At 72.0% G+C, this 55,416-nt stretch carries 56 protein-coding genes and 1 pseudogene (1 of these 57 cut by a window edge); 30 read left to right on the top strand and 27 right to left on the bottom strand.

The window, feature by feature from the left end:
• Positions 1-104: 104 nt before the first annotated feature.
• Complete coding sequence (locus ACZ597_RS27280) at positions 105-932, bottom strand: DUF3626 domain-containing protein (protein WP_471335172.1); 828 nt, start codon at positions 930-932, stop codon at positions 105-107.
• Between the two features lie 41 nt (positions 933-973).
• Between ACZ597_RS27280 and ACZ597_RS27275 the strand changes: the two genes are divergently transcribed.
• Positions 974-1,525, top strand: coding sequence for a GNAT family N-acetyltransferase (locus tag ACZ597_RS27275; RefSeq protein ID WP_471335169.1), 552 nt, complete (start codon positions 974-976; stop codon positions 1,523-1,525).
• A 102-nt stretch (positions 1,526-1,627) separates the two neighbouring features.
• Here the strand turns inward: ACZ597_RS27275 and ACZ597_RS27270 are convergent, their stop codons facing one another.
• From ACZ597_RS27270 to ACZ597_RS27240, 7 genes are all read right to left on the bottom strand, one after another.
• The gene (locus ACZ597_RS27270) at positions 1,628-3,322 is read right to left on the bottom strand and encodes a type VI secretion protein (protein ID WP_471335166.1); all 1,695 of its coding nucleotides are present in this window, start codon (positions 3,320-3,322) and stop codon (positions 1,628-1,630) included.
• 2 nt (positions 3,323-3,324) lie between these two features.
• A complete protein-coding gene (locus ACZ597_RS27265) occupies positions 3,325-4,743 on the bottom strand; it encodes an ATP-binding protein (protein ID WP_471335163.1) in 1,419 nt (472 codons plus the stop codon).
• Between the two features lie 18 nt (positions 4,744-4,761).
• Positions 4,762-6,321, bottom strand: coding sequence for an SCO6880 family protein (locus ACZ597_RS27260; protein ID WP_471335160.1), 1,560 nt, complete (start codon positions 6,319-6,321; stop codon positions 4,762-4,764).
• Positions 6,318-7,670 carry a hypothetical protein gene (locus ACZ597_RS27255; protein ID WP_471335156.1) on the bottom strand — a complete coding sequence of 451 codons (1,353 nt, stop codon included), beginning with the start codon at positions 7,668-7,670 and terminating at the stop codon, positions 6,318-6,320. The genes ACZ597_RS27260 and ACZ597_RS27255 overlap by 4 nt, the downstream gene beginning before the upstream one ends.
• Positions 7,660-8,493 carry a DUF8175 domain-containg protein gene (locus ACZ597_RS27250; protein ID WP_471335153.1) on the bottom strand — a complete coding sequence of 278 codons (834 nt, stop codon included), beginning with the start codon at positions 8,491-8,493 and terminating at the stop codon, positions 7,660-7,662. Before ACZ597_RS27250 ends, ACZ597_RS27255 begins: the two co-directional genes overlap by 11 nt.
• Positions 8,494-8,600: 107 nt before the next feature.
• Positions 8,601-8,909, bottom strand: coding sequence for a hypothetical protein (locus ACZ597_RS27245; protein WP_008742356.1), 309 nt, complete (start codon positions 8,907-8,909; stop codon positions 8,601-8,603).
• Between the two features lie 345 nt (positions 8,910-9,254).
• Positions 9,255-10,070 (bottom strand): pentapeptide repeat-containing protein, encoded by an 816-nt coding sequence (locus ACZ597_RS27240; RefSeq protein ID WP_471335151.1) that lies wholly within the window; start codon positions 10,068-10,070, stop codon positions 9,255-9,257.
• A gap of 58 nt (positions 10,071-10,128) precedes the next feature.
• Here ACZ597_RS27240 and ACZ597_RS27235 point away from each other — a divergent pair, with 58 nt between their 5' ends.
• The 5 genes from ACZ597_RS27235 to ACZ597_RS27215 all read left to right on the top strand — a co-directional run bounded on the left by ACZ597_RS27235 (position 10,129) and on the right by ACZ597_RS27215 (position 15,339).
• The gene (locus ACZ597_RS27235; RefSeq protein ID WP_471335148.1) at positions 10,129-10,737 is read left to right on the top strand and encodes a LysE family translocator; all 609 of its coding nucleotides are present in this window, start codon (positions 10,129-10,131) and stop codon (positions 10,735-10,737) included.
• A 52-nt stretch (positions 10,738-10,789) separates the two neighbouring features.
• Entirely contained in the window at positions 10,790-11,581 is a 792-nt protein-coding gene (locus ACZ597_RS27230) for a thioesterase family protein (RefSeq protein ID WP_471335146.1), read from the top strand.
• 49 nt (positions 11,582-11,630) lie between these two features.
• A complete protein-coding gene (locus ACZ597_RS27225) occupies positions 11,631-13,361 on the top strand; it encodes a serine/threonine-protein kinase (RefSeq protein WP_471335143.1) in 1,731 nt (576 codons plus the stop codon).
• A 59-nt stretch (positions 13,362-13,420) separates the two neighbouring features.
• Complete coding sequence (locus tag ACZ597_RS27220) at positions 13,421-14,440, top strand: C40 family peptidase (protein WP_471335140.1); 1,020 nt, start codon at positions 13,421-13,423, stop codon at positions 14,438-14,440.
• A 203-nt stretch (positions 14,441-14,643) separates the two neighbouring features.
• Complete coding sequence (locus tag ACZ597_RS27215; protein WP_471335137.1) at positions 14,644-15,339, top strand: phosphatase PAP2 family protein; 696 nt, start codon at positions 14,644-14,646, stop codon at positions 15,337-15,339.
• Positions 15,340-15,443: 104 nt separating this feature from the next.
• Here ACZ597_RS27215 and ACZ597_RS27210 read toward each other — a convergent pair whose 3' ends face one another.
• Positions 15,444-15,686 (bottom strand): hypothetical protein, encoded by a 243-nt coding sequence (locus tag ACZ597_RS27210; RefSeq protein WP_471335134.1) that lies wholly within the window; start codon positions 15,684-15,686, stop codon positions 15,444-15,446.
• A 428-nt stretch (positions 15,687-16,114) separates the two neighbouring features.
• On the opposite strand from ACZ597_RS27210, the gene ACZ597_RS27205 reads away from it, so the two are divergent.
• Together ACZ597_RS27205 and ACZ597_RS27200 are read left to right on the top strand one after the other, a co-directional pair.
• Positions 16,115-16,999: an SCO4651 family lipoprotein gene (locus tag ACZ597_RS27205; RefSeq protein ID WP_471335131.1), complete on the top strand. Its 885-nt coding sequence runs from the start codon at positions 16,115-16,117 to the stop codon at positions 16,997-16,999.
• A gap of 147 nt (positions 17,000-17,146) precedes the next feature.
• Positions 17,147-17,299 (top strand): hypothetical protein, encoded by a 153-nt coding sequence (locus tag ACZ597_RS27200; protein WP_471335208.1) that lies wholly within the window; start codon positions 17,147-17,149, stop codon positions 17,297-17,299.
• A gap of 101 nt (positions 17,300-17,400) precedes the next feature.
• Here the strand turns inward: ACZ597_RS27200 and ACZ597_RS27195 are convergent, their stop codons facing one another.
• Positions 17,401-17,715: a metal-sensitive transcriptional regulator gene (locus ACZ597_RS27195; RefSeq protein WP_042801353.1), complete on the bottom strand. Its 315-nt coding sequence runs from the start codon at positions 17,713-17,715 to the stop codon at positions 17,401-17,403.
• A 193-nt stretch (positions 17,716-17,908) separates the two neighbouring features.
• On the opposite strand from ACZ597_RS27195, the gene ACZ597_RS27190 reads away from it, so the two are divergent.
• Both ACZ597_RS27190 and ACZ597_RS27185 read left to right on the top strand, forming a co-directional pair.
• On the top strand, positions 17,909-18,529 hold the full coding sequence (locus tag ACZ597_RS27190; RefSeq protein ID WP_007265452.1) for a DUF47 domain-containing protein: 621 nt from the start codon (positions 17,909-17,911) through the stop codon (positions 18,527-18,529).
• Between the two features lie 5 nt (positions 18,530-18,534).
• The gene (locus tag ACZ597_RS27185; protein ID WP_471335128.1) at positions 18,535-19,533 is read left to right on the top strand and encodes an inorganic phosphate transporter; all 999 of its coding nucleotides are present in this window, start codon (positions 18,535-18,537) and stop codon (positions 19,531-19,533) included.
• A 120-nt stretch (positions 19,534-19,653) separates the two neighbouring features.
• Here the strand turns inward: ACZ597_RS27185 and pstB are convergent, their stop codons facing one another.
• From pstB to mshD, 8 genes are all read right to left on the bottom strand, one after another.
• Positions 19,654-20,430, bottom strand: a complete 777-nt coding sequence (gene pstB / locus ACZ597_RS27180) for a phosphate ABC transporter ATP-binding protein PstB (protein WP_471335125.1) — start codon at positions 20,428-20,430, stop codon at positions 19,654-19,656.
• Between the two features lie 57 nt (positions 20,431-20,487).
• Entirely contained in the window at positions 20,488-21,570 is a 1,083-nt protein-coding gene (gene pstA, locus ACZ597_RS27175; RefSeq protein ID WP_471335123.1) for a phosphate ABC transporter permease PstA, read from the bottom strand.
• Positions 21,570-22,559, bottom strand: coding sequence for a phosphate ABC transporter permease subunit PstC (gene pstC / locus ACZ597_RS27170; RefSeq protein WP_471335120.1), 990 nt, complete (start codon positions 22,557-22,559; stop codon positions 21,570-21,572). The genes pstA and pstC overlap by 1 nt, the downstream gene beginning before the upstream one ends.
• Positions 22,560-22,686: 127 nt before the next feature.
• Positions 22,687-23,826, bottom strand: coding sequence for a phosphate ABC transporter substrate-binding protein PstS (pstS, locus tag ACZ597_RS27165; RefSeq protein WP_471335118.1), 1,140 nt, complete (start codon positions 23,824-23,826; stop codon positions 22,687-22,689).
• Positions 23,827-24,483: 657 nt separating this feature from the next.
• A complete protein-coding gene (locus ACZ597_RS27160; RefSeq protein ID WP_471335114.1) occupies positions 24,484-25,443 on the bottom strand; it encodes a CHAD domain-containing protein in 960 nt (319 codons plus the stop codon).
• Positions 25,424-27,760 carry an RNA degradosome polyphosphate kinase gene (locus ACZ597_RS27155; protein ID WP_471335111.1) on the bottom strand — a complete coding sequence of 779 codons (2,337 nt, stop codon included), beginning with the start codon at positions 27,758-27,760 and terminating at the stop codon, positions 25,424-25,426. The genes ACZ597_RS27160 and ACZ597_RS27155 overlap by 20 nt, the downstream gene beginning before the upstream one ends.
• A gap of 815 nt (positions 27,761-28,575) precedes the next feature.
• Positions 28,576-29,247 (bottom strand): hypothetical protein, encoded by a 672-nt coding sequence (locus ACZ597_RS27150; RefSeq protein WP_471335109.1) that lies wholly within the window; start codon positions 29,245-29,247, stop codon positions 28,576-28,578.
• A gap of 142 nt (positions 29,248-29,389) precedes the next feature.
• A complete protein-coding gene (mshD, locus tag ACZ597_RS27145) occupies positions 29,390-30,319 on the bottom strand; it encodes a mycothiol synthase (protein ID WP_471335106.1) in 930 nt (309 codons plus the stop codon).
• Between the two features lie 140 nt (positions 30,320-30,459).
• On the opposite strand from mshD, the gene ACZ597_RS27140 reads away from it, so the two are divergent.
• Positions 30,460-32,277, top strand: coding sequence for a bifunctional metallophosphatase/5'-nucleotidase (locus ACZ597_RS27140; RefSeq protein WP_471335103.1), 1,818 nt, complete (start codon positions 30,460-30,462; stop codon positions 32,275-32,277).
• Positions 32,278-32,358: 81 nt separating this feature from the next.
• Here ACZ597_RS27140 and ACZ597_RS27135 read toward each other — a convergent pair whose 3' ends face one another.
• On the bottom strand, positions 32,359-33,144 hold the full coding sequence (locus ACZ597_RS27135; RefSeq protein ID WP_471335101.1) for an alpha/beta fold hydrolase: 786 nt from the start codon (positions 33,142-33,144) through the stop codon (positions 32,359-32,361).
• A gap of 135 nt (positions 33,145-33,279) precedes the next feature.
• Here ACZ597_RS27135 and ACZ597_RS27130 point away from each other — a divergent pair, with 135 nt between their 5' ends.
• Positions 33,280-33,867 (top strand): TetR/AcrR family transcriptional regulator, encoded by a 588-nt coding sequence (locus tag ACZ597_RS27130; protein WP_471335098.1) that lies wholly within the window; start codon positions 33,280-33,282, stop codon positions 33,865-33,867.
• A gap of 79 nt (positions 33,868-33,946) precedes the next feature.
• Positions 33,947-34,885: a phosphatidylinositol-specific phospholipase C gene (locus ACZ597_RS27125; RefSeq protein WP_471335205.1), complete on the top strand. Its 939-nt coding sequence runs from the start codon at positions 33,947-33,949 to the stop codon at positions 34,883-34,885.
• On the opposite strand, the gene ACZ597_RS27120 is transcribed toward ACZ597_RS27125, so the two are convergent.
• The 5 genes from ACZ597_RS27120 to ACZ597_RS27100 form a co-directional block, all read right to left on the bottom strand.
• Positions 34,865-36,310 carry a sensor histidine kinase gene (locus ACZ597_RS27120; RefSeq protein WP_471335095.1) on the bottom strand — a complete coding sequence of 482 codons (1,446 nt, stop codon included), beginning with the start codon at positions 36,308-36,310 and terminating at the stop codon, positions 34,865-34,867. The two genes, ACZ597_RS27125 and ACZ597_RS27120, sit on opposite strands and share 21 nt — an antisense overlap.
• A complete protein-coding gene (locus ACZ597_RS27115; protein WP_471335093.1) occupies positions 36,307-37,041 on the bottom strand; it encodes a response regulator transcription factor in 735 nt (244 codons plus the stop codon). Before ACZ597_RS27115 ends, ACZ597_RS27120 begins: the two co-directional genes overlap by 4 nt.
• Before the next feature lie 50 nt (positions 37,042-37,091).
• Complete coding sequence (locus tag ACZ597_RS27110; protein ID WP_471335090.1) at positions 37,092-38,339, bottom strand: S1C family serine protease; 1,248 nt, start codon at positions 38,337-38,339, stop codon at positions 37,092-37,094.
• A gap of 114 nt (positions 38,340-38,453) precedes the next feature.
• A complete protein-coding gene (locus ACZ597_RS27105; RefSeq protein WP_007265470.1) occupies positions 38,454-39,476 on the bottom strand; it encodes a LacI family DNA-binding transcriptional regulator in 1,023 nt (340 codons plus the stop codon).
• A gap of 24 nt (positions 39,477-39,500) precedes the next feature.
• Positions 39,501-40,319: a response regulator transcription factor gene (locus ACZ597_RS27100; RefSeq protein WP_471335087.1), complete on the bottom strand. Its 819-nt coding sequence runs from the start codon at positions 40,317-40,319 to the stop codon at positions 39,501-39,503.
• A gap of 478 nt (positions 40,320-40,797) precedes the next feature.
• On the opposite strand from ACZ597_RS27100, the gene ACZ597_RS27095 reads away from it, so the two are divergent.
• The 13 genes from ACZ597_RS27095 (at position 40,798) to ygfZ (ending at position 50,545) form a co-directional block, all read left to right on the top strand.
• Positions 40,798-41,052: a MoaD/ThiS family protein gene (locus ACZ597_RS27095; protein WP_361608620.1), complete on the top strand. Its 255-nt coding sequence runs from the start codon at positions 40,798-40,800 to the stop codon at positions 41,050-41,052.
• A gap of 511 nt (positions 41,053-41,563) precedes the next feature.
• Positions 41,564-42,841 carry a hypothetical protein gene (locus ACZ597_RS27090; protein WP_471335202.1) on the top strand — a complete coding sequence of 426 codons (1,278 nt, stop codon included), beginning with the start codon at positions 41,564-41,566 and terminating at the stop codon, positions 42,839-42,841.
• A gap of 94 nt (positions 42,842-42,935) precedes the next feature.
• Complete coding sequence (locus tag ACZ597_RS27085; RefSeq protein ID WP_471335084.1) at positions 42,936-43,643, top strand: LmeA family phospholipid-binding protein; 708 nt, start codon at positions 42,936-42,938, stop codon at positions 43,641-43,643.
• Between the two features lie 156 nt (positions 43,644-43,799).
• The gene (locus tag ACZ597_RS27080; RefSeq protein WP_350875872.1) at positions 43,800-43,889 is read left to right on the top strand and encodes an Ms5788A family Cys-rich leader peptide; all 90 of its coding nucleotides are present in this window, start codon (positions 43,800-43,802) and stop codon (positions 43,887-43,889) included.
• Positions 43,890-44,087: 198 nt separating this feature from the next.
• A complete protein-coding gene (locus ACZ597_RS27075; RefSeq protein WP_007265475.1) occupies positions 44,088-44,933 on the top strand; it encodes a sulfurtransferase in 846 nt (281 codons plus the stop codon).
• Positions 44,934-44,998: 65 nt separating this feature from the next.
• Entirely contained in the window at positions 44,999-45,289 is a 291-nt protein-coding gene (locus ACZ597_RS27070; protein ID WP_030030422.1) for a DUF1416 domain-containing protein, read from the top strand.
• A 111-nt stretch (positions 45,290-45,400) separates the two neighbouring features.
• Complete coding sequence (locus tag ACZ597_RS27065) at positions 45,401-45,667, top strand: DUF3099 domain-containing protein (protein WP_471335081.1); 267 nt, start codon at positions 45,401-45,403, stop codon at positions 45,665-45,667.
• Between the two features lie 114 nt (positions 45,668-45,781).
• The gene (locus ACZ597_RS27060) at positions 45,782-46,525 is read left to right on the top strand and encodes a hypothetical protein (RefSeq protein WP_471335078.1); all 744 of its coding nucleotides are present in this window, start codon (positions 45,782-45,784) and stop codon (positions 46,523-46,525) included.
• Positions 46,522-47,355: a hypothetical protein gene (locus ACZ597_RS27055; RefSeq protein ID WP_471335075.1), complete on the top strand. Its 834-nt coding sequence runs from the start codon at positions 46,522-46,524 to the stop codon at positions 47,353-47,355. The genes ACZ597_RS27060 and ACZ597_RS27055 overlap by 4 nt, the downstream gene beginning before the upstream one ends.
• The gene (locus tag ACZ597_RS27050) at positions 47,352-48,200 is read left to right on the top strand and encodes a hypothetical protein (RefSeq protein WP_471335074.1); all 849 of its coding nucleotides are present in this window, start codon (positions 47,352-47,354) and stop codon (positions 48,198-48,200) included. The genes ACZ597_RS27055 and ACZ597_RS27050 overlap by 4 nt, the downstream gene beginning before the upstream one ends.
• 257 nt (positions 48,201-48,457) lie before the next feature.
• Entirely contained in the window at positions 48,458-49,030 is a 573-nt protein-coding gene (locus tag ACZ597_RS27045; RefSeq protein WP_471335071.1) for a heme-binding beta-barrel domain-containing protein, read from the top strand.
• 85 nt (positions 49,031-49,115) lie between these two features.
• Positions 49,116-49,556: a Fur family transcriptional regulator gene (locus ACZ597_RS27040; RefSeq protein ID WP_471335069.1), complete on the top strand. Its 441-nt coding sequence runs from the start codon at positions 49,116-49,118 to the stop codon at positions 49,554-49,556.
• 20 nt (positions 49,557-49,576) lie between these two features.
• Positions 49,577-50,545, top strand: a complete 969-nt coding sequence (ygfZ, locus tag ACZ597_RS27035) for a CAF17-like 4Fe-4S cluster assembly/insertion protein YgfZ (RefSeq protein WP_471335066.1) — start codon at positions 49,577-49,579, stop codon at positions 50,543-50,545.
• A 14-nt stretch (positions 50,546-50,559) separates the two neighbouring features.
• On the opposite strand, the gene dtd is transcribed toward ygfZ, so the two are convergent.
• Complete coding sequence (dtd, locus tag ACZ597_RS27030) at positions 50,560-50,985, bottom strand: D-aminoacyl-tRNA deacylase (RefSeq protein ID WP_471335063.1); 426 nt, start codon at positions 50,983-50,985, stop codon at positions 50,560-50,562.
• A 132-nt stretch (positions 50,986-51,117) separates the two neighbouring features.
• Between dtd and ACZ597_RS27025 the strand changes: the two genes are divergently transcribed.
• The 4 genes from ACZ597_RS27025 (at position 51,118) to ACZ597_RS27010 (ending at position 54,891) form a co-directional block, all read left to right on the top strand.
• Positions 51,118-51,705 carry an RsiG family protein gene (locus tag ACZ597_RS27025; RefSeq protein ID WP_471335060.1) on the top strand — a complete coding sequence of 196 codons (588 nt, stop codon included), beginning with the start codon at positions 51,118-51,120 and terminating at the stop codon, positions 51,703-51,705.
• A gap of 68 nt (positions 51,706-51,773) precedes the next feature.
• Positions 51,774-53,018: a GNAT family N-acetyltransferase gene (locus tag ACZ597_RS27020; protein WP_471335058.1), complete on the top strand. Its 1,245-nt coding sequence runs from the start codon at positions 51,774-51,776 to the stop codon at positions 53,016-53,018.
• 88 nt (positions 53,019-53,106) lie between these two features.
• Positions 53,107-53,919 carry a putative protein N(5)-glutamine methyltransferase gene (locus ACZ597_RS27015; protein WP_471335055.1) on the top strand — a complete coding sequence of 271 codons (813 nt, stop codon included), beginning with the start codon at positions 53,107-53,109 and terminating at the stop codon, positions 53,917-53,919.
• A gap of 63 nt (positions 53,920-53,982) precedes the next feature.
• Positions 53,983-54,891 carry a sigma-70 family RNA polymerase sigma factor gene (locus ACZ597_RS27010; RefSeq protein WP_471335198.1) on the top strand — a complete coding sequence of 303 codons (909 nt, stop codon included), beginning with the start codon at positions 53,983-53,985 and terminating at the stop codon, positions 54,889-54,891.
• Positions 54,892-54,921: 30 nt separating this feature from the next.
• Here the strand turns inward: ACZ597_RS27010 and ACZ597_RS27005 are convergent, their stop codons facing one another.
• A complete protein-coding gene (locus tag ACZ597_RS27005; protein WP_471335195.1) occupies positions 54,922-55,389 on the bottom strand; it encodes a DoxX family protein in 468 nt (155 codons plus the stop codon).
• Between the two features lie 21 nt (positions 55,390-55,410).
• Positions 55,411-55,416: pseudogene (locus tag ACZ597_RS27000) on the bottom strand (imine reductase family protein); its annotated part runs 189 nt beyond the window's last position; the annotation flags it as partial.

Here is a 55,416-nt window from a genome sequence, read left to right as displayed (position 1 = left end):
GGTACTGCAGGGGGGACCCTGTGGGAGAGTAGGACGCCGCCGAACAATCATTGTGGGAAAGCCCCGCACCTTCTGGTGCGGGGCTTTTCTGCGTTTACGGGACTTTATTCGTGAGCGGCCGAGCCGAAGCGGGCCACGTAGTGCCAGACACGCTTCAGGGCCTGTTCGTCGTAGCGGCCCGTGCGTGCGGCTTCGCCGAGGATGCGCGGAGTCAGGACGTCGTCCACGGCGATGGCGGAGCCGAGGTCCACGAAGTCCTGGCCGCGGTAGTCGGGGTGCCGGCGGAGTTCGGCGACCGTGAGGAGGAAGCCCGGGTGCCATTCCGTGGGGCAGGGGAGCTTCGCGGCGGCGGCCTCCACCTCCGTCCCGCGGTGGCTGGGGTCCAGTACGAGGGCCTCGACGTCGTGGGCCAGCCGTACCGGAGCGTGGACCTGGGCCTCGATGTAGTCGTCCAGGGCGTCCTGGTCGTCGGCCAGGGCCAGGGGGATCAGCGCCATGCGGTCGGCGACCCCGAAGTGCTCGGGCTCCAGGTAGCTGTCCGGATAGCAGAACGTGGTGCGGGACAGGGCTTCCGGGCGGAGACGGAAGTGCGCCGAGCCGAAGCGGGGGGCGGCGCCGGCCGGGTTGTTGCGGAAGTTGAGGGCGCCGTACACCGGGCGGTCCTCGGCGGGGGATTCGTCGTAGGCGCCGCCGAAGATCTGGCTCTCCCACTGCCAGCGGGCACCGCCCGGGCGGGCGGTCAGGCCGCCGTTGCTGGTGCCCGTGACGAACTGGGAGCGGTAGACGCCCTCCTCGGCCAGGGCCGTGAGGATCGGTCTGTCCTCGGTGATGCGGTCCGGGTGGAAGTTGAGCGTGACCGAGAGGGTCGGGTCCAGCGGGGGGCCCGAGGAAAGCGCGGAGACGTGGGCGAGAGCCCGGGCGTGCGGATGCATGGATGCAGTGTGCATCAAGCGGGTGGTTAGGATCCCGGATTATGGATCAGTACGTGGTGCGGGCCGTTCGGGCCGAAGAGTGGCAGCGGGTCAAAGCCTTGAGGCTGGACGCCCTGCGGGACCCGGCGGCGCCGGTGGCCTTCCTGGAAACGCTGGAGCAGGCCGAGGAACGGACGGACGGCTTCTGGCAGGACCGGGCCGCGGGAGCCTCGTCCGGGCGGGCCGCGCGGCAGTTCGTCGCCGAGGGGCCCGACGGGGCGTGGGACGGCTCCGTGAGCGTGCTCGTCGAGGAGCAGGGCAGCAGCGACTTCTTCGGCCTGCCCGTGGAGAAGACCCAGGCGCACGTGGTCGGCGTGTACGTACGGGCCGAGCGGCGGGGTGCCGGGCTGGCCGAGGCCCTGTTCACGGCCGCAGTGGAGTGGGCCCGGGGGCTGAGGGCACCGGCCCCGGCACGCGTACGGCTCTTCGTGCACGAGGAGAACCTGCGGGCGGCGGCCTTCTACCGCCGGTTCGGGTTCGAGGCGAGCGGGCACGTGGTGAAGCTGGAGTCGGGGGCCGAGGAACACGAGTACGTGATGGACACCCCGGCCTAGCCGTCGAGGACGCAGCGGCCGGGTACGCCGGTGGGAACGGCGTCTCAGCCGATCCCTTCCGAGGAGCGTGCGGCGTGCGCGTCCCGGGTCCCGGATGCAGGTTCATCCGGTGGCGTCGAGGGGCGTGTGCGGCCAGCGGGAGCGGGCTTGTTCGCGGCTGCGGCAGAGGGCCAGGAGGGGGAGGGCCTCGTCCTGGAGGAGGTCCGGGAGCTGGGGGACGGGGGCGACGGCCGCCACGTCCTCCAGGACCAGGGTGAGTGGTGGGTCGAGCCGGCCGTGGGATGACCGTGCGGCCATGCGGCGGCCGTGCTCGACCACGTCTGCGGCGAGCGCGGTGAGGAGGGGCATCGCACCCGGGCGGGTGCGGGGGTCCTCCAGGGGTTCACCCAGCACGTAGAGGGTGCCCCCTTCGGCGGCGAACGATGCCAGGGTGAGGGAATCCGTTCGGTTCGGGTTGCAGGCCTCGCGGATGTGGATCGAGGTCAGGCAGGACAGGGCACGGGCGGTCAGCTGCTGGGCCTGGTCGCGGCGTTCGGGGTGGGCGGTGAGGGCGCTTTCGAGTTCGCCGGCGGCGCCGGGGGCGGCCTGGGGGTGGGTGCGCAGGGTGCGGACGGGGTCCTGGGCGCCGTTGCCCTGGGCCCAGCGGGCCAGTTGCTTGAACGGGAGGCCGTCGAGGGCGGCGGCCTGGAGCCAGCTGCGCAGCAGGGTTTCGGCGGTGTCGGCGAGGGCGCTGTCCAGGCGGGCCTGGGGGCGTACGGGGGCCAGCAGGGCGATCGCCCGGGCGGCGGCGGTATCGCGGTCGGCGCAGCCGTCGGCGGGGTTCCAGTGCATCCGGGCCGGGGTGTCGCACAGGTGCGAGGGGTCGTAGAGGAGGACCGGCCCGAGTTTCGCCCGGGCGTCCTTGGTCTCCGCCCACAGCGCGGGGGACGACGTGACCACCAGGGCGGCGCCCTCCGCGGCGGCGAGGGCCCGGGCGGCGAGGCGGTGGCGTTCGGCCGGGTCGCCGTAGGCGAGGCGGGGGGCCGGGGTGGGGGCCGCGGACCTCGCGGGGGCGTAGCCGAAGCCGTAGCGGTAGGCGTCCTTGGCGGGGGCGGGGGTGTCGCCGAGCGAGGTGTAGCGGGCCGGGCTCGGCCTGCGGGGCGGGGTGCCGGCGGCCGGTGCGTGTGCGGGTGCGTGTGCCGGTCCGGGGGCGGGGGCGGAGAACGGGGCGTGCACCGCTTCCGCCGACGGGGCGTGTGCCGGTGGGGCGGTGTGGGCTTCCGTGCGGGCCGGTCCGGGGAGCCGGTCCGGGGTGCGGGGCTCGACCGGCGTGCCGGTGGTGTCCGGGGTCCGGGGCCGGTCCGCGGGGGCCGTCCCGTCCGGGGTGCGGGGTCGGGCCTTGGCCGGGGCGGGGTCCGCCGGGTCGGCGTCGGCCGTCGGCCGGTGGCCGGCTCGGGTGCGGCGGGCCTTGGTGCGGGCGACGACGCCCAGGGTGAAGATCGTGAGGACCAGCAGTACGAGGAGCTGGCTGATGAACAGGCCCCAGAAGAGGCCCCACCCGGAGAGGGCGGCCGGGTCGGTGTCGGGCCAGGCCCCCGCGAGGTCGTGGGGTTGCGTTATCAGGGCGCGGACCGCGCCCGGGGTGCGGGTGAAGGTGACGGTGGCCGGCCAGGCTCCCTTGGTGAAGAGGGCCGCGAGGCCCGTGGCCGACCAGACCAGGACGGCGAGGCCGAGGAGGAAGGCCAGGAGGCCGACGAGTACCCCGTCGGGGACGCCGCCGGCTCGCGCGGGGGGCTCCGTACGTCTCGCGTCGGGCATGGTCAGGCCACCGTGGTCGCTGATCCGGGGCCGGAGCCCCGCTGGCGTTCGATGTACAGGGCTCGTTCCTCCGCTTCGAGTTCGGCGGCCAGCAGGTCGTCGGGGAGCTGCTGGGGGGTGGAGGACTCGGTCATCGCGCGGTCGGTGTAGACGAGGGGGCGTTCGGTTTCGGTGATCAGGTGTTTGACGACCTGGACGTTGCCGTTGACGTCCCAGACGGCGATGCCGGGGGTGAGGGTCGGGATGATTTCGACGGCCCAGCGCGGGAGGCCGAGTACGCGGCCGGTGGCGCGGGCCTCGTCGGCCTTCTGGGCGTAGATGGTGCGGGTGGAGGCCATTTTGAGGATGGCGGCGGCCTCTCGTGCGGCGGCGCCGTCGACGACGTCGGAGAGGTGGTGGACGACGGCGACGAAGGACAGGCCGAGGCGGCGGCCGAACTTCAGGAGGCGCTGGAAGAGCTGGGCGACGAAGGGGCTGTTGATGATGTGCCAGGCCTCCTCGACGAGGAAGATGCGCTTCTTGCGGTCGGGGCGGATCCAGGTGTGTTCCAGCCACACGCCGACGATCGCCATGAGGATGGGCATGGCGATGGAGTTGCGGTCGATGTGGGAGAGGTCGAAGACGATCAGCGGGGCGTCGAGGTCGATGCCGACGGTGGTGGGGCCGTCGAACATGCCGCGCAGGTCGCCGTCGACGAGGCGGTCGAGGACGAGGGCCACGTCGAGGCCCCATGCCCGGACGTCGTCTATGTCGACGTTCATGGCCTGGGCCGATTCGGCTTCGGGGTGGCGGAGCTGTTCGACGATGTCGGTGAGGACGGGCTGGCGGTCCTGGATGGTCTCGACGGCGTAGGCGTGGGCGACCTTGAGGGCGAAGCCGGAGCGTTCGTCGAGTCCGTGGCCCATGGCGACTTCGATGATGGTGCGGAGCAGCGCGAGCTGTCCGGTCGTGGTGATCGCCGGGTCGAGGGGGTTGAGGCGGATCCCGTCGTCGTTGGCGGCGATGGGATCCAGGCGGATGGGGGTTATCCCCAGCTGCTGGGCGATGAGGTTCCACTCGCCGACGCCGTCCTCGCCCTGGGCGTCGAGGACGACGACCTGGCGGTCGCGGAAGCGGAGCTGGCGCAGGACGTACGTCTTCTCCAGGGCGGACTTGCCGTTGCCGGATTCGCCGAGGACCAGCCAGTGGGGGGCCGGGAGCTGCTGGCCGTAGAGCTGGAAGGGGTCGTAGATGTAGCCCTTGCCGCTGTAGACCTCGCGGCCGATGATCACGCCGGAGTCGCCGAGGCCGGGGGCGGCGGTGGGCAGGTAGACGGCCTGGGCCTGGCCGGTGGAGGTGCGTACGGGCAGCCGGGTGGTCTCGACCTTGCCGAAGAGGAAGCTGGTGAAGGCGTCCGTCAGCGCGGACATGGGATCTCGCATGGCGACTGTTCCCTCCAGCTAGCGTCGGATGCCGGTGGCGAACGGCAAGGTGTTGACGAAGGCGCGGTGGTGCTCGCGGTCGCACCATTCGAGCTTCAGGTAGGACTTGCCGGCGGAGGCGCGGATGGTGCGCTTGTCGCGGGCGAGGGCTTCGGGTGAACGCGAGGACACCGTGATGTACCCGACGATGTTGACTCCGGCAGCGCCGCTGGCGAGATCTTCACCCCTCTGGTCGAGGCGGCCGTGGGCGGCGATGTCGCGGGGGTCGACGGTGCGGTTCATCTTGGCGGCGCGGGAGGCGTCGGCCTCGTCGTTGGTCTTCTCGGTGAGCATGCGCTCGATGGCGATCTCGGTGGGTTCGAGGTCCATGGTGACGGCGACGGTGCGGATGACGTCCGGGGTGTGGACGAGGAGGGGGGCGAGGAAGTTCACGCCGACCGGGGTCATCGGCCATTCCTTCACCCAGGCGGTGGCGTGGCACCAGGGGGCTCGGGTGGAGGATTCGCGGGTCTTGGCCTGGAGGTAGGTGGGCTCCACGGCGTCGAGCTCTGCGGGCCAGGCGTTGCGCTTGGTCATGGCCTGGATGTGGTCGATGGGGTGGTCCGGATCGTACATGGAGTGCACGAGGGAGGACAGACGTCCCTGGCCGAGGGGCTGGCGGACGCGGATGTCGGCTTCGGCGAGGCGGGCGCAGATGTCGGTGAGCTCGCGGGCCATGACGATGGCGAGGCCTGCGTCGCGGTCGAGTTTGCGGCCCTTGGTGCTGCCGGCGCGGGCGATGGTGTTGGCCTCGGCGGCGAGCTCGCGGGTGTAGTGCATGCAGGCGACGAGGTAGGCGCGGTGCTGCTCCGAGGAGGTGGAGACCATCGACTGGAGCTGGTCGTAGGAGTCGCGGAGCCAGACGGGGGCGGTCGCGTCGCCGCGCTGGGCGACGTCCTTGGCGTGGGCGTCGGGGTCGGCGGGGAGGGTGCGGGCGAGCATCTGGAGGCGGGTGACGAAGCCGTCGCCGTTGGCGACGTGCTTGAGGAGGGTGCCGAAGCGGTCGACGAGGGCTTCCTGGTCCTCGCTGTCGCGCAGGCCGACGCCGGGGCCTTCGATCTCGATGGCGGCCGTGACGGTTCTGCGGTCGGCGTGGAGGAGGACGGCGATCTCGTCGGGGCCGAAGGGGGCGGCGAGCCAGTTGATGCGGCCGATGCCGGGGGGCGGGCCGACCTCGACCTCGCGGCCGTCGGCGGCGCGGGTGCCGGCTTCGACGGCGCCCGAGCGGTACGTCGTACCGCGTCGCAGGGTGCGCTTGTAGCTGCGGCTGATCTCGAACCACCGGTAGAAGGTGCGGCCCTTGTAGGGGAGGTACACGGCGGCGAGGGCGAGCAGCGGGAAGCCGACGAGGGCCACGATGCGCAGGGTGAGGTCGGGGACGAGCAGTCCGCTCATCATGCCGAAGAAGGCGCCGGTGATGATCAGTGCGATTTCGCCGGTTTCGCGGTTCTTGCCGACGATCGCGTTCGGCCGGGCCCGGCCGATGAGATACGTGCGGCGGGGCGCGACCGGGTGGAGCTGGTGGGACTGGGTCGTCAACGCCCGTCACCTCCTGTGTTCCTCGTACTCGAGCCAGTGCGGGGCGGGGGTGCGGCGGAGGGGACATTTCCGCCGCCGGACCCGCTGCCGGAGCGGCGGCTGCTGTGGGCGGCCATGCCTCCGGAGATCTGGTTGGCGTCGCCGCCGCCGGAGCCGCCGCCGGCGCGGTGGGCGCCGCCGCGGCTGCTGTGGGTCTTGATGCCCTGGGAGACGAGGGAGGCCGGGGAGCTGATGACGGCTGCGGCCTGGGCGCCGTCGGTGGCCTTGGAGCGGTTGTTGCGGGCGGAGGCGATCTCGTCGCCGAAGCCGGGGACGAAGCGGTAGATCATCGCGGAGGCGAAGATCGCCAGGAGGATGATGGCGAGGCCGGAGACGACGGCGGAGAAGGCGTTGGGGCCCTTGTCGCCGGCGAGGGCTCCGGCGAGTCCGAGGACGATCACGATGACCGGCTTGACGAGGATGACGGCGATCATGATGCCGGCCCAGCGGCGGACGTGGCCCCACATGTTGCGGTCGACGAGTCCGGCGTAGACGACGGTGCCGAGGAGGGCGCCGACGTAGAGCAGGGCGGCGCGGATGACGAGCTCCAGCCAGAGGACTCCGGCGGCGAGGACGGTGACGAGGGCGACGACGATCAGCATGATGGGGCCGCCGCCGATGTCGTCGCCCTTCTTGAGGGCTTCGGAGAAGGAGCCGAAGAAGACGTCGGTCTGGCTGCCGGTGGCGGAGGCGATGACCTCGGTGATGCCGTCGGTGGCGGAGACGACGGTGTAGAGGATCAGCGGGGTGAAGGCGGAGGCGAGGACGGTCAGCCAGAGGAAGCCGATGGCCTCGGAGAGGGCGGTGGTGAGGGGGACGCCGCGGATGGCGCGCTTGGCGACGGCGAGCAGCCACAGGACGAGGGTCAGGACGGTGGAGGCGGCGAAGACGACGGCGTATTGCTGGAGGAAGGCGGGGTTGGTGAAGTCGACGTTGGCGGTGGACTTCACGGCTTCGCTGAGCTTGCCGACGATCCAGGCGGCGGCGTCGGCGCAGCCCCTGGCCAGGGAGGCGAGGGGGTTGATGGCGTCACCCGCGCCGTCACTGGGGGCCAGCCCCGATCCTGTTCCCCTGCCGGTTCCCTTGTCCGCTTCGCAGTACTGCTTGGCGGGACCGTCCAGCAGGGCGCAGGGGTCGTTGCTCGCTTGGGGGCTGGGCGTACCCGAGGGGGCCGGGGTGCCCGTGGGGCTCCCGGAGGAAGGGGGGGTGGGGGTGGGGGTCGGGGCGGCGTAGGCGCGTGTGGCCAGGGAGACGAGGGCGACGTGCACGGAAGCGATCACGCCCAGCCTGCGCGGGAAGCTAGCGGGCATAGGTGAACCCTCCGAACTCCTTGATGGCCTTGCTCATGTCGTCAGACGTCGAGACGGGGACATCGCCGGGGACCGGGGCCGGTCCGTCCTGCTGTGTGTCATTGACGACCCTCCAGTCGTCGGCCACCCAGCTCAGTTCGAAGGTCCAGGTCTTCCAGGTGGTGCGGACGGGGTCCGTGGACTTCTCGCCGGACATGCCGATCACGCCCGTGTACCAGACCGCGATCTTCGCGGTGGTGGGGCTGTAGCTCTCGACGCGGGTGCCGATCGGGATGGTGCGGGTTACGAAGGTGTTGCCCTGGGGTGGTGTGCCGTTCGCGTCCAGTCCGAGCCTGGCGAGGAAGGCAGGGCTGTAGGCCGCGTCCTGAGGTGCTTTCAGGGCTGCGGCTGCCTGGGGTGCGTAGATTCCGTCCACGAGGGCGTGCCGGGCGTTCTTGTTGAACATCGCGTCCGAGCCCAGGGCCACCGCGTAGTTGGCGGCTGCCGATTGGGCGCCCTGTTCGTCGTGGGCGAAGCCCTTGGGGATGCCGGCTGTCTTGGTGGTGACCGGGGCGGTGCCCGTGGGGGCCGTTGAGGTGGTGTCCGGGGCCTTGTCCGCGGTGGTGGTGTCCGGGGTGTCGCCCGAGCGGTTCGCGAAGGCGATGGCGGCGATGAGCAGGACGACCACCCCGACCACCGTGATCAGGCCGCGGGAGGCGCGGGGGGTGCGGCGGGGGCCGCCGTACGGGTCGGAGGGCGGGTCCGGGAGCCGGGTGCGGGTCTGGCCGGTGCCGCCGACCTCGGCGTGGCCGCTGCCGCCGCCGTACTGGTCGTCGTTGCTCATTGCGTGTCCGCCCCCTCCGCGTCGTACGACGGTAGCGCTCGTTCCCGCTCAGGCGCGGTGTGGTGATTCCTCATCAGGGTGCGGCCGGGTGCTGCGGTCCGGCCCGGCTAGACGGCCATCCCGTAGACGATCGTGAAGAGGGTGCCGAGGGAGCCGATGATGAAGACTCCGGTGAGGCCGGCCACGATCAGGCCCTTGCCCTGTTCCGCGCTGAAGGTGTCGCGCAGGGCGGTCGCGCCGATGCGCTGCTTGGCGGCGCCCCAGATGGCGATGCCGAGGCAGAGGAGGATCGCGACGGCCATGACCACCTCGATCATGACCTTCGCTTCGTTGCCGAGACTGCCGAACGGCCCCCAGTTCGGGGCGATTCCGCCGATGATGGTGGTGATGTCGCCCTTTTCGGCTGCCAGGATCATGTAACTCACCGCCCCGTATGGGTAGTTCCGGTAGCCCGTGCCCGACGGCAGGGGTCACGCACTATCTTCGCTGATGAAACCGGCGCCGTCGTCGACTTGGCCGGTCTCTTTACCCGTTCTCTCGGCCCGCGCCCCGTATGCGCACCCTGAGCAGGTCACTCTGTGTATCACGGGGGGTGACCCCGGGCAATGATTGTCGGCCCGGCGTGCGCGGGGCCGTGTGAGGGGCGGCCGTTCGGGCTAATAGGGGGAGGTCGCGGCAGCGGGGGAGCGTACGGAGGCGTGAGGGGCGCATGGGTGCCGGGCGGGCGCCGGGGCGTTGGATCGTCCTGGCCGTAAGGGGAGTTACGCAGCCCAGTGCGCGGGGCGGGTGAGGTGCGGGGGGATGCGGGTGTCGGGGGTGCCCCGGGCGGCGTTGACCTGGGCCTGGGTGAGGAAGAGGGTGTCGCGCAGGTCGGCTCCGCGCAGGTCGGCGTCGCGGAGGTCCGCGCCGATCAGGTCGGCTCCGCGCAGGTCGGCGCGGCTGAGGTCGGCGGCGATCAGGTAGGCGCCGCGCAGGTTGGCTCCGCGCAGGTCGGCGCCGGAGAGGCGGGCGCCCATCAGGTCGGCTCCGCGGTGGTTCTTCTTGCGGCCGGGGGCCTTGGCGCGGACCAGCTCGCTCGTTTCGAGGAGGAGGGCGTTGATCTCCTGGCGCAGGGCCGGGACGTCGAGGGCGGCGAGGGTGGCGGCGTCGGCGCGGGTCAGGGCCTCGGTCTTGGCGAGGGCGGTGCGCAGGGCCGGGTGGACGGGGGCGGCCGCGGGGCGGGTGAGCGCCTCGGCGGTGTAGAAGAGCAGCTCGTGCAGCTGCCGCATGACCGGGAAGGCCTCGAACATCGCCGCGCGGGTCTCGGGGTGGGTGCGCCAGTCGCGGCCCTCGAAGGTGACCTGGGAGATCTGCTGGCCCGCGCCGAAGCAGTCGAAGACGGTGCAGCCCTGGAAGCCCTTGTCGCGGAGCCGGGTGTGGATGCCGCAGCGGAAGTCCTGCTGGAGGTTCTTGCAGGGGGTGCCGGCGGCCTTGTTCACGGCGAAGTCGGTGGACTTGGCGAAGGGCAGCGCGACGCAGCACAGGGCGAAGCAGTTCGAGCAGTCGGCCTGGAGGAGGGGCAGCGGGGTGGTGGACACCCCTCCATTGTCACCGGAAGCTCTTGATCCGCGGGGAGGGGGCGGGGAGCATCCGTGCATGACAGAAGTGATCGCAGTTGCCGTCATCACCCTGCTCGCCGTGATCAGTCCCGGCGCGGACTTCGCGATGGTGGTCAGGAACAGTTATTTGTACGGGCGGCCCACGGGCCTGTTCGCGGCGGCGGGGGTCGCGGCCGGGGTGCTGGTGCACGTGTCGTACACGATGCTCGGGGTGGGTCTGCTGATCGCCTCGTCGACCGCCCTGTTCACGGCGATCAAGCTGGCGGGCGCGGCGTACCTGGTGTGGATCGGGATCCGTACCTTCCGGGCGCGGGCGGAGCTGACCGTGGACCTGGAGTCGGGGCCGGGGCTGACGCGGCTGGGGGCGCTGCGGTCGGGGTTCCTGACCAACGTGCTGAATCCGAAGACGACGCTGTTCGTGGTGTCGACGTTCACGCAGGTGGTCAATCCGGGTACGTCCGGGTGGCAGCAGGCGGGGTACGGGCTGTTCATGTCGGCGGCGCACCTGGTGTGGTTCGGGGCGGTGGCGCTGTTCTTCTCGAACTCGCGGCTGCGGGAGCGGATGCTGAAGGCGCAGAAGGCGCTGAACCGGGCGATCGGGTCGGTGCTGGTGGGGCTGGGGGTGGGGCTGGGCTTCGCGCGCTGAGCGGGCCGAAAGGCCTGGCGCACCGGGTTACCTGTGGGTAACGTGCGGCGGCATGGATGCTGAAGACGGGTTCTACGAGCGGCTCGGCGAGGGCCGCTTCCTGGCCACCGAGGCGACGCGCGGGCCGTGGGACCCGGGCTCCCAGCACGCCGGCCCGCCGGCCGCCCTGCTCGGGCGGGCCGTCGAGGAGCGGCCGGGGGCGCGGGCCGACATGCGGATCGCCCGCATCACGTACGAGATCCTGCGCCCGGTGCCGATCGGGGAGCTGGAGGTGACCACCTCGGTGCTGCGGTCCGGGCGCGGCACCGAGGTGGTCGAGGCGGCCCTCGCCCCGGCGGGCGGGGCGCCGGTGATGCTGGCGCGGGCGCTGCGGATCCGGGTGGCCGCGGAGCCGGTGCCGGCGGTGGTCCCGGGGGTGCTGCTGCCGCCGCCCGGCGAGGTGGGGGTCACGCCGTTCTTCCCCGTGCCGTGGGAGACGGGCTACCACTCCTCGATGGAGACCCGGTTCACGGAGGGCGCCTTCGTCGAGCCGGGGCCGGGGACCTGCTGGATGCGGATGCGGGTGCCGCTCGTGGCGGGGGAGGAGGTCCGGCCGCTGGACCGGGTGCTGGTGGCGGCCGATTCGGGGAACGGGATCAGCGCGGTGATGGACTTCGGCCGGTTCGTCTTCGTCAACGGCGACCTCACCGTCCACCTGCACCGCCACCCGGTCGGCGAGTGGGTGTGCGTGGAGGCCCGTACGAGCGTGGACGCGGCCGGGATCGGCCTCGCGGACTCCCGCCTGCACGACGAGAAGGGGCCGATCGGGCGGGGCGCGCAGAGCCTTTTCGTGGCCGAACGCTGAGCCCAACCCCCTTTTCGGCTGGGGAAGTCGGTGTGACACCCTCGTCCGAATGGAGGCCCTGAGAGAGACCGACCCCGCCCACATCGGGGCACAGACCCTGCTGGCCCGACTGGGGGCCGGGGGCATGGGGCAGGTGTACCTCGGGCGGTCGCCGGGCGGCCGCCTGGTGGCCATCAAGGTGATCAGGGAAGAGATCACCGGCCATCCGGAGGCCCTGGCGCGGTTCCGCCGGGAGGCCGAGACGGTCCGCGCGGTCCGCTCCGCTTACACCGCGAACCTGATCGACGCCTCGCTGGCCGCCCCGCCGTACTGGCTGGCCACCGAGTACGTGGCCGGGCCGACGCTCAGTCACGCGGTGGGCGGGTTCGGCGCCTTGCCGGCCGCTTCCTGCCGCAGGCTGTTCGCCGCGCTGGCGGAGGGCCTGGCGAGCGTGCACGCGTACGGGGTCACCCACCGGGACCTCAAGCCGCAGAACGTCATCCTCGGGGCGCAGGGCCCGCAGCTCATCGACTTCGGCATCGCCAAGGGCGTGGCCGAGACGGCCCTGACGCAGGCCGGCACCGCCCCGGGCACCCCCGGCTACACGGCGCCCGAGGTGCTGCTGCGCGGCGAGGTGGCGAACGCGGCGGACGTCTTCGCGCTGGGCGCCACGATCGCGTACGCGGCCACGGGCCGGGCCCCGTACGGCACGGGGGAGCCGACGGCGGTGAACTTCCGCGCGGTGCACGGCGAGATCGACGTCGAGGGCGTGGAGCCGGAACTCGCCGCCCTGATCAGGGCCTGCGTGGCGACCGACCCGGCCGCCCGGCCCGCACTCGCCGAGGTCATCCGCCGCTGCGCGGTGGACGCGGCGCTGGTCGACGACCCGGTGTACGCGGCGCTCACGGCGGCCGGCGGCGGGGCGGCGCAGGTGCCGGGGCTGCCGTCGACCATCGGCCCGGGGCTCGCCGCGGTCCAAGCCGGCTACGTGCCGACGTACGCACCGGCGGCGGGGGCGGCACCGGCGGCGGCTCCGGCCGGCACGGGGGCGCGCACCGCCCCGCGCTGGGCGCTGGCGGCCGTCGCGGGGCTGGTGGCGGGAGGCCTGGTCACGGGCGGGTACCTGCTGGTCAAGGGCGGTGACAAGGCTGCCGGCGAGCGTCAGGCGGCCGCTCCGCCGAGCGGGAACGGGAGCCCCTCCCAGGCGGCGCCGTCCGCGCCGGGGCAGCAGGCGCCGAGCACGCCCGCGTCCGCGCAGGGCGGCGGGGCGGGCGCGGTGCCCGACCACATCGAGCCGAACAAGGTGTCGCGGGACCTGTGGAGCAGCAGTACGGGCGCCTGCAACCTGCCCAATGAGGAGCGGGCGGAGTTCCTGCTCGCGTCCGCCGTCGACGCCGACGACCCGAACGCGAAGACGGTGACGGGCAAGGTGAAGATCAAGGTGTTCCTGAAGGGGCACAACACGGAGAAGGGCGCCTACGCCGTCTCCGTCGGGGTGAAGCCCCCGCACGAGATCGACGAGAGGACCCAGCGGCCCTACGAGGCCGTCCTCGACTACAACCACAGCATCGGCTACACCAGCAAGCCCGTCGATCTCAAGGACCCGGCCACCGGAGGCTCGGTGGAGCTCACCTACCCGGACGACTTCGTCACCGAGCTCGTGGACAACGAGGGGACGCGCAAGAAGTTCCCCGGAATCCCGACCGCCAACGACCCCGGGGACTGGACCGTGCTCATCTACCGGGTCCGTGGGGTCAAGGAGTACAGCAGTGTCTACTGCACCGGCTTTCCGGTGAAATAGTGCCCGGACAGACTGGCGAATGCACTGTCAGGCGACGTGGCATGAGGCAGTGTTGACGGGTGCGCAAGTTCTGGGTGGCAAGCGGGATCGGGATCGGCGTGTGCCTGACCTTCGTCGCGCTGCTGGTCGTCGGCACCTATTCGGCGGCGGCGGGCATCGCGGGCGGCGCCAGAGGGGGCGCGGTCGGGCTGGTGAAGGGTGCGGTGCCGGCGGTGTACCAGCCGCTGGTGGAGAGGTGGGGAAACCTTTGCCCCGCCCTCAATCCCGCGCTGCTCGCGGCGCAGTTGTACACCGAGAGCAACTGGAAGCCCGACGCGCTCAGCCATGCCGACGCGCGGGGCATCGCCCAGTTCATCCCGGAGACGTGGGCCACGTACGGGGTGGACGGCGACGGTGACGGCGACCGGGACATCTGGGACCCCAAGGACGCCATCCCCTCGGCGGCCTCGTACGACTGCCAGCTCGCCAAGGACGTGGCACAGGTACCGGGCGACCGGTCCGACAACATGCTCGCCGCCTACAACGCCGGCCCCTACCGCGTCATCAAGGCGGGGGGCGTGCCGCCGATCAGCGAGACCCAGGGCTACGTGAAGGCCATCCGGTCCCTGGAGAAGAGCTTCGCGCGGCCCGTCGGCCGGGTCGCTCCCGCGCAGCAGGCCGCCGGGGCCGTGTACTTCGCGCAGAAGCAGCTCGGCACGCCGTACCTGTGGGGCGGCAACGGGACGCCGGACCAGGACGGGCGGTTCGACTGTTCCGGGTTGACCAAGGCGGCGTACGAGAGCGTGGGCATCGAGCTGCCGCGCGTGGCGAACGACCAGTACAACGCCGGGTCGCACCCCTCGCGCGAGGAGCTGCTCCCCGGTGATCTGGTCTTCTTCTCCGACGATCTGACGAACTCTCGGGAGATCCGGCACGTCGGGCTGTACGTGGGTGGCGGTTACATGATCAACGCTCCGTTCACCGGTGCGGTCATCCGTTTTGACAAGATCGATACGCCCGACTACTTCGGAGCGACCCGGGTGACCAAGGATGGGGCCGAAGCCCTTCCGGAGCGGTCGGGGTCAACTCCCAAGCCCTAGCCACTCTCCGTGAAGCGCAGGCCCTGAGCTGCGGCGATGAGTCTCTCTTGGATAACGTTGGAGTGATCATTCGGTGGAGAGTGGAACGTCCCAGGCAGAACGGGCGTTCCATGAGCACGGGGGGTCGATCGGCTGGGGGGCTGAAGGGGGCGCACACCGTCGTGCGCCCGCAGGGGACCTAGGCAGGCAAGGGGCCGTGGCGCATGGCTGGACTCACGACCGGTGGGCCGAATGTGGATGTCAGCCTGCTGTACGGGATCAACGCCCTCTCCCGGCACGCCCCGGGCTGGTTCGACCGGGCGGTGGCCTTCGCCGGATCGTACGGACTGCCGCTGGCCATGGTCCTGCTCGTGCTGTGGTGCTGGCGCGGGGCCAGGCGCCAGGACGAGGCGATCGCCGCCGAGTCGTTCGCCGCGCTGGTCTGGGCCCCCCTCGCCGCCGGCGTCGCCCTCCTCGTGAACGTGCCGCTGCGTGAATTCGTGGCCCGGCCCCGTCCGTTCCTCCAGCACGACGGCCTCGAAGTGCTCGGGGGCGCGGGCGCGCCCGGCTCCGGGTTCTCCTTCGTCAGCGACCACGCCACCCTCGGGATGGCCCTCGGCGTCGGGGTGTTCCTCGTCAACCGCCGGCTCGGGGTCGTCGGGATCGGCCTGGCGCTCGCCGAGGGCCTGTGCCGGGTGTACCTCGGCGTCCACTACCCGACCGATGTCATCGGGGGGTTCGCGCTCGGCACCGCCGTCGTCCTGCTCCTCGCCCCGCTCGCCATGGCGGCGCTCGCCCCGGTGGTCGGGGCCGTCGCCCGGTCGCCCCGCTTCGGCGTGCTCGTGCGGGCCCGGGACCGCGTCGTCGCCCGCCCCGTCGAGCTGGCGCAGCGGCCGGCCGAGAGCGACCTCGCCGCGTAGCCCGAGCCGCTACGGGTTCCAGAGCGCGAGCAGGAGCGCCACCGCCAGGCACAGCCCCGCCGCGCCGAAGCACAGCCGCACCGCCGTCGGGCGGGAGCGCGGGGTCACGGGTCGCCGCCCTCGCGGCCCCCGCCCGGATGCTCCGTCTCCGTACCGTCGCGGCGGTAGCGGAAACGCAGCCACAGCCCGGTCGCCACGGCTGCCGCCGTGGTGACCCCGATGGCCAGCGCCACGTCGGCCGGCCCGTCCGCCGAGCCCACCGGGCGGGCCCAGGCCACCGCGGCCGGGGTGAGCACGAGCAGCAGGGCCCACAGGAGGGCGGCGAGGGAGCGTGCGGAACCTGGCATGGAACCAGCGCACCCGCTCCCGGGGCCCCCGGCCAGCCGGGGCGTCCGAACGGAGGAGGAGCGGCGGGCTATCCCGCGGAGTGTCTGCCGGCGTCCCTGCGGGCCAGGTCGCGGGAGCGGCGGGCCGGACCCGTCCAGCCACAGCTGCACACGGCCAGGCAGAAGGAGCCGCGTTCCGCGGTGCTGGTGGAGTGGCCGACGGGCGGCTGGGCCGGTTCCGCGTGGTCTCGCGGCAGGGGCACAGCGGTAAACGGAGCGACCGGAGTCGCCTTGGTGTGCGGTTCCACCCCTCCACGGTACCCGGTCCGGGCGCGTCCGGTACGGCCCCCGGAACTCGGCGGCCCGTTACGGGAAACCCCGGACCTCGTTAACCGGAGCGGGTGGGGGCCTCGGGCAAACAGCTGTCACGCGTTGGGGGTTGGCAGGCGATGGTGGTGCACCAGCACAGGCGACGGAGAAGTCGTGCGGGTGAGGCGGTGCTCGCGGTCTGTGCGGCGGTGGCCGTCGCCGCGCTCAGCGCGTGCGGAGCGGCGAGCGGCACGGGCACCGACGGCGGCAGCGGACCGGGCGGCGGGAGCGCGAAGGGCTCCGGCGACGACCGGCCGCCGGGCGACCCGGCCGCCGCGGTCCGCGGCGCCGCCGACGCGCTGACCGCCGCCGGGAGCGCGCAGACCCGTACGGCGATGGAGATGGCGACCGGCGGCACCCGGGTCACCATCCGCGGCGAGGGCGGGGTCGACTTCCGCAAGCGGATGGGCCAGCTGCTGGTCATGCTCCCCGCCGACGTCAAGGGACAGCCCGAGCACCGGCCCATCACCGAGCTGCTCGTCCCCGGCGCGCTCTACATGAAGAACCGGGGCGCCGGCGTCCCCGACGACAAGTGGGTCCGGCTGGACACCACCACCCTCTCCGACGGGAACCTCGTGACCGGCGGCGCCACCGATCCGGTGGCCGCGGCCGAGCTGCTGCGCGGCGCGCAGGAGGTGTCGTACGTCGGCGAGACCGACCTGGCCGGCACCAAGGTGCGGCACTACCGCGGTACGACGGACATCGCGCGCGCCGCGCAGAGCGCCTCGCCGGGGATCAAGGGAGCCCTGGAGGCGGCGGCGAAAGGGTTCAGCAAGGACAGCGTGCCGTTCGACGCCTACCTCGACGAGGAGGGACGGCTGCGCAAGGTCCGGCACCGTTTCACCTACGTCAAGAATGGCGTGATCGATGTCTCCTCGACCACGCTGCTCTACGGGTTCGGGACTCCGGTGACCGTCGTATTGCCCGCAAGCGGGGACATTTACGCCGGGAAGATCGCCGAATAGCCGGCCGGGCGGGGTGAACCGGTGCCTCCGGGCCATGGCCCCGCTATCCGGAAATGGTCCATCCGTGTCATGCGCCGCGCGGGGCCCGCTCCCTACGCTGGGATGTCGAGCGCCGACGGGCGAGGACTGCAGAGAGAGGTGACACGCGTGACTCCCGCAGGCGGCATGACGGTGCAGGACCACGTGGCGCTCGCCGAGATCGAGCTGTGCGGTGAGCTGATCATCGCGGCCTCGGCGGCGGCCGAGGACCGGCTGAGTCAGGACCGGATCGACGAAGTGCTGATGGGCGTCTGCCCGTAGTCTCCGTGGTCCCCGTAGCGCCCGTCGCCCCCGGGGACTCCGTGGCCTCCGGCGGCTCCGCCCCCGGACCTCGTCCGGGGGTGCCGACGGCGGGCCGGTCGTCAGCTGCGCAGCAGGCGGGCGATGGCCTTCGTGGCCTCTTCCACCTTCGCGTCGATCTCGGTGCCGCCCTTGACCGCGGCGTCCGCGACGCAGTGGCGCAGGTGCTCCTCCAGCAGCTGGAGGGCGAAGGACTGGAGGGCCTTCGTACTGGCCGACACCTGCGTGAGTATGTCGATGCAGTACACGTCCTCGTCGACGAGGCGCTGGAGGCCGCGGATCTGGCCCTCGATCCGGCGCAGCCGCTTGAGGTGCTCGTCCTTCTGGTGGTGGTAGCCGTGGACGGCTCCGGAGCCCTCCGCCTCGATGGTGGTCATCGGTCCTCCCGTGGTCCGGAAAGAGGGGTTATACCCCTCATGGGTATAGGGTACTTCGCCCAGGCCTGGGGGACAGGGGTCCGTAACGCCCACTCTGCCTGATGGAGGACACTGGGGAACCGCCGGTTAGCCGTGGCCGGGGGATGCGCCTAGCATCAGCCTGACCGAATCCAATGCACCCCGAGGACCTCACGTGCGATTTCGTCTGACCCCCAGGGAGACGAGCTTCTACGACATGTTCGCCGCATCCGCGGACAACATCGTCACGGGCTCCAAGCTCCTGATGGAACTGCTCGGAGCGGATCCCTCCGCCCGGGCCGAGATCGCGGAGCGGATGCGGGCGGCGGAGCACGCGGGCGACGACGCCACTCACGCGATCTTCCACCAGCTGAACTCGTCCTTCATCACGCCGTTCGACCGCGAGGACATCTACAGCCTCGCCTCGTCGCTCGACGACATCATGGACTTCATGGAGGAAGCGGTCGACCTGGTCGTCCTCTACAACGTGGAGGAGCTGCCCAAGGGCGTCGAGCAGCAGATCGAGGTGCTGGCGCGGGCGGCCGAGCTGACCGCCGAGGCCATGCCGCACCTGCGGACGATGGAGAACCTCACCGAGTACTGGATCGAGGTCAACCGTCTGGAGAACCAGGCCGACCAGATCCACCGCAAGCTGCTGGCCCAGCTCTTCAACGGCAAGTACGACGCCATCGAGGTGCTGAAGCTCAAGCAGATCGTCGACGTCCTCGAAGAGGCCGCCGACGCGTTCGAGCACGTCGCGAACACGGTGGAGACCATCGCCGTCAAGGAGTCCTGAACCTCGTGGACACCTTTGCGCTGGTCGTGACCATTGGTGTCGCGCTCGGCTTCACGTATACGAACGGCTTCCACGACTCCGCGAACGCCATCGCGACCTCCGTCTCGACGCGGGCCCTGACCCCGCGCGCGGCGCTGGCGATGGCCGCGGTGATGAACCTGGCCGGTGCCTTCCTCGGCAGCGGGGTGGCCAAGACGGTCAGCAAGGGGCTGATCGAGACCCCGCACGGCAACAAGGGCATGTGGATCCTGTTCGCGGCCCTGGTCGGCGCGATCGTGTGGAACCTGATCACCTGGTACTTCGGCCTTCCCTCGTCCTCCTCGCACGCCCTCTTCGGCGGCATGGTGGGCGCGGCGCTGGCCGGGGGGACCGAGGTGATCTGGTCGGGCGTGGTCGAGAAGGTCGTCATCCCGATGTTCGTCTCGCCGGTCGTCGGCCTCGTGGCCGGTTACCTCGTGATGGTCGTCATCCTGTGGATGTTCCGCCGGGCCAACCCGCACAAGGCCAAGCGCGGCTTCCGTATCGCGCAGACGGTCTCGGCGGCCGGCATGGCGCTCGGCCACGGTCTCCAGGACGCCCAGAAGACGATGGGCATCGTGGTGATGGCCCTGGTCATCGCCGACGTGCAGGGTGCCGACGAGGCCATCCCGATCTGGGTCAAGATCGCCTGTGCCGTGATGCTGTCGCTGGGTACGTACGCCGGCGGCTGGCGCATCATGCGCACGCTCGGCCGCAAGATCATCGAGCTGGACCCGCCGCAGGGCTTCGCGGCGGAGACCACCGGTGCCTCGATCATGTTCGGGTCCGCGTTCCTCTTCCACGCGCCGATCTCCACCACCCACGTGATCACTTCCGCGATCATGGGTGTGGGTGCCACCAAGCGGGTGAACGCGGTCCGCTGGGGCGTCGCCAAGAACATCATCCTCGGCTGGTTCATCACCATGCCGGCGGCGGCGCTGGTGGCCGCGTTGAGCTTCTGGGTCGTGAACCTGGCGTTCGTCTAGACGCCGGGACGCGGTACGAAAGCGGGCCGGCTCCCCCCACCCAGGGGGAGCCGGCCCTTTTCTTTCGCCCTGCGGTGGCACCGCCATGCAGCACCGCAGGACGTCCAGGCGGGGTCCGGTCTAGCCGAAGCGGCCCGAGATGTAGTCCTCGGTCGCCTGGACGGACGGGTTGGAGAAGATCCGGTCCGTGTCGTCGATCTCGACCAGCTTGCCCGGCTGGCCGACGGCGGCGAGGTTGAAGAAGGCGGTGCGGTCGGAGACGCGGGCCGCCTGCTGCATGTTGTGCGTCACGATGACGATCGTGAAGCGCTCCTTCAGCTCCCCGATCAGGTCCTCGATGGCGAGGGTGGAGATCGGGTCGAGGGCGGAGCAGGGCTCGTCCATCAGCAGGACCTGCGGCTCGACCGCGATGGCGCGGGCGATGCACAGACGCTGCTGCTGGCCGCCGGAGAGGCCGGAGCCGGGCTTGTTCAGGCGGTCCTTGACCTCGTTCCAGAGGTTGGCGCCCTTGAGGGACCGCTCCACGACGTCCGTGAGCTCGGACTTCTTGTAGCTGCCGTTCAGGCGCAGGCCCGCCGCCACGTTGTCGAAGATCGACATGGTGGGGAAGGGGTTCGGGCGCTGGAAGACCATGCCGACCGTGCGGCGCACCGCGACCGGGTCCACTCCGGGGCCGTACAGGTTCTCGTCGTCCAGCAGCACCTTGCCCTCGACGCGGCCGCCGGGGGTGACCTCGTGCATGCGGTTCAGGGTCCGCAGGAAGGTGGACTTGCCGCAGCCGGAGGGGCCGATGAAGGCCGTCACGGAGCGGGGTTCCACGGTCATCGAGATGTCGTCGATGGCCTTGTGGCTGCCGTAGAAGGCGGAGAGGCCGCTGACGTCGATTCGCTTGGCCATGAGGGGTCACTTCTCTTTCATGCAGTCACTGCGGCGGAGCCGCTGATGGGCTCGCTTCTAGCGACCGGTCTTCGGGGCCTTCCAGCGGGCGATTCCGCGGGCCACCAGATTGAGGATCATGACGAAGGCGATCAGGACGAGCGCAGCGGCCCATGCCCGGTCGTAGGAGGCTTCACTGCCGACCTTGTACTGCTCCCAGATGTAGAGGGGGAGGGAGGACTGGGCGCCTTCGAAGGGGTTGCCGTTGATGAGCTGGGAGCCGAAGACCAGCAGCATGATCGGCGCGGTCTCACCGGCGATGCGTGCCACGGCCAGCATGACACCGGTGGAGATGCCGCCGATGGCGGTGGGGAGCACGACCTTGAGGATCACGCGCCACTTCGGCACTCCGAGGGCCAGGGCGGCCTCGCGCAGCTCGTTCGGGACGAGCTTGAGCATCTCCTCGGTGGAGCGGACCACGACCGGCACCATCAGGATCGACAGGGCCATCGCGCCGGCGAAGCCGGAGGGGCCGAAGCCGAGCATCAGGTTCCAGGTCGTCAGGATGAACAGACCCGCGACGATGGAGGGGATGCCGGTCATCACGTCGACGAAGAAGGTGACGGCCTTGGCGAGCTTGCCCTTGCCGTACTCGACCAGGTAGACGGCGGTCAGCAGGCCGATGGGCGCCGCGATCAGGGTGGCGAGGCCGACCTGCTCCAGCGTGCCGAGGAGGGCGTGGTAGACGCCGCCGCCCTGCTCGAAGCTGGTCACGCCGTTCATGGAGTGGCCCAGGAAGTCCCCGTCGAGGACCTTCATGCCGCGGCTGATCGTGGTGACCATCAGCGACAGCAGCGGGATGACCGCGAGGACGAAGCAGACCCACACGACGGAGGTCGCGACGCGGTCCTTGGCCTGGCGGCGGTTCTCGACGACCGCGCTGGAGACGTACGTGATCACGACGAACAGCAGGGCCGCGATCAGGCCCCACTGGACCTTGCTGCCCAGGTCGAAGACGAGGCCGATGACCGTGCCGAGCACGGCGGAGGCGACGGCGGTGCCGGCCGGCGCCCAGCGGGGCAGGCCGCCGCGGGTCAGGCCGGCGGGGGAGGAGGACTTGCGGGCCCGGACGGGGCGCTGGTCCTGGAGTGCGTGGCTCATCAGGCGTTCGCCCCCGAGAAGTCCTTGCGACGGGCGATGATCAGGCGGGCTGCGCCGTTGACCAGCAGGGTGAGCAGGAAGAGGACCAGGCCGGAGGCGATGAGCGCGTCACGGCCGAACTCGTTGGCCTCGTCGAACTTCGCGGCGATGTTCTGCGCGAAGGTGCCGCCGCCCGGGTTCAGGACGTGCAGCGAGATGAGGAAGCTCGGGGAGAGGACGGTGGCCACGGCCATGGTCTCGCCGAGGGCGCGGCCGAGGCCGAGCATCGAGGCGGAGATGACGCCGGAGCGGCCGAAGGGCAGCACCGACATCCGGATGACCTCCCAGCGGGTCGCGCCGAGGGCCAGGGCGGCCTCCTCGTTCATGCGCGGGACCTGGAGGAAGACCTCGCGGCTGACGCTGGTCACGATCGGCAGGATCATGATCGCGAGCAGGATGCCGACGGTGAAGAGCGAGCGGGCGACGCCGACCTGGGTCTTGTCGAAGACGTAGGTCCAGCCGAGGAACTCGTCCAGCCAGAGGTTCAGCCCGTTCAGCTGCGGCACCAGGAAGAGGGCGCCCCAGATGCCGTAGATGATCGACGGCACGGCGGCCAGCAGGTCGACCACGTAGGCGAGGGGCGAGGCCAGCTTGCGCGGCGCGTAGTGCGAGATGAACAGGGCGATGCCGACGGCGATCGGGACCGCGATGACCATCGCGATGATCGAGCTGACGACGGTGCCGAAGAGCAGGACGGCGATGCCGAAGACAGGGGGGTTGGCCGACGCGTTCCAGTCGAAGGTGGTGAGGAAGTTCCCCTGGTTCTTCGACAGGGCGAGGGTGGCCCGGTAGGTGAGGAAGGCGGCGATCGACGCCATGATCACCAGGAGCAGGACGCCGGAGCCCTTGGAGAGCCCCGCGAAGATCTTGTCACCGGCGCGGCCGGTGGACCTTCCGCTCGTGGAGACCGGCGGAGCCGCGTCTATGTGGGTGGGTGTGGTGGAAGCCATGGTCTTTCCGGTCTGTGTGGGGGGCGGGCCCCCTGGCGGCGGTGCACCGGATTTCCCCCGGGTGGTGGGGGAGGGTCCCGGGCCCCGGGCCGATCGGCGGAGGATCGGCCCGGGCCGGGAGGTGGGACTAGGCGAGCGACTTGATGACTTCGCGGACCTTGGTGTTGATCTCGGCCGGGATCGGCGCGTAGCCGTTCTCGGTCAGGACCTTCTGGCCCGCGTCCGAGGAGGTGTACTCCAGGAAGGACTTCACGGTGCCGAGGGTCTCGGCCTTGTTGCCCTTGTCGCAGACGACCTCGTAGGTCACCAGGACGATCGGGTAGGCGCCCTCGGCCTTGGTGGTGTAGTCGAGCTTCAGGGCCAGGTCGGAGCCGGTGCCGGCGATCTTGGCGGCGGCGATGGCCTTGGAGGCGTTCTCCGGGGTGGCCTTGACCGGGGCGCCGGCGCCGGTGTTCACGTCGACGGTCTTGATGCTCTGCGAGGTGGCGTACGAGAGCTCGAAGTAGCCGATCGCGCCGTCGACGGCCTTGACCTGGGAGGCGACACCGGCGGAGCCGGAGGCGGCCTGGCCACCGGGGGCCGGCCACTTCTTGGAGGCCTCGTAGGACCAGGCGTCAGGGGCGGCGGCCTTGAGGTACTTGCCCAGGTTCTCGGTGGTGCCCGAGTCCTCGGAGCGGTGGAAGGCCTGGATGGCGGTGGAGGGGAGCGTGACGCCGGGGTTCAGCTTCTTGATCGCCTCGTCGTCCCACTTCTTGATCTTGTCGTTGAAGATGTTGGCGATCGTGGCGGCGTCGAGGTTCAGCTTGTCCACGCCGGAGACGTTGAAGCCGAGGGCGATGGGGCCGCCGACCATCGGCAGGTTGATGCCCTGGCCGCCGGTGCAGATCTTCTTCGACTCCTCGACCTGCTCGGGCTTCAGCGCGGAGTCCGAGCCGGCGAAGCCGACGGTGCCCTGGTTGAAGGCGACGATGCCCTCACCGGAGGAGGAGGACTTGTAGTTCACCTCGACGCCGGAGCAGGCGGCCATGTAGTTCTTCACCCACAGGTCGACCGCGTTCTTCTGCGCCGAGGAGCCCGAGGCGAGGAGCTTGCCCTTGGCGCCTTCGCACTTGACGTCGCCGGGCGCCGGGGCGGAGGCCTTCGGGGTGCCGTCGGCGCCCGTCTTCGTGTTGTCGTCCGAGCCGCACGCCGTGAGGACCAGGGCGCCGGACACGACGAGGGCCCCGAGGGCGGAGGCACGAAGCCGGTTCTTGCGCTGAAGCTTCACTTTCGGGTGTTCCTTCCGAGGAGCCGCCGGCCGCTTTCTGTATCGGGGCGGCGTGCGAAGAGGACTACGGGGCTGTGGTGGTGCGGCGCCGTGTTTTCCCGATCGGCTCGCACCGTGCGCTATCGAAATTAGGCAGAACAGGTGAAGCGGTCGACCGCGCTTGGTGAACGGGGGGTGAACCATGGCGGACGGCCCGGTGCGGATGGGGTGGTTTGTACCCGGGCGCAATCGGGCGTTATCCGCCCGTTATGCCGCTGTTACCGTCGCGGAGCCGGGGCCCGGGCCGGGCGCGTGGCCGGATTCCGGCGGTGGCCCGTACGGGCGCGGTGCCGGTGGGGTGCCACTGCGCGGGCTGGTCCCCGCCCCCACCCTTCACCCGTTCCCCGGGACTGCGCCCCGAACCCCCTCCCGCGGGCTCCGCCCCCGGACCCCCCGCGCCTCAAACGCCGGCGGGAGCCGGGTTTGGCCGCGACCGCTCGCGGGGCTGGATTTCGCGCAGCGAAGTTCCGGCCCGCGCGGCGATTGAGCGCACCGGGCGCGCAGCGCACGGGTACCGGGGTCCGGGGCGGAGTTCCGGGGAACGGGCGAAGGGCGGGTAGGGGACTGCCCCGCGCAGCGGTGGGCCCCCGGGGTGCGGTCTCTCCCGAAGGGCACCGCCTAGGGAACGGCGGCGGCCGGGTGCCAGATGTGGTGGAACGACAGGCGGGCCGCCTCCACCGCGTGCCGCTGGTCGGCGTGCAGCACGCCCAGGGCGTACGCGGTCGCCGGGGCGATCCTCGGCGTGCGGGCGGCCGTCGCCGAGGCGGTGGCGGCCTCCGAGGCGTCCCGGTGCAGGTCCAGCGCCCCGCCCGCCGCCGAGAGCCGGGCCACGTCCCCGCCGAGCGCCTCCCGCGCGTACCGGTGCACCCGCAGCAGCCGGCGCACCTCGTGCCAGGAGGCGTCCTCGTGCGCCGCGTACGGGGTGCCCTGCGCGGCGGGAAGGGCGGAGACGGCCCCCGCGAGGCGGGTCCCGGTCACCTCCGCCAGCGGTTCGAGCACGTCCCCGACCCGGCCCCGCGCGGCCACCGGGTCCAGCGGCACCTCCGAGGCCAGCACCGCCACCGCGTCCGCCACCGCGTGGAAGCGGGACGACCCCAACGCCTGCAAGGTGGCCGAGTGCGCCCGCGTGCGCGCCAGCGTGAGCTGCCGCTCCAGCAGCGCGCCCGCCCGCGCCGAGCCCACCGTAAGGGCGCCGGACGACCCCGCCCCGCCCCGCGCGGAGGGCAGGTCGGGGGAGCCCGACAGCCGTTGCAGGGCCTCCATCAGCCGCGACAGCCGGGCGGCGTACGCGTGCTCGTCGGCCAGCGTGGACGACAGCCAGACGAGCTCCGTGCGCAGCGAGTCCGCCCAGCGCGACTCGGTGACCGCCCGGAACGTGCTCAGCGATCCGGCGATCCGCCGCGCCGCGCCCCGCAGGCCGTACGCCGCCTCGCCGCTCTCCGCCGAGTCGGCGGCGGAACCGCCCGCCGCGCCCGCGTCGTGCAGGCGCAGCGCGCGCAGGAAAGCGGTGGCCTGGGAGCGCAGGTACACGCCGAGCACGTCACCTGCGGTCAGGTCGTCATGGTTTGGCAGAGCCACGCCGGCGCCTCCGGGCGTCTATGAGCATCTCCTGTACGTGCCGCAGCGGCTGGCCTTCGGCGTCGGTGCTGTGCCGGGTCCATTCGCCGTCCGGGCCCAGGTGCCAGGAGGAGGTGGCGTCGGACATGCCGGTCTCCAGCATCCGGTCCAGTGCCGCGCGGTGGGCCGGGTCGGTGACCCTGACCAGTGCCTCGATGCGGCGGTCGAGGTTGCGGTGCATCATGTCGGCGCTGCCGATCCACACCTCGGGTTCGCCGCCGTTGCCGAAGGCGAAGACCCGGGAGTGCTCCAGGAAGCGGCCGAGGATCGAGCGGACCCGGATGTTCTCCGACAGGCCGGGGACGCCCGGGCGTACGGCGCAGATGCCGCGCACCCAGATGTCGATGGGCACGCCCACCCGGGAGGCCCGGTAGAGGGAGTCGATGAGGGCCTCGTCGACGATCGAGTTCATCTTCAGCCGGACCGACGCCGGGCGGCCGGACCGGTGGTGGTCGGCCTCCTTGTCGATGCGCGAGATCAGCCCGTCGCGCAGGGACTTGGGGGCGGTCAGCAGCCGGCGGTAGGTCTCGCGGCGGGAGTAGCCGGAGAGCCGGTTGAAGAGGTCCGAGAGGTCCGCGCCGACCTGCGGGTCGGCGGTGAGCAGGCCGAGGTCCTCGTACAGGCGGGCGGTCTTGGGGTGGTAGTTGCCGGTGCCGACGTGGCTGTAGCGGCGCAGGGTGTCGCCCTCCTGGCGGACGACCAGGGAGAGCTTGCAGTGGGTCTTGAGGCCGACGAGGCCGTAGACGACGTGGCAGCCGGACTCCTCCAGCTTGCGCGCCCACTTGATGTTGGCCTGCTCGTCGAAGCGGGCCTTGATCTCGACGAGGACCAGCACCTGCTTGCCGGACTCGGCCGCGTCTATCAGCGCGTCCACGATCGGGGAGTCGCCGGAGGTGCGGTACAGCGTCTGCTTGATCGCGAGGACGTCCGGGTCCGCGGCGGCCTGCTCCAGGAAGGCCTGGACGGAGGTGGAGAAGGAGTCGTACGGGTGGTGCAGCAGCACGTCGCGTTCGCGCAGCGCGGCGAAGATGTCGGGCGCGGACGCGGACTCCACCTCGGCGAGGTCGCGGTGCGTGCCGGCGACGAACTTCGGGTACTTCAGCTCGGGCCGGTCCAGGGAGGCGATCCCGAAGAGGGCGGTCAGGTCGAGCGGGCCGGGCAGCGGGTACACCTCGGCGGCGCTGACCTTCAGCTCCTGCACGAGGAGGTCCAGCACGCCGGGGTCGATGGACTCCTCGACCTCCAGGCGCACGGGCGGGCCGAAGCGGCGCCGCATGAGCTCCTTCTCCAGGGCCTGGAGGAGGTTCTCGGCGTCGTCCTCTTCCACTTCGAGGTCTTCGTTGCGGGTCACGCGGAACATGTGGTGCGCGAGCACCTCCATGCCGGGGAACAGCTCCTCCAGGTGCGCGGCGATGACGTCCTCCAGGGGGACGTAGCGCTGCGGGGAGGCCTCCAGGAAGCGGGAGAGGATCGGCGGCACCTTGACGCGGGCGAAGTGGCGGTGGCCGCTGACGGGGTTCCGCACGACGACGGCCAGGTTCAGGGAGAGGCCGGAGATGTACGGGAACGGGTGCGCGGGGTCCACGGCCAGCGGCGTGAGCACCGGGAAGATCTGGTTGCGGAACAGGGTGAAGAGGCGGGCCTGCTCCTTCTCGGTGAGGTCGGGCCACCGGATGAGGTGGACGCCCTCCTCCGCGAGCTGGGGTGCGATGTCGTGCTGGAAGCACGCGGCGTGCCGGGCCATGAGCTCGCGCGAACGGGTCCAGATCAGGTCCAGCACCTCACGGGGCTGGAGTCCCGAGGCCGAACGGGTGGCGACACCGGTCGCGATGCGGCGCTTGAGGCCGGCGACGCGGACCATGAAGAACTCGTCGAGGTTGCTCGCGAAGATCGCCAGGAAGTTGGCGCGCTCCAGCAGCGGGGTCGCGGGGTCCTCGGCGAGTTCGAGCACCCGCTCGTTGAAGGCCAGCCAGCTGCGCTCCCGGTCGAGGAACCGGTTCGCGGGGAGCTCGCCGGTGTCGTCCTTGTCCTCGTAGGCGTCCAGATCGGCGTCGAGGTCGGGATCGAGGTCGACGTGCCCGGTCACGCGGGCGGCGTGGGGCCGGTGGGCGGCTATGGAACCGATGCGGGACTTCGCGTCGCCGCTGCGGCTTCCGGTGCCGGTGCCGGTGCCGGTGCCGGTGCCGGTGGCGCTGGCGCTGGCGCTTCCGGTTGCGGAAGAGTGAGACGTGTGCTGGGCGGGGACCTCGGTGGGGCCTGCGCTGGGCTGGTGGCTCATGACTCCATTCTTCCGCGCACGCGGCAGGACAGGCGCGTCGGAAGTGTCTGCGGTCAGACGGAGTCGGGGCTGCATGTCGGGAGACTCGCAAGCGCGTCTGAATGCCCGGTTAATGGCGTATGGCTTCCTGTCTCCGCCTGGCGCACGGCGGGGTGGGGTGGGGTGGGAGCGCGGGTACGGGGCTTGCGGCGCGGGCGGGCTATCTCCCCCTGGAGGGGTGGGGGTGGGGCGGTGGTTGCCCACGCGCCTGCTCGTCCGCGGGGCGGGGGGCCGGGGAGCGGTAGCCCCTGGGGCGGGATCAGGGCCGGTTTGGGGGTTTCCCGTCAGTCCCATCGTCCTTCCGTGTCGGGCCGGTCCCTCAAGGGCGCTCCCTGCGGTCGCGTCACTTCGTGATCGCCTTCGGCGACCCTTGACCGACCGACCCGCCCCGGAATGCCGAAAGACTGACGGGAAGCCCCCAAAAGAACGGTCACGGGGGAGGAGGGGAGGAGCGGGTTCGTCAGTGACGAGGCGACGGGGCCGGGGCTTGGCCGGCCGGGCATCCGGGCCCTCATGGCAGCTATTCCGGCCCGGGGCGCGCCTATGCGCACGAGAGGCCGACCAGAGCAGCCTGCGGCGCCTCTAGGCGCGCCAGATCGCTACGCGCTCCTGTCGTCTCGGCGTCCGGCCACCGTCCGTGGCTGATACCCGCACCAGAGGTTGATCAGAGCAGCTCAGGGATCGGATGGGCGCGTGAGATCGCTACGTGCTTCTCCCGTCTCGGCGGCCGGCGGCTGACTGGGGCCGATACCTGCACCACATGTTGATCAGAGCGGTCAGTCGAGCTGCGCGAGCATGTCCACCAGTGTCCGGCCTTCGCGGGCCCTTCGCCGCAGCAGGAGGCCGCCGACCTTGTGCAGCTCGGCCCAGGCGTGTGGGCGGCCGACCTCCGAGGCGTCGGAGATGACGCCGAGTGCCGTGGTCAGGGCTGCCTCTGCCTCCCCGGCGCCCGCGTACGCGTGGGCCAGGCAGGACCCGTACCAGGCCCGGTCCCGGAGGAAGGCCGGGGCGAAGCCCGCCAGCCCCGACGTGAGGTTCTCGACCGCGCCGCACCAGTCCCTCAGGTGCAGGTCGGCCATGCCGCGCTGGGCCGCGAACCAGGACTCGCCGTAGAAGTACAACCACGGCGGGGCGTCGGTGGCGTTCCCGATGATCTGCTGCGCCTCGTCCAGCCGGGAGTACGCCTCGCCGCGTTCGCCCTCCAGGGCGCATCCCCGCCCGGCCATCTGTATCGCCATGGCCCTCGTGGCCTCGCTTGCCGCCGACATCGCTGCGGCGGCCTCGCCCAGCCGCGCACAACGCCGCCCGCTCCCGCCGGACCACGCCAGATGGGCCTTCATGCTCATCGTGGTGGCCGCCAAGTCGCCGTACCCGGACTCCAACGCCCAGTCGTAGGACCGGTCGAACCACCCCAGCGCCACCGGGGCGTCGTCCTGGTCCTGCGCCATCCACGCCACCGGCCCTGATCCCGTTCAAGGGGATCCGGCCCCCCGGCCCCCCCCGGCCTGCAGACAAGGGGGCGGGTGGGCAGCCACCGCCCCGCCCGCACCCCTCGAGGGGGAGATAGCGGGCCCGGAGCGGCGGAAGGCCTCAGCTCTCCGTGCGGTACATCAGGTCGATCTCGTGCGTCGCGAACCCCAGGCCCTCGTACACCGCCAGGGCCGCCGGGTTGTCCGCGTCGACGTACAGCATCGCCGTCGGCAGGCCCGACTCCGCCAGGTGGCGCAGGCCGATCGCCGTGAGGGCCTTGCCCAGGCCGCCGCCCTGGGCGCCCGGGCGGACGCCGACCACGTACACCTCGCCGAGCTGCTCCTCGGCGTGGACCTTCGTCCAGTGGAAGCCGACCAGTTCGCCCTCCCGCTCCGCCAGGAAGAAGCCCTTGGCGTCGAACCACGGCTGGGCGATCCGGTCGTTCAGGTCCCGCTGCGTCAGCGCGCCCTGCTCCGGGTGGTGGGCGAAGGCGGCGGCGTTGGCGGCGAGCCAGGCGGTGTCGTCCTGGCCGGGGACGAAGGTGCGGACGGTGACTCCGGCCGGGAGGGCCGGCTCGGGCAGCGGCGGGGCGTCGGGGCCGAGGGGGCGGCGCAGTTGCCGGAGTTCGCGGAACAGGGTGAGCCCGAGTACCTGTGCGAGGTGCCGGGCGGCGGACTTGCCGCCGTGCGCCCACACCCGGATCCGCTTGCCGGAGGCGTGCAGCAGGGCGGTGCCCAGGGCCCGGCCGTGGCCGCGGCCGCGCAGGGCGGGGTGGATGACGAGCTCGGCGGCGGGAGCCTCCACCGGGTCGGTGTCCTCCAGCTGCCCGTACCCGCACAGGCGCCCGCCGTCGGTGAGGAGGAAGTGCCGGATCCCCTCGCGCGGTCCGCCGCGCAGCTGGAGGCGACCCTGTTCGGAGACGGCGGTGGTGCCGTCGGTGCGGGCCGCCTCCCCGATCAGCTCCAGTACGGAGTCGGCCTGCTCCTCCGTCAGCTCTTCGAGGATCTCAATCTGCCGTCCCGGCTCCAGGGCCGCTGCTGCGTCAGTCATGTTCCGAGCCTACGGCGCCGCCGCCCGACGGCCGCGCGTAACCAGCTCGCAACCCGCTACCCCCTGTCGTGCTACGCGCGTTGACCATAGGCTGCGGGCACCTCCCAAAATGTTGTCTCGCTGTCCACAAAGGGGAATAAATGTCAGCGAAGCCACAACGGCACCGTACGGCCCGCCGGTTGACCTTCGGCGCTCTCGCCCTCACGGCGGGTGCCGGCGCGATGGTCGCCGCCGCACTGCCGGCCGGTGCCGCGAGTGGTGGCGGTACGCCTCCCAAGGGCCGCACCGTCGACGTACAGATGCTTTCGTTCAACGACTTCCACGGCACGCTGGAGCCCCCGCAGGGCTCCTCCGGCACCGTGAGTGAACGTCAGGCAGACGGCACCACCAAGGCCATACCCGCTGGTGGCGTCGAGTACCTCGCCACCAGCCTGCGCGAGGCCCGCAAGGGCCACGAGTACTCCGTCACGGCCGCGGCCGGTGACATGATCGGCGGCAGTCCGATGCTGTCCGGTCTCTTCCACGACGAGCCGACCGTCGAGGCGCTCAACAAGCTGAACCTGGACGTGTCGAGCGTCGGCAACCACGAGTTCGACGAGGGCAAGACCGAGCTGCGCCGGATGGCGTACGGCGGTTGTCACCCGACTGAAGGCTGTTTCGAGTACGGCAAGACCTTCACCGGGGCGCAGTTCCAGTACCTCGCCGCGAACGTGACGGACGAGAAGACCAAGCGTCCGCTGATGTCGCCCACCTTCATCTGGAAGAAGGGGGACGTGAAGATCGGCTTCATCGGCGTCACCCTGGAGGGCACGCCGGACGTCGTCACCGCCGAGGGCGTCAAGGGCCTGAAGTTCGGCGACGAGGTCGAGACGATCAACAAGTACGCCGCCGAGCTGAACAAGCAGGGCGTGAAGTCGATCGTGGCGCTGATCCACGAGGGCGGTCTGCCCGCGAACGGCGCGTACAACTACGACTGCGACGTGCCGGGTGCCGGCGCCGGCATCTCGGGTGCGATCGTCGACATCGCCAAGAACGTCGACCCGAAGGTCGACGCGCTGGTGACGGGGCACACGCACCAGGCGTACTCGTGCAACATCCCGGACCCGGCGGGCAACCCGCGTACGGTCACCTCGGCCGCCTCGCTGGGCCGGCTGTACACGGACACCACGCTGACGTACGACCGGGCCACCAAGGACATCGTGCGTACGCCGGCCAAGTCGCCGAAGCCGGTGAACAAGGTCGTCGGCCGCGAGCAGCCGAAGGCCGCGGACATGTCCGAGCTGATCACCCGCTGGAAGGAGCTCGCCGCCCCGGTGGCGAACCGTCCGATGGGCTACATCTCCGCCGACATCCCGGGCCGCGGCTCGGAGTCGCCTGAGAAGCCGCTCGGCGACCTGATCGCGGACGCCCAGCTGGAGGCCACGGCCCCGGCGGACAAGGGCGGCGCGCAGCTGGCCATCATGAACCCGGGCGGGATCCGTTCCGACCTGGCCTACAAGGCGTCGGGGGCCGAGGGCGACGGTGTCGTGACGTACGGCGAGTCGTACACGGTCCAGCCGTTCAACAACCTGATGAACATCGTGGACCTGACCGGCGCGCAGCTGGTCACCGCGCTCCAGCAGCAGGTCAGCGGTACGGTCAACGGCCCGAACCCGAAGATCCTCCAGGTCTCGAAGGGCTTCACCTACACCCTGGACATGACCAAGACGGGCGCGGACCGCATCGTCGTGGACTCGGTGAAGCTGAACGGCGCGGCCATCGACCCGGCCAAGACCTACCGGGTCGTGATGAACGAGTTCCTCGCGGGCGGCGGCGACGGCTTCACCGTCCTGAAGGAGCACAAGAACAAGCTGGTGGGCGCGTCCGACCTGGACGCCTTCAACGCATACCTGGCGAAGTCGACGGCGGCGACCCCGATCGCCCCGCCGGCGGCGGACCGCATCACGGTCGTCAAGTAGTACGTACGCAGTACGCACGTCCCCGAGGGGGCGGTGGGCCGGAGCCGGCCCGCCGCCCCCTCGGGCTTTGGCGGCGGGGCGTCAGAGGGTCGCCAGGAACTTGCCGACGGCCGCGTGGAACCCCTCCGGGTCCGTGAAGGGCACGAAGTGGTCGCCTTCCAGGGTCGTGTACGAGGTCCCCGGGCGCCGGCTCACCATCGCGTCGGCCACGGCCTGGGTGAGCGCCTGGCTGCGGCTGCCGTGGATCAGCAGCGCCGGGCAGGTGCTCGCGGTCCAGGTGTCCCAGTGGTCGCCCGCGCAGGCGTGGATGGAGTCGAGCATGTCCTGCCCGTGGAACGGCAGCCGCCAGCCACTGCCGTCGGGGAGCGGGCGCAGGGCGTCGGCGACGAACGGCAGGGCGGCCGGGCCGACGTCGGCGAGCAGTTCCTCGCGGGTGGGTGCGGTGTACGGGAGTCCGTGGAGGAAGTCGAACCACTGCGGGCCGGCGGGGACGGCGACCTCCACGGTGGCGTCCACGTCGATCAGGGCGCCGATCCGGTCGGGGTGGGCGGCGGCCAGGTGGACGGCGTTGAGTCCCCCGAGGGAGTAGCCGAGGAGGGTGACCGGGTCGGTGAGCCCGAGGTGGTCGAGGAGGGCGACGGCGTCGGCGACGTACCCGTCGCGGCGGTAGTGCGGGGCGCGGTCGGAGTCGCCGTGGCCGCGCTGGTCGGGGGCGACGACCCGCCATTCGTCGCCCAGGGCGGCGGCGAGGCCGGTGAAGGCCGCGGCTTCGGACATGCCGCCGTGGAGGGCGAGGAGCGGCCGGCCGGTGCCGCCGAAGTCCAGGTACGAGAGCGTGCGGCCGTCGATGCCCAGCGTGTCGCGCATGGTTCGTGTCTCCCGTTTTCGTGGCCTGCGGTGGTTGTGGGCATCACTCTGCCAGCAGTTGGGCAAGCGCGCAATACGCACGTCTTGCACGCTTGCCCAAGTCCTTGTCGAGAGCTCGCGGATACCATCCGGACCATGGGAAATCGCGAGGACCTGCTGGCCGGCGCGCGCCGCTGCCTTGAGGAGAAGGGCTACTCGCGCACGACCGTGCGCGACATCGCCTCGGCGGCGCGGGTGAGCATGGCCGCGATCGGCTACCACTTCGGGTCCCGCGAGGCGCTGCTCAACCAGGCGCTGTTCGCCGCGATGGACGACTGGGCCGCCGGCTCCGGCCGGCTCGCGGGCGAGGGCGACACCGCGGCGGAGCGGTACGCGGACACCTGGGACCGCAAGATCCGCGACTTCCTCGACATGCGCTGGCTGTGGATCGCCAACATCGAGGCCTTCGTGCACGCCCAGTCCTCGCCCGAGCTCCTGGCGGTCCTCGCCGAGGGGCAGCGCCGCTCCCGGCGGATGGTGGCCGCGCACCTGGCCGGCGTGTCCGAGGACGCGGTGGCGGACGAGGACGTACGCGCCCTCGGGTCGGTGCACCTCGCGCTGCTGAGCGGGGTGATGGTGCAGGCCCTGACCGACCCCGAGCAGGCGCCGGCGGGGGCCGAGCTCGCCCAAGGGCTGCGCAGGATGGCCGAGTTGCTGGAAGAGCCCGCGCCTACCGACGGGTAGCAAACGCCGGTCCCGCACGCCATAATCCCGTCCCATCACCGGGTCGGCGAAGGGGCGGGGCATGGGCATGGACAGCGGCATGGGCAGGGGTACGGGCGCGGGCAGGCGTACGGGCAGGGGCGCGGGCACGGCACTGGACCGGCGGGCCTTCCTCACCGGGGCCACGGCGGTGGGCGCGGGCGCGCTCCTCGGACTCGGGGCCGCGGCACCGGCCTCCGCCGCCCCCGCCTCCGCGAGGGCCCTCGGCACCCAGGACTGGATGGCCGGCCTCGCCGACTCCACCGCCCTCCAGCGGATGACCATCCCCGGCACCCACGACGCCGGCGCCACCAAGGGCGGCCTCTACGTCGCCTGCCAGAACACCTCCATCGCCCAGCAGCTCGACTCGGGCATCCGCTTCCTCGACGTCCGCTGCCGGGTCACGGGCGGCTCCTTCGCCATCCACCACGGCTCGTTCTTCCAGGACCTGATGTTCGGCGACGTCCTCGCCGCCTGCCGGAACTTCCTCGCCGCGCACCCCTCGGAGACGGTGCTGATGCGGGTCAAGCAGGAGTACTCCTCCGACTCCGACGCCACCTTCCGCGCCGTCTTCGACGACTACCTCGACAACCGCGGCTGGCGCCCGCTCTTCCGGATCGCCGACACCCTGCCCGCCCTCGGGCAGGCCCGCGGCAAGGTCGTGCTCCTCGCCGACAACGCCGGCCTGCCCGGCCTGCGCTACGGCGACGGCGGCGTCTTCGACATCCAGGACGACTACAACACCGAGCCCTTCGCCAAGCGCGTCCGCATCGAGGACCACTTCCGCAAGGCCGTCCGGGAGCCCGGCAAGCTCTTCGTCAACTACGTCAGCACCGCCGCGTACATGCCGCCGCGCTGGAACTCCGACCGGCTGAACCCGCAGGTCCACGGGTTCGTCGACGGCGCCGAACTGGCCGGCCGCACCGGCCTCGGCATCGTCCCGATGGACTTCCCGAACACCCGCTCCGGCCTGGTCGCCTCACTGATCCGGCACAACTGACGGCTGCTCCGACGGCGGCGGCGCCGGCGCACCCGGGATGCGCAGCACCGCCTCCGTGCCGCCGCCCCCGTCCGAGGCCGCCCGCAGCTCGGCGGTGCCGCCCGAGCGGGCGGCCGTACGGGCCACGATCGACAGGCCCAGCCCGCTGCCGGGCAGGGCGCGGGCCGACTCGGAGCGCCAGAACCGCTCGAAGACGTACCGGAGGTCCTCGGGCGGGATGCCCGGCCCGTGGTCGCGCACGGTCAGCTCGCCCGCGTGCAGGGAGACCTCGACCGCACCGCCCGGCGGGCTGAACTTCACGGCGTTGTCCAGCAGGTTGACCACCGCCCGTTCCAGCGCCGCCGCCTCACCCCGTACGTACCAGGGCTCCAGGGCGGAGCCGAACCGCAGCTCGGGTCCGCGCAGCCGGGCCCGGGACAGCGCCGAGGCGGCGATCTCGTGCAGGGCCACCACCCCGAGCGGGGCGTGCGGGGCCGCGTCCGGGCGGGACAGCTCCTGGAGGTCCCCGATCAGCGCGGCGAGCTCCGTCATCTGCGCCTTGACCGAGGCGAGCAGCTCCCTGCGGTCCTCGGGCGGGATGGCCCGGCCGGTCTCCTCGCTGCGCGCGAGCAGCTCGATGTTGGTGCGCAGCGAGGTGAGCGGCGTGCGCAGCTCGTGCCCGGCGTCCGCGATCAGCTGGGCCTGGCGTTCCTGGGAGGAGGCGAGCGCGGCGGTCATCGCGTTGAAGGACCGCGACAGGCGGGCGATCTCGTCGTCGCCCTCGTCCGGGATCCGCACCGTCAGGTCCTCGGTGCGGGCGACGTGCTCGACGACACCGGTGAGCTCGTCCACGGGCCGCAGCCCCGTACGGGCCACCCACAGGCCGGCCGCACCGGCGCCGACGACCCCTATGCCGGAGACCAGGAGCAGTACCCAGGCCAGGGTGGACAGGGGCTTGTCGATGTCGGCGAGGGGCTTGGCGATGGAGATCCCGAAGGTCGGTCCGCCGGTGGTGAGGCGCCGGCCGATCGTGTAGACGCGCATCCTGTCGCCGTCGGCGGTGGTGGCGTCGTGCAGCCTGCCGCTGAGGCGGCCCGCCGCGACGTCCTTGTCGGTCTGCGTGGCGGGCAGGTCCGTCCGCCCGCTCACCCAGCAGCGGCCGCCTTCGGCGGTGACGATCTGCACGGTCGCGTTCAGGTCCCCGGCGATGTCCATCTGGTTCGGCGGCGGGCGCAGGGTGCAGCCCTCGCGCAGGGCGCGGAGCACCTGCTCGCTGGGGTCGGTGGCCATCAGGGACTGGTTCAGCTGCTCGTTCAGCTGCGCCCGCACCATCACCCAGGACACCCCCGCCACCGCGGCGACCGCGACCGCGACCGCGACGGTGACCAGCAGCGCCAGCCGGGAGCGCAGAGGCAGCGCGCGGAACCTGGCGGCGGGACCCGTCATTCGGGTCCGCCCTCGCCGGCGCGCAGGACGTAGCCCACCCCGCGGACGGTGTGGACCAGACGCGGTTCGCCGCCCGCCTCGGTCTTGCGGCGCAGGTACATCACGTACACGTCCAGGGAGTTGGAGCTGGGCTCGAAGTCGAAGCCCCACACCGTCTTGAGGATCTGCTCGCGGGTCAGCACCTGGCGCGGGTGTGCCAGGAACATCTCCAGCAGCGTGAACTCCGTACGGGTCAGCTCCACCGGGCGCCCGCCCCGGGTGACCTCGCGGGTGGCGAGGTCCATGCGCAGGTCGCCGAAGGCGAGGGCGTCCCCGGCCGGTTCCGGTCCGGCGGCGGGGACGGCGTAGGAACTGCGGCGCAGCAGGGCGCGGACGCGGGCGAAGAGCTCGTCCAGCTCGAACGGCTTGACGAGGTAGTCGTCGGCGCCCGCGTCGAGGCCGGTGACGCGGTCGCCGACGGTGTCGCGGGCGGTCAGCATCAGCACCGGGGTGACGCTGCCGGAGGCGCGCAGCCGGCGGGCGGCCGTCAGCCCGTCCATGCGGGGCATCTGGATGTCGAGGACGACCAGGTCGGGGGCGTACGCGGCCGCCTGGTCGAGGGCGTCGAGCCCGTCGACGGCGGTCCGCACGTCGTACCCCTCGAAGGCGAGGCTGCGGCGCAGGGCCTCCCGTACGGCCGGCTCGTCGTCGACGACGAGGATCCGCTGCGGGTCGCCTTCGGCGGAGTTCATGTGGGTTCCCCCAGGGGTGGTGGTCGGTGCGCGGGGCACGTCCCAGGGTGTCAGAAGGAGATGCCGAAGCCGCTGCCGCCGCTGTCGGAGCCGCTGTTGCCGCTGCCGCTGCCGCTGTCGTTCCCGTTGCCGCCGCTGCCGCCCTTGCGGAGGGAGTCGAGGTCGGCCTTGATCGTGTTGACCGGGATGGCGAAGCCGAGGCCGACGCTGCCGGCGCCGGCGCCGTCGCCGGACGGCGAGTAGATCGCGGAGGGCATTCCCACGATCTCGCCGTTCATGTTGACGAGGGCGCCGCCGGAGTTGCCGGGGTTGAGGGAGGCGTCGGTCTGGATGGCCTTGTACGAGGTGGTGTCGGAGCCGGTGTCGCCGTTGAACTGCTGACCGTCGTACGAGAACGGCCAGCCGCCGCCGCGCTGCCGCTGAGGGGCCTGCTGCCGGCGGTCCTCGGACTTCGGCACGTTCACCTCGCGGTTCAGCGCTGAGACGATGCCGCTGGTGACCGTGCCGGTGAGGCGGTCGGGGGAGCCGATGGCGACGACCTGGTCGCCGACCTTGAGCTGGTCGGAGTTGCCGAGCTTGGCGGGCTTGAGGCCACTCGCCCCCTGGAGCTTGATGAGGGCGAGGTCCTTGGCGGGGTCGGTCCCGACCACCTTGGCGGTGTACTTCTTCCCGTCGCTCATCGTCACCTGGATCTCGGAGGCGCCGTTGACGACGTGGTTGTTGGTGGCGATCTCGCCGTCGGCGGTGAGCACGATGCCGGAGCCGGTGCCCTGCCCGGAGGCGGTGCGGGTGTCGATGCGGACGACGGACGGGCTGACCTGCTCGGAGATGCCGGAGACGGTGCCGTTGCCGGACTGCGAGACGTTGGTGCCGTTGACGCCGCTGACGACGGCGCCGGCCGGCCCGAGGAACTGCTGCACGGCGACGGCCGTACCGCCGCCGACCACGGCCGCCGCGAGCGCCACGGCGGCGAGCAGCGCGACGGGGCGCTTGGCGCGGGCCGCGTGCGCGGGGCCGGAGGGGGCGGTGGGAGCGGAACCCCAGGCGTCCCACCCGCCACCGCTGCCGCTACCGCCGCCCGCCGGGACGGTCTCGCCCTGGATGACCGTCGGCTGGTGCGCCTCGTGCCGGCCGGGCGCCGGAGCGGCCGGCGGGTACGGGGGCGGCGGCGGATAGGCGGCCGCGGCATCCCGAGCCGGCCGGTCGCGTCCCCGCTGCCAGTCGTCCCCGAAGGGCGCGTTCCGGTCCGGGCCGTTCTCCTGCGGGTACTCGCCTTCGCGGCGGAAGCTCTCGGTCATGTCTATGACTCTGTCCGCGGATCATGAGAGCTGTCTGAGTTCCGGCTGAGAAGCCCGGCAGAACCGCGTATGCCCGAAATAAGGTCCCGGCCCGCCGGCCTTCCGGCCGGTTCCCTACCGGCAGCCGCAGCTTCGGCGGATGACCAGGGCCGACGGGAACTGCTTCAGGCGTTCGCGGCGGGAGCCGGCCACGCGGAGGGCGTCGTCCAGGACGAGGTCCACCGCCGCGCGGGCCATCGCCGGGCGGTCCGAGGCGATCGTCGTCAGCGGCGGGTCCGTCAGGGCCGCCTCCTTGACGTCGTCGAAGCCGGCCACCGCCAGTTGCTCGGGGACGTCGATGCGCAGCTCGCGCGCGGCGCGCAGCACGCCGATGGCCTGGTCGTCCGTCGCGCAGAAGATCGCCGTCGGCCGGTCAGGCCGGGCCAGGACCTCCAGGGCGACCCGGTAGGCGTCGTAGCGGTTGTACGGGGCCTCGATGAGCCGGCCCTCGACCGACCGCCCGGCCTCCAGCATGGCCCGGCGCCAGCCCTCGACGTGGTCGGCGACCGGGTCGCCGACGGACGGGGTGTTCTCGATGCCGCCGATGCAGGCGACGTACTCGTGCCCGTGTTCCAGCAGGTGCCGGGTCGCGAGCTGCGCGCCGCCGATGTCGTCCGTGACGACGGCCACGTCGTCGATGGCCTCCGGACGCTCGTGCAGCAGCACCACCCGAGCGTCCCAGGCGTCGATCTCCGAGGCGGCGCGCTCGCTCATGCCCTGGCTGACCAGGATCAGCCCCGACACCCGCATGCCCAGGAAGGCGCGCAGGTAGTGGACCTCGCGCTCGTCCCGGTAGTCGGAGTTCCCGACCAGGACCATCTTTCCGCGCTCGGCGGCGGCCTGCTCGACCGCGTGCGCCATCTCCGCGAAGAACGGCTGGCGGGCGTCGGGGACGATCATGCCTATGAGGTCGGTGCGGCGGGACGCCATGGCCTGGGCCACGCGGTCCGGCCGGTACCCCAGCTCCTTGATCGCAGCGAGTACACGCTCGCGCGTGGCCGGGGCGACCGGCCGGGGTCCGTTGTTGATGACGTAGCTCACGACGGCGGTAGAAGTACCCGCAAGTCGCGCTACGTCATCCCGCGTCACCTTGGCCACGCGCGGAAGTCTACGCGGGGTGACCTACCTCTGGGCAGGGTGTTTGGCCGACTGGATGGTCACAGGAGCTTCCTCCGAACGGGCTACGGGTCCGCTCGTACGGTCCGGGGCCTGCGCAGCCGCCTTCCCCGGGGCCTGCTTGGCGGCGGCTTCGGCGGCCGCGCGCTCCACCTTCTCGGGGGTGACGAAGCGGTAGCCGACGTTGCGGACGGTGCCGATCAAGGACTCGTGCTCGGGGCCGAGCTTGGCGCGCAGCCGCCGTACGTGGACGTCGACCGTGCGGGTGCCGCCGAAGTAGTCGTAGCCCCAGACCTCCTGGAGGAGCTGGGCGCGGGTGAAGACGCGGCCGGGGTGCTGGGCGAGGTACTTCAGCAGCTCGAACTCCTTGAAGGTGAGGTCGAGGACCCGGCCCTTCAGCTTCGCGCTGTACGTCGCCTCGTCGACCGACAGGTCGCCGTTGCGGATCTCCATGGGCGAGTCGTCCGAGCCCAGCTGCTGGCGGCCGGTGGCCAGCCGCAGCCGCGCCTCCACCTCGGCGGGGCCGGCGGTGTCGAGGAGCACGTCGTCGATGCCCCAGTCGGCGGTGACGGCGGCGAGTCCGCCCTCGGTGACCACCAGGATCAGCGGGCAGCCCGGTCCGGTGGACCGCAGCAGCTGGCACAGCGACCGCACCTGCGGCAGGTCGCGGCGCCCGTCGACGAGGATCACGTCCGCGCCGGGGGTGTCCACCAGGGCCGGTCCCTCGGCGGGGGCCACCCGGACGTTGTGCAGCAGGAGGCCGAGTGCGGGCAGCACCTCGGTCGACGGCTGCAGGGCATTGGTCAACAGGAGGAGAGAGCTCATGCCCGGCCACCTGCCCGGTTCGGGCGGCCGTGCTCCTGTTTGCTTCGCTGGTCCATCACGTCGGTTCCTCCTCGGTCCCGTCGAGGACGTGCGTGGTACGGCTTCGTACGCCTTGCCTGGCACCCGCCGCGGCCCCCGCGCCCTGGGGTCCGGATGGGTACCACTGTTCTCGGTCCGTTCAACGTGCTGAAAGCACAAAAGGACCCGGGGGCTACGTTGCCCGGATCCTCTACGCCGCCAGAATAGCCCACCGGCCCTTTCGGGGCCGAGGGCTGCCGTGCACCGCATTCTGTGGTTCGCGCCACGCCTTCCTCCTGCGTATGCCCTGGTTTCGCCGGATCGAGCGGTCCGCCGACCGGTCCTGCGGGGCCTCCGGGCGCACGGACGGCGCGCTGAGGCACGCCGGGGTGACGGGCCGGAGGGGTCATCATGGAGGCCGACGGTAGAGAGCCGACGGAGCCGACCGATAGGAGCTGCAGTGGCAACCGGAACCATCCGCTACTGGGCGGCGGCGAAAGCCGCGGCCGAGACGGCGGAGGAGCCGTACTCGGCGCACACACTGGCCGAGGCGCTCGACGCCGTGCGGGACCGCCATCCGGGGGAACTCACCCGGGTCCTGCAGCGCTGCTCCTTCCTCGTGAACGACGAGCCCGTGGGCAAGCGCCCGCACGATGCCGTCCTGCTGACCGAGGGGGGCACCGTCGAGGTGCTTCCCCCGTTCGCGGGCGGGTGAGCGGAAACCGATGAGCACTCCCGAAGAACAGCAGCGGCAGCGGCAGCAGCAGGCCGCCGAGCAGGACCCGTACTCCACCCAGACCTGGCAGGCCGACACCTGGGAGACCGGGTACCAGCCGGTGCAGCCGCCGCTGGGCTCGGTGCCCGGCCAGCCGGCCGCCCCGGCCCAGGCCCAGGCGCCGGCTCCGCAGGGGCAGTGGGGGCAGACGCCCTGGGCGGACGCCACCGGGGGCGGTGCGGCCCCGGCCGCTGCCGCCGAGACGGCGTACCCGCCGCCGGTACCGGCCCAGCAGCAGCCCGCGGCGCCCGAGGGCTGGTTCCGCGACGAGCCGCCGCAGCCTCCCGCGCAGGCCGGCTGGCCGGCCGACGCGGCCGCGCAGACGGCGTACCCGCCGCCCGTGCCGGCGCAGCAGCAGCCCCAGCAGCAGTCCGCCGCGCCCGACGGCTGGTTCCGCGACGAGCCGGCCCAGGTGCAGGCGCAGCCGCAGCCGCAGCAGCAGGCTCCGGCCGTGTCGTGGCCGGACGCCACCGGGGGCGGTGCGGCCTCCGCCGCCGCCGAGACGGCGTACCTGCCGCCGGTGCGCGAGGCCGCCGGTGCCGCGGAGCAGACCGCGTACCTGCCGCCGGTGCGGCCGCAGGGCGCCGCGCCGGACGGCTGGTTCCGCGACGAGCCGCAGCAGGCCGCCGCGGGCGCCGCCGCCGAGACGGCGTACCTGCCGCCGGTGCGGGAGTCCGCCGCCGCCGAGACGGCGTACCTGCCGCCGGTGCGCGAGGCCGCCGGTGCCGCCGAGCAGACCGCGTACCTGCCGCCGGTGCGGCCGCAGGGCGCCGCGCCGGACGCGTGGTCCGCGGGCGCCTCCTCCGCCGCCGAGACGGCGTACCTGCCGCCCGTGCGGGAGCCCGTGGCGGAGCAGACCGCGTACCTCCCCCCGGTCCCGCCGGAGCCGCAGCAGCCGCAGCAGCCGCAGGCGGCCGTGCCCGGCCCTTCCGCCGAGTACTCGCCGCCGACCCTCGGCGGCAATACGCTGCGCGCCGTGGACCCCGCCCAGGCCCGCGCCGAGGGCCGGTCGCCGATCATCGACCCCGGTCCGCAGTCGGCGATACTGACCGCCGCCCTCGGCCTGCTGATGGCCGGTGCCGCCGCGGTCGGCCAGTGGGCGCTGCTCGTCCCGCTGATCGCCCTCCAGGGGCTCACCGCGGCCGGCTGGTTCCGCCTCAACGGCATGTGGCCGGCCCGCCAGGGCATCGTCCTGGCCTTCGCCGGGGCCCTCGTCGCGGACGGCGCGGTGCTCGCGCTGGACGGCACGTACGCCCCCGGCGCGATCATCGGCACGCTCGGCGCCTGGGTACTGCTGACGCTGGTGCTCCAGCTGCGCAGCCACGCGGACCCCGACGAGCGGATGTACGGGCTGATGGCCTCGGTGGCCTCCGCCGCGCTGGCCATCGTCTGCACGGGCTTCCTCGCCGCGGACCGGGAGCCGGTGACCACCGGCGCCGCCGCCGTCGCGGTCGCCGTGTTCGCGCGGGCGCTGCCGCTGCCCACCCCGGCCTCCGTCGGCGTCTCGCTGGCCGCCGCGGCCGGTGCGGGCATCGCGGTGGGCGGGCTGACCGGGCTGGGCGTGGGCGGGGCCCTCGTGGGCCTCGCGGCCGGGGTGTGCGCCCTGATCGGGCTGCGCGTGGCCGCGTACGACTACCCGTCCAAGTTCGTCCACATGACGGCCGGTGTCGCGCTGCCGCTGGCCGCCGCGGCCCCCGCCGTCTACCTGATGGGCCGGGTGGTCGGCTGACGCCGAGGGGGAGCCGGCCCCGCCGCTGACACCGCCCTCACGGCCGATCATGGTCCACTAGAACGTACGTACCGACTAGTTGGGGGAGGGGCACGTGCGTTTCATACGTGTCGTGGTGATCATCGGCATTGTGCTCGGAGGGCTGTTCGCGGGCGTCGACCGCTGGGCGGTCGGCTATGCCGAGAACCGGCTGGCCGACCAGGTCCAGTCCCGTCAGGGCCTCGCGGGCAGCGCCGAAGTGGAGATCCACGGCTTCCCCTTCCTGACCCAGGCGCTCAGCCGCGACCTGGAGCAGGTCGACCTGAAGCTCGGGGGCGTCGACGTCACCGCCGACGGCCGCAAGACGCGGCTCTCGGAGCTCAAGGCCTCGTTCCACGAGGTGAAGCTGAACGAGGGCTACAACGGCGGTACGGCCAAGCGGGCCGAGGGCACCGCGCTGATCTCGTACGAGGACCTCACCAAGGCCTCCCAGAACGGCGTGGTCCTCACCTACGGCGGGGCGCCGAACAAGGTGAAGGTCACCGCGACCCTGGACTTCCTCGGCAAGTCCATGACGCGCAGCGTGGTGTCCACCGTCGCCCTCGTCGAGTCGGGCGGTTCCAAGGTCGTCCGGGTGCGGGCGGACTCCGTACCGGGCGAGGGCATCCCCGGGATCGAGAGCGCGGTGCGCAAGCGGACCGACTTCGACCGCCGCATCGACGACGGGCTGCCGGCCGGGCTCAAGCTCTCCTCGCTGACCTCGGACGAGTCCGGTGTCCACCTCACGCTGAGCGGCTCGGACGTGTCCCTGGCCGGATCGTGAGACGGAGCGGTCCGATCCGCAGGAGGGCGGGCCGCACGAACAGCCCCGGAAGGCCGTGGGACGGCCGTCCGGGGCTTTCTCATCCCGAAATACGGACGATCCTGTCTCGGCATATGACACGCCGGTGACAGGGCGGCCGGTTCGTCCCTACGATCCATGGCTATGAAGCATCAGCAGGCGGACCTCACGAAGCGGCGGGCAGTGGACCTGTGTCGCGTCGCCGCCATGCTCTGTCGCTCCATGTGAGGTGTGAGCCTTCCGCTCCACCGGCCGGACCGACGGCCCTTCATCCCGCGTGACCGCACCGCCGCGCACAGCCTCCCTGCCCCTGACGCCTCCCCGCGCAGGGTCCGAGAGCCGCACCGGGAACGGCGCGCAACAGCACAGCCCGCTTCGCAGCAGCCCCAGCACAGCCCCGCCGCAACTGCCCCGGAGGAGAACACCATGAGCCGCAGCGACGTCCTCGTAGACGCCGACTGGGTCGAGGCCCACCTGAACGACGCAAACGTCGTCATCGTCGAGGTGGACGAGGACACGTCCGCCTACGACAAGAACCACATCACCAACGCCGTCCGGATCGACTGGAAGCAGGACCTCCAGGACCCGGTCCGCCGCGACTTCGTGGACCAGGAGGGCTTCGAGAAGCTCCTCTCCGCCAAGGGGATCTCCAACGACGACACCGTCGTCCTCTACGGCGGCAACAACAACTGGTTCGCGTCCTACGCCTACTGGTACTTCAAGCTCTACGGCCACCAGGACGTGAAGCTCCTCGACGGCGGCCGCAAGAAGTGGGAGCTCGACTCCCGCGACCTGGTCGACGGCAAGGACGTCCCGAACCGCCCGGCCACCGAGTACAAGGCCAAGGCCCAGGACACCTCCATCCGCGCCTTCCGCGACGACGTCGTGGCCGCGATCGGCTCCCTGAACCTGGTCGACGTGCGCTCGCCCGACGAGTTCTCCGGCAAGCTGCTCGCCCCGGCGCACCTCCCGCAGGAGCAGTCGCAGCGCCCCGGCCACGTGCCGAGCGCCCGCAACATCCCGTGGTCGAAGAACGCCAACGACGACGGCACCTTCAAGTCCGACGAGGAGCTGACCGCCCTCTACGAGGCCGAGCAGGTGGACCTGGCGAAGGACACCATCGCCTACTGCCGCATCGGCGAGCGCTCCGCGCTCACCTGGTTCGTGCTGCACGAGCTCCTGGGCCAGGAGAACGTCAAGAACTACGACGGCTCCTGGACCGAGTACGGCTCGCTGGTCGGCGTGCCGATCGAGCTCGGCCCGAACAAGTAATCCCGGCCGGGCACGCGACGCCCGCCCTCGTAGCAGCAGAACCTCTCCAGGACAGGACAGAGAACATGTGTGGAGCACAGATCGGCGGGCCCGACCTCGCGACGCTGAAGCCCGGTGAGACCGCGATCCAGGGCCAGGTGACCAAGGACGGCGAGCCCGTCAGCGGCTACGTCCGCCTGCTGGACTCGACCGGCGAGTTCACGGCCGAGGTCCCGACCTCGGCGACCGGCCAGTTCCGCTTCTACGCGGCCACCGGCTCCTGGACGCTGCGGGCGCTCGTCCCGGGTGCCCAGGCCGACCGCGCCGTCGTGGTCGCCGAGGCCGGCGGCGTGACGGACGTGGCCATCGCGGTCTGACGCACGACCGCACCGCTGTACCGGCCGAAGGGCCGCACCCCCGGGGGTTGGACGCCACTGGAACGGGGTGCGGCCCTTCGCGCCGTCGTCCTGCGGCCCTACGCTGGAGGTATGTACGCCCGGCGTCGGCGCGCCTACTTCCTGCTCATGGGCGGATGCCTGTTCCTCTTCGTCTCCGCCTGGTCCTTCGTGCGGCTCTTCTCGGTCGAGGCGGCGGTCGCGCTGTGCGTGGTCGCCATGGTCATCCCGCCGGTCGCGGCGATGGTGGCGAACCGGCGGGGGCCGGACGACCGCTGGTGGGACGACCCCTCGGGCGATCCGAAGTCGGACGAGTGGTGGGACGAACTCGACGGGAAACGGCGCCCGCCCGAGGATTGAACGCGTTCGAGATAAAAGCGTAATAAGGATGCGTACAACGTCCCCGGGCCCCATGGTGTCTTGGATGTGCGCGGGCGAACGCTCCCGCGCCTCCAGGTCTGTGGGGGGACCCCTTTGGAACACGAACAGCCGCCACCGCGCGCTCCGCGCCGCCGTGGCCGCACGACGGCCCTGATCGCCGCCGCCCTCGTCCTGGGCGCGGTCGCCGGCACGGTCACGGGATACGCGATCCAGTACCACCGCCCGCCCACGGCCCTGCCGCCGCTGGCGCAGCAGAAGCTGGACACGCCGAAGGCGCTGGCCCCGGACGACGCGACGACGGCCAAGTCGATCAACGCCAACCGCTGGCACAAGACGGACGACGACCTCACGAAGCTCCTGGTCGAGACGCCGTCCGGAGCGAAGAGCGAGGGCAGCGGCTACGACAGCCTCGACCTGCACGCGACCCACTTCAAGCGGTCGGAGTCCATGTTCCGCAACCTCGTCGACACCGGATTCCGCCGCGCCGCGTCGACGATCTGGGAGCAGGGCGACGTACTCGTCGAGATCCGGCTGATCCAGTTCAGGGACTTCGCGGGCGCGGACGAGTACACGAAGGGCCAGTCGGGCTACGTGTCCGACGAGGAGTACGCGGGCAACGGAGGCAAGGCCGTCCCCGGGGTACCCGAGGACTTCGGCCACATGTGGGTGTACTCCAAGGCCGACGAGAAGCCGGGCTACTACCCGATCCGCCAGGCCAGGGCCATCGCCCGCCGGGGCGACATCGTCATGCAGGTCTTCTACGCCGACCGGCGCGGCGGGGCGATAGCGGACGGCGACGTGGCCGACGTGGCGAAGCGACAGTGGGAGCGACTGTGACGGAACAGCAGAACGAAACCACCGCGCAGGCACCGGAAGCCCCCGCACAGGCGGCCGACGCCCCCGCGCCGGCCCCTACGGGCGGGCGCCGCAAGGCCGTCGCCCTCGTCGCGGCCGCCGTGGCCGTCGCCGCCCTCGCCGGCGGCGGGATCTGGGCCTCGTCCGCCATCGACGGCGCCGACCGCAGCGCGCCCACCGCCTACTGGGTCGCCGAAGGCGCCCCGCTGCCGGACCGCAAGGAGCCGGAGCCGGTCCCGGTGAACACGCTCTCCGGCAAGTTGCTCCCGGCCCCGTCGGGCTTCGGGCCCGGCCCCGACCTCGACGAAGACGGCAACGACTACACCGTCTCGGGGGAGCGCGCGCTCACCGGTTTCAAGGACGCCCGCAAGGGCCTGTCGTCCTCGGAGCGCAAGAAGCGCGACGAGATGCTCGCAGAGTTCAAGCTCAAGGGCCTGGCCGGCCGCAGCTTCGCCAAGCACACCGGCGGGCTCGTCGTCGAGGTCCAGCTGATGCAGGCAGACCCCAAGGCCCTCGACTCCTTCTCGCAGATCTCCAAGAAGCTCCTCGAACTCGTCGGCCAGGGCAAGGAGGCGCCCAGCGTCGACGGCCACCCCGACGCCAGGTGCGCCCGGGTGACCGTCGACGAGGACAAGGAGGAGTACAAGGGGCAGAAGGGCGGCATCGACTCCCTCTCCTGCGTCGCCGTCCAGGGCGACGTGATGGTCGACTTCCGCGCCTACGGGCCCAAGACCAACTTCCCCACGTCCGACGCCGTCACGATCTTCAAGAACCAGCTGAACCACCTGAAGTCCCCCGGGGAGTCCGTGTGACCGAGCAGACGACCGTCCCGGACACCGCCCCGGCCATCCCGGAGGCCCCGCAGTCCCCGCAGGAGCCCGTCACCCCGGCGGCCCCCAAGGACCGCCGCACGCTGCGCGCCGTGCTGCGCTGGACCGCCGCCGTCCTCGTCTTCGCCGCCGCCGGCGCGGGGACCGCGTACGGGATCACCCGGCCCGAGCGCACGGACGTCCCCGGCCTGCGCACCGAGGACGACGGCCGCTGGACGTACCCCGTCCTGGCCAGGCCCACCCCGCCCCCGGGCGCGCCGCTGCCCTTCGCCCCGGACAACCGGGACGGCATCCACTACGCCGGCCTCACGCAGCTCCTGCTCCCCGCCCCGGCGGGCTCCGCCCCGGACCCCGGGCTGAAGCTGGAGAAGGACTCGGCCGTCACCGTGGAAACCTTCCTGGAGGAGTACCAGGACACGGCCCGGGAGAAGATGAGGCAGCGGTTCTCCGACAACGGGCTGCGCCAGATCGCCGCCCGCGGCTGGACCACCCCCGACGGCACCCGCACCCGGATCTACCTGCTGCGTTTCCACGCCTCGGGCTTCGCGAACACCTTCGAGGGCTGCGGCGCCGACATGAACCTGAACGGCGTCAACCGGATCGAATCGGACCGGGCCTGGTCCAGGGCCAAGCTCGACCAGACCGTCCCGGCCGTCGAGGGCATCACGCTCCTGGAGGAGTCCGTCCCCTTCGGCGACGAGCAGGTCAGGGCCGGCTGCGTCGAGAAGGGCGACATCCAGGCCGTCATCCTCCAGACCCGCAAGGGCGGGGCCCGGGTCGTACCGCTCCACCAGACGGTGATCCTCCAGGACCAGCTGCTCCACTGACCGCTACGGCCTACCTCACACCGTGTGCCGGGCCCCGGGCCAGTAGGCTTGGGGACCGGCCCCGTCCACCCGCACCGAATCCTCCGAGGAGCACCCCGTGCTTGAGGCAGTCTTCACCTCCCTGCTGGTCCTGGTCTGCGTCGGCGTCCTCGCCTTCACCGGCCTGGCCGTCAAGAAGCTGTACCAGGGTCAGCGCTAGGCATCCGCCCAGCCGACCGCCCCGGAACCCCTCCCACAGATCGCCTGAGCAGCCAACCATGATCCAGATCCCGTCCGACCTGAACCCGGGCCTCGTCCCCCTCGCCTTCCTCCTCGGCACCTGGGAAGGTGCCGGCGTGTTCGACTTCCCCGGCGGGGAGAAGTGCAACTTCGGCCAGGAAGTCGTCTTCAGCCACGACGGCCGGGACTTCCTGGAGTACACCTCCCACACCTGGGTGCTCGACGCCGAGGGCGAGAAGGTGCGCCCCCTGGAGTCCGAGTCGGGCTACTGGCGCATCGACAAGGACCGCAAGGTCGAGATCGTCATGGTGCGCGACCAGGGCGTCGTCGAGGTCTGGTACGGCGAGCTCGCCGACCAGAAGCCCCAGATCGACCTGGTCACCGACGCGGTCGCGCGTACGGCCGCGTCCGGCCCGTACAGCGGCGGCAAGCGCCTCTACGGCTACGTGAAGAGCGACCTCATGTGGGTCGGCGAGAAGGCCACCCCCGACGTCGAGCTGCGCCCGTACATGTCGGCCCAGCTCAAGAAGGTCGTCACCCCGGAGGAGATCGCCGACATGGCGCGCAACCTCCCGGAGCTCCCGGAAGACGGCATCGCCTTCTTCCGCTGAGCCGGCCGGGCCCCCAGGGCACGGGCATCGCCGAAAGGGGACCGCGGGCTGACCGCGGTCCCCTTTCCGCGCTTACACTGGCCGGGTGGTGACCACCGACTGGAAGAGCGATCTGCGGCAGCGCGGCTACCGGCTGACACCGCAGCGCCAGCTCGTGCTCGAAGCGGTAGACGCCCTGGAGCACGCCAGCCCCGACGAGATCCTCGTGGAGGTCCGCAAGACGGCCTCCGGCGTGAACATCTCCACCGTCTACCGGACCCTGGAGCTCCTGGAGGAGCTCGGCCTGGTCTCCCACGCCCACCTCGGGCACGGAGCCCCCACCTACCACCTCGCCGACCGGCACCACCACATCCACCTCGTCTGCCGCGCATGCACCGGCGTCATCGAGGCGGACGTGGACATCGCCGACGAGTTCACGGCGAAGCTCCGCGCCACCTTCGGGTTCGAGACCGACATGAAGCACTTCGCGATCTTCGGACTGTGCAAGAAGTGCGCGGCGGCCGAGCGCCAGGAGGGCTCCGCGTAGCGGGGTCGTAGGCTGGTGGCATGACCAGCAGCCCCTTGCTCCATCTCCCCGGCGCCGTAGCGGCCGAAGGCCGTGACGAGGGCGTAGCCGCCCACTACGGAGAGCTCTACGGCGAACAGCGCGCCCTCGCCGACGGCCGCGGCTTCGTCGACCTCTCCCACCGCGGGGTCGTCACCGTCACCGGCGCGGACCGGCTGAGCTGGCTGCACCTGCTGCTCACCCAGCACGTCAGCGACCTCCCCGCCGGGCAGGCCACCGAGGCGCTGATCCTCTCCGCCAACGGGCACATCGAGCACGCCCTCTACCTCGTCGACGACGGCGAGACGGTCTGGGCACACGTCGAGCCCGGCACCCAGGAGGCGCTCCTCGGCTACCTGGAGTCGATGAAGTTCTTCTACCGCGTCGAAGTCGCCGACCGCACCGCCGACTTCGCCGTCGTCCACCTCCCGGCCGGCTCCATCACCGAGGTCGCCAAGGAGCACGTCGTACGCGAGACCGCGCACGGCCGGGACGTCTTCCTGCCCCGCGCCGACCTGGAGGCCTTCGCCGCCTCCCACGGCCCCGCCGCCGGGCTCCTCGCCTACGAGGCCCTGCGCGTCGAGGCCCACCGCCCGCGCGTCGGCGCGGAGACCGACCACCGCACCATCCCGCACGAGCTCGGCTGGATCGGCACCGCCGTGCACCTCCAGAAGGGCTGCTACCGCGGCCAGGAGACGGTGGCCCGCGTCCACAACCTGGGGAAGCCCCCGCGCCGCCTGGTCTTCCTGCACCTGGACGGCTCCGAGGTGCTGCTCCCGGCGCACGGGACGCCCGTACGCCTCGCCGCGGACGGGGAGGACGGACGCCAGCTCGGCTTCGTCACCACCGCCGTGCGCCACCACGAGCTCGGCCCGATCGCACTCGCCCTGGTCAAGCGGAACGTCCCGGTCGACGCCCCGCTGCTGGCCGGGAACACGGCCGCCGCGCAGGAGGTCGTCGTAGCGCCCTGACCGCCGCGCGTCCGCTACACGTCGATGACGACGGTGAACGGGCCGTGGTTCGTCAGCGAGACCCGCATGTCCGCGCCGAACCGGCCCGTCGCCACCGTCGCGCCCAGCGCCCGGAGCTGCGCCACGACCTCGTCGACCAGTGGCTCGGCCACCGGCCCGGGCGCGGCCGCGTTCCACGTGGGGCGACGGCCCTTGCGGGCGTCCCCGTACAGCGTGAACTGCGAGATCACCAGCAGCGGCGCGTCCACGTCGCTGCAGGACTTCTCCGCCTCCAGGATCCGTACGGACCACAGCTTGCGCGCCAGCACCGCCGCCTTCTCCGGGGTGTCGTCGTGGGTCACCCCCACCAGCACGCACAACCCCTCGCCGACGATCTCGCCGACCGTCTCGCCGCCGACCACGACGCTCGCGCCGTCCACCCTCTGCACCACTGCTCGCATACCACCTGTGTACCAGCCTTGCACCCGTCCGGGGCCGATCGGGTGGACTGGGACTGCGTACGCACCACGGAGAGTGGCACGATGCACGCAGGCGGTGCCCCCAGCACCGGTCGAGGGGACGGATACAACGTCATGAACACTTCTGGTACCTCCGCACCTGCACCCGCGTCACCCACTGCGGACACCCCCGCGGGCACCACGGGACGGCCTCCCGCGCAGCGCACCGGCGAGCCGCTGGGGCCGACCACCCCCGCCACCGCCCTCGGCCTGCCCGAGCTGCGCGCGATGCGGCGCGACGCACAGCGCGACGAGGCCGACCTGAGCTACGTGCGCAGACTCCTGCAGGGCCGCATCGACATCCTGCGGGCCGAGCTGGCCCGCCGTACGGACACCGAGGCGCCGGTGGTGGACCGGCTCTCGGAGATCCTCGCCGACGCCCCGTCGACCCGCAGTGCCTCCGCCCGGCACGTCACGCTCGGCACCCCGCACAACGAGGAGTACCGGCTGCTGGCGGCGGAGATGCTGTCCGACGTGGAGCTGTCCGACCTGGAGGCGCGCACCGACGGCGAGCTGCACGACGCGATGGGCCGGCTGGTCCGCTACGAGCAGCAGGTCTCCCGGCGCCGCCAGCAGCTCCAGCGGACGGCCGACGACTCCAGCGCGGAGATCACCCGTCGCTACCGCGAGGGCGAGGCGCAGGTGGACGACCTGCTGGCGTAGGCGAGGGCGGCTCGGGCCGCGGAAATTGGGGCGACCGGTACCGGGCGCGGCGGTTAGCGTGGCCGGTTATGAGCGCTGACGTGCGGTCGATCGCCGCATCCGAACACCAAGCCTGGCTCAGCACCCTGAACGCGGGCTTCCTGACACCTGCGACCCCGACGGAATCCGATGTCGCCCAGCGCGCCGCGAACAGCGATCTCGCCCGCCTGCAAGGGGCCTTCGACAAGGAGACCGGCCGGTGCGTCGCCACCTTCCGGTCCTTCGCCCAGGAACTGACCGTACCCGGCGGCGCCGCCGTCGGGAGCAGTGCGATCTCCAACGTGGCCGTGCTGCCCACCCACCGCCGCCAGGGCCTGCTGACGCGCATGATGGAGGCCGAACTGGCCGCCGCCCACGCGCGTGGTGACGTCCTGTCGACCCTGATCGCCGCCGAGTACCCGATCTACGGGCGCTACGGCTACGGCCCCGCGACCGTGCACGCCGAGTGGGAGGTCGACGTCGCCCGTACCGGCCTGGACCGCAGCCGCCCGGCGCCGGTCGAGGGCGGCCGGATCGACCTGGTCGACGCCGCCGAGGTGCGGCGCGTGGGCCCGGCCCTGCACGAGCGGCTGCGGGCCTCCCGCCACGGCATGGTCGACCGCGACGCGCGCTGGTGGAGCCTGAAGACGGGCCTGGAGCAGATGTCGCACCGCCCGTACCGGGAGAAGATGCAGGCCGTGTACCGGGACGCGGCCGGCGAGGTGGCGGGGCTGGCGGTGTACCAGGCCGACGACCACTGGACGGACGCGAAGACGCCGCTGAACACCGTCCAGGTCGTCGACCTCCTCGCGGCCACCCCGCAGGCCGAGCGGGCTCTGTGGCACTTCCTGTGCTCCATCGACTGGGTGCTGAAGGTCCGCAGCGGCAACCGCGCCCCCGACGACCTGCTGCCGGAGCTGCTGCCCGACGCGCGGGCGGCCCGGCCGGTGTCGGCCGCCGACTTCCTGTGGGTGCGCGTGCTGGACGTCGTCCGGGCGCTGGGCGCGCGGACGTACGAGGTGCCCGGGGTGCTCGTGCTGGACGTCGACGACCCCAACGGCCCGGCGGGCGGCCGCTACCGGCTGGACGCGGGCGCCGGGACGTGTGCGCGTACCGAGGAGCCGGCCGGTGTGCGGCTGGACGTGTCCGCGCTGGGCTCCCTGTACCTGGGCGACGCGTCGGCGGTGCGGCTGGCCGCGCTGGGGCGGGTCGCCGAGCTGGAGCCGGGGGCCGTCGCGCTGGCCGACGCGGTGTTCCGTACCGCGCGCCGGCCGTGGTGCCCGGACGTCTTCTGAGACGCGGACGGGGGGGACATGACGGACCCGGCCGTCCGGCCGGGTCCGACGGCCGTCGGAGGCCTATCGTCGCCACCGGGATCCTCGGATGCCGGTGCTGTGCAGAACCAAGAGGACTGAGTACGTGACATCGATTGTGGAACGGCTGCGCGCCGCCGGCTGCGTCTTCGCCGAGGAGGAGGCCGACCTGCTGGTCGCGGCCGCCACCGACGACGGGCACCTGGCGGGCATGGTCGCCCGCCGGGTGGACGGCGAACCGCTGGAACACGTCGTCGGCTGGGCGGAGTTCTGCGGGCTGCGCGTGGAGGTGGGCGCGGGGGCGTTCGTACCGCGCAGGCGCACCGAGTTCCTGGTCCAGGAGGCGGTGGAACTGGCCCGCCCCGGTGCGGTGGTGCTGGACCTGTGCTGCGGCGTCGGCGCCCTCGGCGCGGCGGTCGCGGCCCAGGTCCCGGGCGGTGTCGAGCTGCACGCGGCGGACATCGACCCTGCGGCGCTGGCGTACGCGCGGCGCAACGTGGCCCCGTACGGCGGCGCGGTGTGGGAGGGCGACCTGTACGCGGCGCTCCCGGCGGAGCTGCGGGGGCGGGTGGACGTGCTGGTGGTCAACGCCCCGTACGTGCCGACGGGGGAGATCGGGCTGATGCCGCCCGAGGCCCGCGACCACGAGCCGCTGGTCTCCCTCGACGGGGGCTCGGACGGCCTGGACGTGCACCGCCGGGTCGCGGCGGAGGCGCTGGAGTGGCTCGCGCCGGGCGGGCACCTGCTGATCGAGACGAGCGCCAGGCAGGCGCCGCTGACGGCGTCGGCGCTGACCGGGGGCGGTCTCGTGGTGCGGGCGGTCATCTCGGAGGAGCTGTACGCGACGGTGGTCATCGGACGGGCGCCGGCTCCGGCTGCCTGACGAGGAAGGGGAGGGGCGGACGTGGACGTGAACGAGGCCGTGAACGAGGCCGTGGGCGAGGCCGTGGGCGAGGCCGTGGGCGAGGCCGGCGGGTCTTCGCTGACGGAGCGGTTCGAGGAGCACCGCAGCCATCTGAGGGCGGTCTCCTACCGGATGCTCGGCTCGCTCAGCGAGGCCGACGACGCCGTCCAGGAGGCCTGGCTCCGGCTGGACCGCGCCGACGTGAGCGAGGTCGAGAACCTCGGCGGCTGGCTGACGACGGTGGTCTCGCGGATCTGCCTCAACCTGCTGCGCTCGCGCGAGGCGCGGCGCGAGGACCCGGTCGAGCGGCTGGAGACGAGGGTCCCGGACCCGCTCATCAGCCCCATGCGGCGGATCGACCCCGAGCAGGAGGTGCTGCTCGCCGACTCGGTGGGGCTGGCGCTGATGGTGGTGATGGAGTCGCTGGCTCCGGCGGAGCGGCTGGCGTTCGTCCTGCACGACATGTTCGCGGTGCCGTTCGACGAGATCGCGCCGCTGATCGAGAAGTCCGCCGCGACGACCCGGCAGCTCGCCAGCCGCGCGCGCCGCAAGGTGCAGGGGCAGGCCCCGGCGCCCGACGCGGACCTCGCCCGTCAGCGGGAGGCGGTGGACGCGTTCTTCGCCGCCGCGCGGGACGGGGAGTTCGAGGCGCTGGTCGCGGTGCTCGACCCGGAAGTGGTGCTGCGTTCCGACGGGGGCGTGGGCGGCCGGCAGACGGTGGTCTTCACCGGTGCGCGGGAGGTGGCGAGCCAGGCGGCGAGCTACCGGGCACTCACGCCGTTCGTACGCCCGGCCCTCATCAACGGCGCGGCCGGGGTGGTCGTCGTACCGAAGGCGAACGCGGTCGCGGTCATGGCCTTCACGGTCGTCGGCGGGAAGATCGTGGCGATCGACGTGCTGTCCGACCTGGCCCGGCTCAAGCAGCTGGACCTGTCGGTGCTGGAGGGCTGAGGCGACGGGGCCGCCGCCCCGCCCCGGCCGTCAGACGGTCAGGGCGAGGGCGACGGCCATCGGCGCGGAGTAGATCACCGGGAAGACGACGTGGGCGTAGTCGCGGGCCCGCAGCGTGGTGATGACGGCGCCGATGAAGTACAGCACCAGGCCGATGCCGGCGGCGATCCCGATGGCGGGGACGACGAACCCGGCGAGGAGGCCGAGGCCGCCGGCGAGCTTGGCCGTGGCGAGCAGGTTCCACCAGCTCTGCGGGACGCCGTACTGGACCAGCGGCTCGACGGTGTACTTCGAGCGGGTGTAGAGCGAGACGGCGGAGTAGACGGCGAGGACGGCGGCGATGACGGTGAAGACGGTGGCGGTGGTGGACATCGGGGGCTCCTTCGGGGCGGTCTCGCTTGCTGCGACATCCCTTTGACCCGCCGCGCCGCGCGGATGTGACAGCCCGCCGGATTTTCTTTTCCGGCGGTCCGCCGGGGGTGGTGCGGGGGGTGTCACGCCCTTTGCGCGCACGGCCGTCCGGCC

This window comes from Streptomyces sp. NPDC040718, assembly GCF_055593565.1.
The sequence above is the reverse complement of the archived record's forward strand: the minus strand, read 5'-3'. Positions and strand labels throughout refer to the sequence as shown.

Excerpts from the sequence above, each read along its gene's own strand:
- ACZ597_RS27280 (WP_471335172.1), bottom strand. The coding sequence starts at position 932 with ATGCATCCGCACGCCCGGGCTCTCGCCCACGTCTCCGCGCTTTCCTCG.
- ACZ597_RS27275 (WP_471335169.1), top strand. The coding sequence starts at position 974 with ATGGATCAGTACGTGGTGCGGGCCGTTCGGGCCGAAGAGTGGCAGCGG.
- ACZ597_RS27270 (WP_471335166.1), bottom strand. The coding sequence starts at position 3,322 with ATGCCCGACGCGAGACGTACGGAGCCCCCCGCGCGAGCCGGCGGCGTC.
- ACZ597_RS27265 (WP_471335163.1), bottom strand. The coding sequence starts at position 4,743 with ATGCGAGATCCCATGTCCGCGCTGACGGACGCCTTCACCAGCTTCCTC.
- ACZ597_RS27255 (WP_471335156.1), bottom strand. The coding sequence starts at position 7,670 with ATGCCCGCTAGCTTCCCGCGCAGGCTGGGCGTGATCGCTTCCGTGCAC.
- ACZ597_RS27250 (WP_471335153.1), bottom strand. The coding sequence starts at position 8,493 with ATGAGCAACGACGACCAGTACGGCGGCGGCAGCGGCCACGCCGAGGTC.
- ACZ597_RS27245 (WP_008742356.1), bottom strand. The coding sequence starts at position 8,909 with ATGATCCTGGCAGCCGAAAAGGGCGACATCACCACCATCATCGGCGGA.
- ACZ597_RS27235 (WP_471335148.1), top strand. The coding sequence starts at position 10,129 with ATGACAGAAGTGATCGCAGTTGCCGTCATCACCCTGCTCGCCGTGATC.
- ACZ597_RS27230 (WP_471335146.1), top strand. The coding sequence starts at position 10,790 with ATGGATGCTGAAGACGGGTTCTACGAGCGGCTCGGCGAGGGCCGCTTC.
- ACZ597_RS27225 (WP_471335143.1), top strand. The coding sequence starts at position 11,631 with ATGGAGGCCCTGAGAGAGACCGACCCCGCCCACATCGGGGCACAGACC.
- ACZ597_RS27215 (WP_471335137.1), top strand. The coding sequence starts at position 14,644 with ATGGCTGGACTCACGACCGGTGGGCCGAATGTGGATGTCAGCCTGCTG.
- ACZ597_RS27210 (WP_471335134.1), bottom strand. The coding sequence starts at position 15,686 with ATGCCAGGTTCCGCACGCTCCCTCGCCGCCCTCCTGTGGGCCCTGCTG.
- ACZ597_RS27205 (WP_471335131.1), top strand. The coding sequence starts at position 16,115 with ATGGTGGTGCACCAGCACAGGCGACGGAGAAGTCGTGCGGGTGAGGCG.
- ACZ597_RS27195 (WP_042801353.1), bottom strand. The coding sequence starts at position 17,715 with ATGACCACCATCGAGGCGGAGGGCTCCGGAGCCGTCCACGGCTACCAC.
- pstB (WP_471335125.1), bottom strand. The coding sequence starts at position 20,430 with ATGGCCAAGCGAATCGACGTCAGCGGCCTCTCCGCCTTCTACGGCAGC.
- pstA (WP_471335123.1), bottom strand. The coding sequence starts at position 21,570 with ATGAGCCACGCACTCCAGGACCAGCGCCCCGTCCGGGCCCGCAAGTCC.
- pstC (WP_471335120.1), bottom strand. The coding sequence starts at position 22,559 with ATGGCTTCCACCACACCCACCCACATAGACGCGGCTCCGCCGGTCTCC.
- ACZ597_RS27155 (WP_471335111.1), bottom strand. The coding sequence starts at position 27,760 with ATGAGCCACCAGCCCAGCGCAGGCCCCACCGAGGTCCCCGCCCAGCAC.
- ACZ597_RS27150 (WP_471335109.1), bottom strand. The coding sequence starts at position 29,247 with ATGGCGCAGGACCAGGACGACGCCCCGGTGGCGCTGGGGTGGTTCGAC.
- mshD (WP_471335106.1), bottom strand. The coding sequence starts at position 30,319 with ATGACTGACGCAGCAGCGGCCCTGGAGCCGGGACGGCAGATTGAGATC.
- ACZ597_RS27140 (WP_471335103.1), top strand. The coding sequence starts at position 30,460 with ATGTCAGCGAAGCCACAACGGCACCGTACGGCCCGCCGGTTGACCTTC.
- ACZ597_RS27135 (WP_471335101.1), bottom strand. The coding sequence starts at position 33,144 with ATGCGCGACACGCTGGGCATCGACGGCCGCACGCTCTCGTACCTGGAC.
- ACZ597_RS27130 (WP_471335098.1), top strand. The coding sequence starts at position 33,280 with ATGGGAAATCGCGAGGACCTGCTGGCCGGCGCGCGCCGCTGCCTTGAG.
- ACZ597_RS27125 (WP_471335205.1), top strand. The coding sequence starts at position 33,947 with ATGGGCAGGGGTACGGGCGCGGGCAGGCGTACGGGCAGGGGCGCGGGC.
- ACZ597_RS27120 (WP_471335095.1), bottom strand. The coding sequence starts at position 36,310 with ATGACGGGTCCCGCCGCCAGGTTCCGCGCGCTGCCTCTGCGCTCCCGG.
- ACZ597_RS27115 (WP_471335093.1), bottom strand. The coding sequence starts at position 37,041 with ATGAACTCCGCCGAAGGCGACCCGCAGCGGATCCTCGTCGTCGACGAC.
- ACZ597_RS27110 (WP_471335090.1), bottom strand. The coding sequence starts at position 38,339 with ATGACCGAGAGCTTCCGCCGCGAAGGCGAGTACCCGCAGGAGAACGGC.
- ACZ597_RS27100 (WP_471335087.1), bottom strand. The coding sequence starts at position 40,319 with ATGAGCTCTCTCCTCCTGTTGACCAATGCCCTGCAGCCGTCGACCGAG.
- ACZ597_RS27080 (WP_350875872.1), top strand. The coding sequence starts at position 43,800 with ATGGCTATGAAGCATCAGCAGGCGGACCTCACGAAGCGGCGGGCAGTG.
- ACZ597_RS27075 (WP_007265475.1), top strand. The coding sequence starts at position 44,088 with ATGAGCCGCAGCGACGTCCTCGTAGACGCCGACTGGGTCGAGGCCCAC.
- ACZ597_RS27070 (WP_030030422.1), top strand. The coding sequence starts at position 44,999 with ATGTGTGGAGCACAGATCGGCGGGCCCGACCTCGCGACGCTGAAGCCC.
- ACZ597_RS27065 (WP_471335081.1), top strand. The coding sequence starts at position 45,401 with ATGTACGCCCGGCGTCGGCGCGCCTACTTCCTGCTCATGGGCGGATGC.
- ACZ597_RS27045 (WP_471335071.1), top strand. The coding sequence starts at position 48,458 with ATGATCCAGATCCCGTCCGACCTGAACCCGGGCCTCGTCCCCCTCGCC.
- ygfZ (WP_471335066.1), top strand. The coding sequence starts at position 49,577 with ATGACCAGCAGCCCCTTGCTCCATCTCCCCGGCGCCGTAGCGGCCGAA.
- dtd (WP_471335063.1), bottom strand. The coding sequence starts at position 50,985 with ATGCGAGCAGTGGTGCAGAGGGTGGACGGCGCGAGCGTCGTGGTCGGC.
- ACZ597_RS27025 (WP_471335060.1), top strand. The coding sequence starts at position 51,118 with ATGAACACTTCTGGTACCTCCGCACCTGCACCCGCGTCACCCACTGCG.
- ACZ597_RS27020 (WP_471335058.1), top strand. The coding sequence starts at position 51,774 with ATGAGCGCTGACGTGCGGTCGATCGCCGCATCCGAACACCAAGCCTGG.
- ACZ597_RS27015 (WP_471335055.1), top strand. The coding sequence starts at position 53,107 with ATGCCGGTGCTGTGCAGAACCAAGAGGACTGAGTACGTGACATCGATT.